Consider the following 54583-nt stretch of genomic DNA (forward strand, 5'->3'; position numbering starts at 1 on the left):
GGACGGCGCGAGGGGTGTCCGGCGCCGCCCGGCGGGTGCTCAGATCTGCCAGGAGCGCAGCCGGTCGGCCGCGCCGTAGACGTCGACCTCGCCGGCGATCAGATCACGGGCCAGGTCGACCAGGGCGCCGTAGGGCGGGTCGATCCCGACCCCGCTGACGAACATGTAGGCCACCGCGGTGGCACAGGCGAACCGGGCGTTGGCCGAGGGCAGGGGCCGCAGGACGGCCAGGGTGTGCAGCAGCGCGGCCGCCCGCCAGGCCGGATCGGAGTCGACCCCGAGCCGGGGCGGGTCGACCCGGTGGCGGGCGACGGCGGCGACCAGGGCGGAGAAGTCGTTGACGGTGGGCTGGTCCGGAAGGACCTCCTCGTGGCGCTGGAGCAGCCAGGGCACGTCGATGTGCAGCACGGGTGGCATCGGTCAGGCGGCCCGCCCCGCGCCCTTGGCGGAGGGTTCGTCGTCCGGGAAGGCGGCGGCGAACTCGTCGACGTGCGAGGCGAAGAACCGGCGGAAGGCTTCCGCGCCCTCCTGCAGGGCGCGGTGGCGGGCTATGTCCGCCGCGGCCGCCTCCCGCACGAGCGCCTTCATGGACGTACCGCGCTCCTTGGCGATCTGGCGCAGGTCCTCGAGCTCGCGGTCGCTGAACTCCACGTTGAGAGCTGGCATGACCTTACGATACCGCTGGGGTACTCACGCGTAAATACGCCCAGCTCAGTGGGCATACCGCGGGGTACCGGCGAAGATCTCGAAGCCGGGCCGACGCCAGGACGCAGCTCCCGTCCGCCTCTCGCCGCCGTCGTTCCCCGGTCCGCTCGTGAGCGGACCGGGGAACGCGTGGGGCACGGGCCGGCGGCCGTTCGGCCGCCGGTCCGGCGGGGCGGTCCCTCAGCCCTGGTCCGCCACGAAGGAGGCCATGCGGGTCAGGGCGGCGTTCCAGTTGATGGTGTGTTCGTTGGTGGACCAGGACTGGATGTCGTCGATGAAGCAGAACTGGCCGGTGCAGCCCTGGAGCTTCGACTGGGCGAAGGGGTCCTGGATGCTGGAGTTGGGCCCGCCGGAGAGCGTGCCGGCGGGCGGGTTCGGCAGGCTCGGGTCGAGCTGCCTGGCGTACCAACGGCTGTGCTGGTTGTGCGCGTTGACCTCGCCGTAGCCGGTGACGTACGAGATGTTCAGGGCGTTGCGGCCCAGCAGGTAGTCCATGCTCTGCAGCGCGCCGTCACGGTACTTGGCGGCGCCGGTGAGGTCGTAGGCGGCTGCGAGGACGACCGCGTTGTTGAGGACCTGGTGGCTGGAGCCCCAGTCGTAGACGTTGCCGGCCGGCGCGTACGGCATGCCGTACGGGTGGGCCTTCAGCGTGGCCAGATAGCCGTCGGCGCCCTGGACCACGGAACGGCGCACCCGGTCCCGGCCGGGCAGCCCGTTCGGCACCGTCGCGAGGTCGAGCCGGCCGGCCGCGGCGGTGCGCGACCAGTCGAAGCCGAGCGGGCCGAAGATGCCGGCGGTGTGCACCGGGGAGTCCAGGATGTGCTCCTGGAACTGCCGCTCCCCCGTGGTGATGTACAGCTCGGCCGCCGCCCAGTAGAACTCGTCGGTCACGGTGTCGTCCGGGTAGGCGCCGCCACCGATGCCGTCGTCCGGGTCGGCCAGCACGTCCGGGTGGGCGAGGGCCGCCGTCCAGGCCTTGCGGGCCGCCGCCAGGGTCCTGGCCGCGAACTCCTGGTCGTAGGGGCGGTACAGCCGTGCCGCCTGGGCGGCCGTGGCCGCGAGGTTCAGGGTGGCGGCGGTGGTCGGCGGGTGGAGTTCCCGCTTCTGCGGGTCGTCGCTCGGCAGCAGCGGCAGCCCGGTCCACTGCTCGTCGTGGATCTTGTGGTGGGCCATGCCGGCCAGCGGCTCGCCCTCGGGGACCTGCATCTTCAGCAGGAACTCCAGCTCCCAGCGGGCCTCGTCGAGGATGTCCGGGACCTTGTTGCCGCTCTCCGGGATGTTCAGCGTGCCGTCACCGAGCTTGTCCGCCTCGCCGGTGCGGGCGTGCCGGGCGCGTTCGTAGGTGCTGAGCACCTCCCAGGTGCTGATGCCCCCGTTGACGACGTACTTGCCGTGGTCGCCGGCGTCGTACCAGCCGCCGGTGACATCGAGGGTGTAGTCGCAGACGCCCGGCCGGCAGGGCACGTCGCCGTCGCCCCGGTTGGGCGCCACGTCCACGTGTCCGGCCGGGCGGCCGTAGCCGGGGCGCAGGTCCTCGCGGATGCCGATGCCGCTGCGCTGGGTGTAGTAGTACTTCGCCGAGTCCAGCCGCAGCCGCTCGTACGCGCTCGCGTCGATGTCGAAGGGCCGGCTGGTCTCCCCGTCCGCGACCAGGGTGTAGCCCGTCCCGCGGGTGCGGTGGGCACCGAAGTCGACGGAGTGGACGTTCTCCCCGGAGGAGCCGTCGACGCCGCGCGGCACGGTCCAGCCCTGCCGGACCACCCGGCCGTCGGCGTCCTTCAGCTGCCAGGGCAGCCGCTCGGTGGCGTCGGTGACCAGGGTGGCGTTCTTCGGCCCGGCGGGCAGGTAGCCGACCTGGTTGACGCGGACCCGGGGCCCGGTGTCGGGTTCGTACGGTTCGGGGGCGACGCCGCCCAGCAGGGACACGTCGTCCACGCAGAACCGCCAGGGGTCCGCGCTGCCGCCGAGCTGGAAGCCGACCTGGCCCTGTGCGGTGTCCACGGGTGAGGTGAAGGTGTAGGAGTAGGTGTCACCGGAGACGCCGAGCTGCGGGGACACTTCGTAGTAGGTGTCGTACGGCTCCGCCGACAGGCCGACGATCGCCCGCACGACATGTCCCGCGGGCGAGCCGGTGGCGCTGAAGGAGAAGCGGTACGACTCCCCCTTCACCAGGGTGATGTCGTTCTGGCCGACAGCCGCGTCCCAGCGGTTGGCGGTGCCGCCGGGGACGTCGGCGCACAGGCGGCCGTCGGAGGCGCCCGCGGTGACGCCGGGGGAGGCCCACCAGGGGTCGGTGCCGGTGTCGAAGGTCCCGTTGCGGACCTGCTCGACCTCGTCCGCCCCGGCCGGCGCGGCGGGCAGGGCGGTGAGCGCGGTCGCCAGGAGGCCGGTCAGGCACAGCAGAGCGGTTCTGCGTCTGTTCACGTCTGGGCTCCTCTTGGGGAGGTGCGGGGTGATGTGAGCGGATTTTGGGAGCGCTCCCATTTCCGTACGCAGAACATGGTTGTGGCAGCTGTGACAGTCCGTCAACGGTTGGGACAAGACTGGTGGGGCCGCCCGGCTCCGGTCGGCGCGCCCGCCCCGCGCGGCCTCGGCCGCCCGTGCCGGGCGCGGGGCGGAGCGGGTTCGCGGTCGCGCCGGGCCCCGACCCACTAGGCTGGAACCCAGGCGATACACCGGTTAACGGTGAGTGTGCGCGATGGAGTGGCGACGATGAGGCCGGACGACCCGTTCGACGATGCCGTGACGGCCCGGGCCGTCATCGCGCCCGACGGCACACTCGCGCGGTGGAGCGAGGGCGCGCGCCTGCTGCTGGGTCACCTGGCCGAGGAGGTCGTCGGCCACCCGGCCGCCGGCCTGCTGGCCGACGGTGCGGGACCCTCCCGGCTCCCGGCCGCCCGCTGGAGCGGCACCCTCGCGCTGCGGCACCGTGACGGCGGCACCGTCACGGCGTGGGTGCTCGCCCACCACAGACAGCCGGCGGACGGCGGCCCCGGTGACTGGCTCGCCGTCACCCCGCTGGAGGCCACGGACCACGAACTGCCCGACGACCCGCTGGTCCGGACGGCCGTGTTCCAGTCGCCGTGCGCCGCGATGGTCTTCGACGAGGGGTTGCGGCTGCGCGGGGTCAACGACGCCATGGCCCACCTCCTCGGGCTGCCGGCCGGCCACCTGCGGGGACTCAGGCCCACCGACATCGGCGGCCGGCCGCAGCACACCGAGCTCGAGCGACAGCTGCGCCAGGTGCTGCGCACCGGCCGGCCGGCCGAGATGCAGACGTACATGAAGGCGACCGGCGAGAGCCGCGCGCACGCCTGGCTGGCCCGGCTCGCGCCGCTCGCCGACCGGTCCGGCCGGGTGCGGGGCGTGTGCGCGACGGCGCACGACTTCACCGAGCAGTTCCGGGCGCGCGAGCGGCTGCAGCTGGTCAACGAGGCCAGCATGCGCATCGGCACCACCCTGGACGTCACCCGTACGGCGCAGGAGCTGGCGGAGGTGTGCGTGCCCGCGCTCGCCGACTTCGTCAGCGTGGACCTGCTGGAGCCGGAGGAGCCCGGGGGCGAGCCCACCGGGCCGCTGACCACGCCGGTCTCGCTGCGCCGGGTCGCCCACCAGTCCCTCACCCCCGGCAGCCCCGAGGCGGTCGCCGAGGTGGGCGAGGTGGTCGTCTACCCGACGGCCGCGCCGCAGGCCGACTCGCTGATGGCCGGCCACAGCGTCGTCGCCTCGGTGCCCTCCGGCGATCTCGATCCGTGGCTCGCGGTCGACGAGGCCCGGGCCCGGCAGGTGCGGGAGTACGGCGTGCACTCCATGCTGTCCGTCCCGCTCCAGGCGCGCGGCGTCACCCTCGGTGTCGCCGCCTTCACCCGCCACAGCCACCCCGAGTCGTTCACCCACGACGACGTGCTGCTGGCCGAGGACCTCACCGCGCGGGCCGCCGTCTGCATCGACAACGCCCGCCGGTACTCCCGCGAGCGCGAGACCACCCTGGCGCTCCAGCGGAGTCTGCTCCCCCGCGCACTGCCGCGCACGGCCGCCGTGGAGGCGGCCACCCGCTATCTGCCGGCCGCGCGCTCCGGAGTGGGCGGCGACTGGTTCGACGTGATCCCGCTGTCCGGCATGCGGGTGGCCATGGTGGTCGGGGACGTCGTCGGCCAGGGCATCCAGGCCTCCGCGACCATGGGCCGGCTGCGCACCGCGGTGCGCACCCTCGCCGACATCGACCTGGCCCCCGACGAACTGCTCACCCACCTCGACGACCTGGTCGTGCACCTGTCGCACGAATCGTCCGGCGACGCCGGTTCCGGCGAGGTCGGCGCGACCTGCCTGTACGCGGTCTACGACCCGGTGTCACGGCGCTGCACCCTGTCCCGGGCGGGGCATCCCGCACCGGTCCTGATTCCGCCCGGCGGCCCGGCCAGGTACCTCGACCTGCCCTCCGGGCCGCCGCTGGGCCTGGGCGGGCTGCCCTTCGAGTCGGCCGAGCTGGAGCTGCCCGAGGGCACGGTGCTGGCGTTCTACACCGACGGACTCGTCGAGTCCCGCGGGCGGGACACCGAGGCGGGTCGGGCCCTGCTCCGCGAGGCGCTGGCGGGTGCCGCCGGTCCGCTCGACGAGACCTGCGACCGCGTGCTGCACACCGTACTGGCACCGGGCGGCGCGACGGACGACGTGGCCCTGCTGCTGGCCCGCACCCACGGGCTGCCGTCCGCGCAGGTCGCCACCTGGGACATCCCCGCGGACCCGGCGCTGGTCGCCCCCGTCCGCAAGCAGGTCGTCGACCAGCTGGCCGCGTGGGCGCTGACCGAGGCGTCGTTCACCGCGGAACTGGTGGTGAGCGAGCTGGTCACCAACGCGATCCGGTACGGGACCCCGCCCATCCGGCTGCGGCTGATCCATGACGCCGCGACGCTGATCTGCGAGGTGTCCGACACCAGTCACACGGCCCCGCACCTGCGGCGGGTCAAGACCTGGGACGAGGGCGGCCGGGGTCTGCTGCTGGTCGCCCAGCTCACCCAGCGCTGGGGCAGCAGGCACACGGCCGACGGCAAGACCATCTGGTCGGAACTGACCCTGTCGGACGAGATGTGAGTGGGGTGAACCATGACGAGCAGGTCACGGCGGACAACGGCGTCGGTGGTGGCGGCGCTGGCCGTTCTGGGCGCGCTGACCTCCTGCGGTACGCGGGGCGGCACCGCGGACGCCTCTCCACGGCCCCCGGCGTCCGCCGGCCGGACGGCCGCGGACTCGCCGGGCGGCGCCGTGCGCAGCGGCACCGTCGCGGGTGACGTCACCGCTTCCCCGAGCGACCGGGCCCCGACGGCCACCGGGCGCACGGACCGCCCGGGGGCACGGTGCCGCACCCCCGAGCTGAGCGCCGCCGTCGGCCGTATGGATCCCGGGGCGGGGCAGCGCAACTTCCCCGTCGTGCTGACCAACGTCTCCTCCCGCGCCTGCACCCTGTACGGCTATCCGGGCGCCGCCTTCGTGGACGCGGCCGGCGAGCGGCTGGGACCGGACCCCCGGCGCGCCCCCGGCGACGCGGCGACCGTCACCCTGGCGCCCGGCGAGAGCGCCTGGGCGGGGCTGCGGTATGCGAGTCCCGGCGTCAGCGGCGCCCGAACCGCCGTCCCGGCGGCTCTCCTCGTCACCCCACCGGATGAGCGGGTCCCGCTGCGGGTGCCGTGGAAGGCCGGCGAGGTCCCGGTGTCCGGCAACGCCTCGTCGGTGTTCCTCGGCGTGCTGGAGCCGGGCAGCGGTCCCTGACCCCGCGGCCCTCCCCCAGCGGCCGGCGGCCGGGTGCGGGACCGTGTCCCGGTGGAGCGGCCGGGCGAGGGCCGTCCGGGGGCGCGGAACGCCTCACCCGCCTCGTCACCGGCCACGTCGGCCCGCCCCCGGCGCCCGCCGGTTCAGCGGGCGGGACGCGGACGGGTGGTCGACGGGGGAGCGTACGTGCCGGTGCGCACGCGAAGCCGGGTGCGCGTCACCGCCGCCCCAGGAGGTCCAGGGCACGCTCCCAGCCGAACTCCGGCCGTGAGCCGTCCGCGCCGGTCTCCCCCGCGTACGGATCGCCGAAGCGCACGCCCATCCCGCGCAGCCGGACGAGACTCTCCCGGTAGGCGGGGTGGGCGGCCAGCGCGTCGGCCACGCACGGCAGGACGGCGATCGGCACGCCGAGTCCGGCCGCCTCGCACAGGGTGCCCAGGGCGAGGGTGTCCGCGATGCCGGCCGCCCACTTGTTGACGGTGTTGAAGGTGGCGGGTGCGACCACCACGGCGTCCGGGGCGGGGAAGGGGCGCGGCTCCCCGGGGGTCCGCCAGGCGGACCGGATCGGGCGGCCGGTCCGCGCCTCGACGTCGGCGGTGTCGAGGAAACCGTTCACGGCGGCCGGTGTCGCGATGACTCCGGCCTCCCAGCCGCGTTCCCGTGCGCGGGTGATGAGTTCGCCGACGTCCACGGCGACACCGGCGGCGCAGACCACGACGTACAGAAAGGGCTTGGGGCGCTTGTCCTGCTTCTCCGCCTGTTCGGTCACCCGGAGAGCCTAGTCACTCCCGGGGAGCCGATGGACCGTCACGGCCGGCGGGCACCGGGATCCCGCCCTGCGCGACCACCGCACCCCGCTCCCGCTGTCCGCCGCCGCACCCGCCGCGGGGCCGGCAGCGGCAGCCCGGCCGGAGCGGAGGACGGGCCCGCCGAGCGGGACATGACGGTCCGTGGGGTCCCCGTCCTCCCGCCGGCGCCGGACCGGCACGAGGGCTGGATCCGGGGCACCTCGCGGTCCGGTGCGCGTGAGGCACCGGACCGCGCGCGCACGGGCGTCAGGCCTCGCCGCGTTCCCTCGTGGCGGCGGGGCTTTCCCACGCCTCCCGCGCCTCCGGGGAACCGCGTTCGGTGATGTCGAGGAAGACCTGTTCCGCCTCGGGAACGGTGCGGACGATGGACCGCTTGATGCGTACGGCGATCTCCTCCACCCGCTCGCTGTCCAGACCGGGCACCAGGTCGACGCGGGCGGCCACCAGCGTGCTGTCCAGGCCGGTCTTCATCGTGAGGAGCGCCTCCACACTGTCTATCTCGGGCTGGGCCCGGAGCAGCTCCCGGATCCGCCGGCTCGCCTCCGGGTCGGCGGCCTCGCCGATCAGCTGGTCCCGGGCGTCGCGCCCGAGGCGGAAGGCGACGTACACCAGCAGCGCGCCGATGGCGAGCGAGGCCCCGGCCTCCCACTCCACCCGCCCGGTGATCATGTGCAGCGCCATCCCCGCGATGGCCAGGGTGACGCCCACCACCGCGGTGCCGTCCTCGGCGATCACCGTGCGCAGCGCCGGATCGCGCAGCGCCTTGCCCGTGTCGCCCTGCGCGCGCACCTGGTGAAGGGCCCTCAACAGCGAGCCGCCCTCGGCGAGCAGGGCGACACCGAGCACGACCAGTCCGGCCACATATCCGCTTCTCCCGTGCTCCCCGCCGCCGTTCCGCAGGGCCTCGACACCCTGGTAGAAGGAGAAGCAGCCGCCCATCACGAAGATGCCGACGGCCGCGAGCAGTGCCCAGAAGAACCGCTCCTTGCCGTAGCCGAACGGGTGCCGCCGGTCCGCCGGCCGCCGGCTGCGCCGCAGGGCGGCCAGCAGGAACACCTCGTTGACGCTGTCGGCCACCGAGTGCGCCGCCTCCGACAGCAGCGCGGGTGAGGACGCGGCCAGACCGCCGACCGCCTTGGCGGCCGCGATCACCAGATTGGCTGCGAGCGCCACCAGCACGGTGACGCGGGTTCTGCGATCCGATCGTGTACTCACCACCGCCGATTGCCCCGGTCGGCCTAGGTCACACCGTGCCGCCGGCGGAAAACGGGGAACGCGGTCACAGGGACATCGAAACGGCGAGAAGGAGACCATCATGAGCGGCCGCGACGACGGGGGCGGCGGCAACAACTCGTACGGCAGGAAGACGTTCAAGAGGTCGAAGGCGCACTTCGCGGACCGGATCACGGCGGACGGCCGGGACGGGTGGCCGGTGGCGGCCGGGCGTTACCGGCTCGTGGTGAGCCGCGCCTGCCCGTGGGCGAGCCGGGCCCTGGTGTCCCGGCGGCTGCTCGGCCTCGAGGACGCGCTCTCCCTGGCCGTCACCGACCCGGTCCAGGACGACCGCAGCTGGCGCTTCACCCTGGATCCGGACGGCCGCGACCCGGTCCTCGGCATCCGGTACCTGAGCGAGGCCTACGACCGGCGGGAGAGGGACTACCCGGGCGGCGTGAGCGTGCCGGCGATCGTGGACGTGTCCAGCGGGCAGCTGGTGACCAACGACTACCAGCGCATCACCCTGGACCTCGCCACCGAGTGGACGGCCCTGCACCGCGAGGGGGCGCCCGACCTGTATCCGGCGTCACGGCGCGACGAGATCGACGCGGTGACGGAGGACGTCTTCCAGGACGTCAACAACGGCGTCTACCGGGCAGGTTTCGCCACCGGCCAGGAGGAGTACGAGGCCGCGTGCACGGGGCTGTTCCGGCGGCTGGAGAAGCTGGCGGAACGGCTGGAGAAGCAGCGGTACCTCGTCGGCGACACCATCACCGAGGCGGACATCCGGCTGTTCACCACACTGGTGCGGTTCGACGCGGTGTACCACGGCCACTTCAAGTGCAACCGGTGGAAACTGACGGAGAACCGGGTTCTGTGGGCCTACGCCCGCGACCTGTACCAGACGCCCGGCTTCGGCGACACCGTGGACTTCGACCACATCAAGCGGCACTACTACCAGGTGCACACCGGTATCAACCCGTCCGGCATCGTGCCCCTCGGTCCCGACCTGTCCGGCTGGACGACCCCCCATCACCGTGCGGAGCTGGGCGGCCGGCCGTTCGGCGACGGCACGCCACCGGGGCCGGTGCCGGCCGGCGAGGAGGTGGCGGCCCGAGGCCGCCCCTGAACGCCTCCCGCCCGCCCCGGCACGACCATCCATTCACCCACCGACGCAACGACGAAGCCCAACAAGGAGATTGACGTGGCGAAGATGAGCAAGAAGACCAAGAAGAAGCTGCCGATGGCGTACAAGCCCATCGGGTTCGCGCTGGGCTGGGCGAGCGGCACCGTGGCGGGGATGGCCTTCCAGAAGACGTGGAAGGTGATCCGGCACGAGGACAACGCGCCGGACGCGCTGGACCGCGACCGCCGCTGGGGCGAGATCCTGCTGGCCGCGGCGATCCAGGGCGCCATCTTCGCGGTGGTGCGCAGTGCCGTGGACCGTGCGGGTGCCCAGGCCATCGAACGCTCCACGGGTGTCTGGCCGGTCCCGGAGAAGGGCGGCCGCGACTGACCCGTCCGTACGGACACCGTTGACGTCAACGGTGTCCGTACGGCTCCCCGCCGTCGCCGCGGGCGGGCGTCACCCCTGCTTGGGCGCCGTGGGGGTGCCTCGGCGGAGGATGAAGGAGTGGCCCGCCGGGTCGGCGTAGCCGCGTTCCCCGGTGGGCCCCGACGCGTCGCCCGACTCCATCGGGCGGCCGCCGAGGCCGACGATCCGGCGCTCCACCGCGTCCAGGTCGTCCACCACGAACTCCAGATGCGCCTGGAGGGAGTTCTCCGGGCGCGGCCAGCTCGGCGTGGTCGCGTTGACGTCGCGGCGCAGCGCCAGGCGGAAGCCGTCGGCGGCCCGGATCTCCACCCGGTTGGCGTTGGCGTGAACCTGTTCCGCCTCCAGCAACTCCCTGTAGAACTCGGCGAGTTTTTCGGGTTCGGCGCAGTCGAGCACCACCACGCCCGCAGTCACCAGTGCCATGTCTCCTCCTCGCGGTCCGGCGCGCGGGGCGTTCCTGCCCCGCCCGGTAGGTGACACCTGTCCCCGCTCGGCGGATTCAGTCGGGTGCCGGGGCGGCCGGCTCGGGACGGGCCGGGGGACGTGATCCACATCGCCCCGGGCAGTCGCGGACACGGCGACGGAGCGCGGTGTAGATCATTTACGCTGAGGGCGTCCTCGTACCGCTTCTCGGTCCAACTTCCGTACCGAGCAGTCGAGTTCGAGTGCGCCGACGGCCGCAACGGCCGCTCGCCCGCAGGGCCGGGGGACTCTGCGCTCCGTCTCCCGAAAGGAAGCACATGCCTCAGGACGTCCGGTTCGATCTCCCCTTCGACACCCCCGTCAGCGACCATCTCGAGTACGCCCGGGCCCGCCACCTGCGCTGGGTGTGGGAGATGGGCCTGGTCCGCAGCCGGGCCGGATTCGAGGAGTACAAGACCTGGGACCTGCCCCAGGCCGCCGCCCGCACCTATCCGCACGCCTCGGCCGAGGACATGGTGGTGCTGATGAACTGGTTCTCCCTCGCCTTCCTGTTCGACGACCAGTTCGACGCCGGCCGGCCGGACCGCGCGGACCGCATAGCCGAGGTGGCCCGGGAACTCATCGTGATTCCGCTGCGTCCGGCGGGGAGCCCGCCCAGGGTCGCCTGCCCCGTCACCGTGGCCTGGGCCCAGGTCTGGGATCACCTTTCGCATGGCATGTCCCTGACGTGGAGGACCCGGTTCGCGGCCTCCTGGGGCCGTTTCCTGGTGGCGCACTGCGAGGAGGTCGATCTGGCGGCCCGGGGGCTGGCCGGGACCCTGGACCTGGAGGAGTACGCCGCCTTCCGGCGCCGTACCGTCGGCATCCACCACAGCATCGACGCGGGCGAACGCAGCCGCGGCTTCGAGGTTCCGGCGCAGGCGATGGCGCATCCGCTGATGGAGCGCCTGCGCGATCTGGCCGCCGACGCCATCGGGTTCATGAACGACATCCACTCCTTCGAGCGGGAGCGGCGCCGCGGGGACGGACACAACCTCATCGCCGTTCTGCACCGGGAGCGGGGCTGCTCCTGGGAGGAGGCCGCCGCCGAGGCGTACTCCATGACGACCGCGTGCCTGACGGAGTACGCGGAACTGGAGGCCCGGGTGCCCGCGATGTGCGACGAGCTCGGGCTCGACGCGGACGAACGCGACCGGGTGCGCAAAGGCGTGGAGGCCATCCAGCACTGGATCAACGGCAACTACGAGTGGGCGCTGACCACCGGCCGGTACGCGGCGTCCAAGGAGGGCCCGGTGGCCACCGCGGAGCAGGCCGGGCGGGGCTCGGTGGACGACCTGCTGACCGTGTGAGACGGCCGTGCTGCCCGGTCACCGGGACCGGGCAGCGACCTCACGCGCCGAACTCGACCGGCAGACAGTCCAGTCGGGACTCCCAGGTGGAGGCGGTGGACCTGAGTTCCTCCGGAGGCACCGCCAGCCGCAGTCCGGGCAGCCGGTGCAGCAGGACGTCGACGGCTATCTCGATCACGGCCTGGCCGATGCTCTGCCCGGGGCACTCGTGGGGGCCCGAACTGAAGGCGAGGTGGGCCTGGTTGCCCTGGACGGAGACCCCGGTGTCCGGACGGATCTCGGGGTCCTGGTTGCCGGCGGCGAGGCCCAGCACCAGCAGGTCGCCCTCCTGGATGCGGTGACCGCCGAGCTCCAGGTCGCTGGCGGCGAAGCGGCCCGGCAGGACGGCCAGCGGCGGGCTGTCCCACATGACCTCCTCCACGACCGCGGAGATGTTCAGCTGACCGCTGATCAGTCCGGAGAGCCGCGAGGTGTCGGTGAGGACCAGTTGCAGCACCCGGGCCAGCAGGTTGCTGGTGGTGGTGTGCGCGGCGATCAGCACCAGACGCAGATGGCTGACGACCTCCTCCTCGTCCAGCCCGGCGCGATGCTCCAGCAGGGCGGTGGCCAGGTCGCTGCCGGGCTCGGTGCGTTTGCGCACGACGAGTTCCCCGAGGATCCGCTGGATGCGCCCGTCGTGCGTGACGGCGTCCCCGCCGCCCTTGAGGACCTGGGCGCAGGACTCGACCAGATCGCGTCCCTCCGCCTCGGGCAGCCCCAGCAGGCGGCTGAGCACCAGCATCGGCAGGTACTCGGCGTAGTCGCCGACCAGATCGGCGCGTCCGGCGTCCGCGAAGGCGTCGATCTGTTTGTTGGCGTAGTGCGTGGCGTGCCGGCGGATGCCGCGGCCGGCCGCCGCCTGGAGGGCGTCGGTGACGGCCGCGCGGAGCCTGCGGTGCGGTTCGCCGTCCTGGGAGACGCAGTCGGGACGCCAGGCGACCATCGGGATCAGCGGTGAGCTCTCCTCGATGCGGCCGTCGAGCCAGTCCCGCCAGATCCGGGCGTCCCGGCTGAACTGGCGGGGGTTGTCCAGCACCCGCCGGGCGTCCCGGTAGCCGAGCACCAGCCAGGCCGGCACCTCGCCCTCCAGGAGCACCGGTGCCACCGAGCCGTGCTCCTCGCGCAGCCGCTCGTAGATGCCGACCGGGTCGGTGGCCGCCTCGGGGCCGTACAGCCGGGTGGGTTCCGCGCCGTGGTGGGCCACGGGGCAGCCGCGGGGGGCCTCGGGGGCGCTCATCGTGACTCCACGGCGACGGCCGAGCGTTCCTTCAGGTGCCGGATGAGGGCGAGGAGCACATCGCGGCTCGCGGCACGGTCGCGGGCGTCGAAGGACACGACCGGGATGTGCGCGGGGATGTCCAGGGCGTCCCGGATCTCCTCGACCGGGTAGTCCCTGGAGTCCGGGAAGACGTTGAGGGCGATGACGAACGGCACCTTCTGCCGCTCCATCTCCTCGATCGCCCGGAAGCTGGAGGCCAGCCGCCGGGTGTCCACCAGGACGACCGCGCCGAGCGCCCCCTTGAACAGCCCGTTCCACAGGAACCAGAACCGCTCCTGGCCGGGTGTGCCGAACAGGTACAGCATCAGGCTGTCGTTGAGGCCGATCTTGCCGAAGTCCAGGCTGACGGTGGTCTGCGACTTGTCGGCGACCCCGATGAGGTCGTCGACGCCGGCGCTGGCCTGGGTCAGGGTCTCCTCGGTGGTCAGCGGCCTGATGTCGCTGACCGAGCGGACCATGGTGGTCTTTCCGGTGCCGAAACCTCCGGCGATCATCACCTTCACCGAGCGGATGTCCCCGCCGGCGTGCAGACCGGGTCGGTCAAAGCCTTTCAAGTCCACTGAGTACCTCCTCGAGGAGCGCAAGGTCGGGCCCGCGGCCGGCCACGTGTGCCGGGATGGGGTCACGGGCTTCGACACGGCCTGCGTCCAGCAGGTCCGACAGCAGCACCGCGAGAATGTTGAACGGCAGTCCCAGGTGGGCGCCGAGTTCGGCGACCGAGAGCGGCTCCCGGCAGCGCCGGACGATCTCCTCGTGCTCGTGCTGCAGCCCCGGGACGGGCTGGGAGCGGGAGACGACGAGGGTCGCCACGTCGAGGCCGGCCGCCGAATCGCCCGGTCCGCTGCGCCCCCCGGTGAGGACGTAGTAGCGCTCGAGACCGGACGGGTCCGCCGGCCGGCGGGGAGCACTCATCCAGAGTGCTCCTCCAGGCGCGGAGTGGTGCCGAGGAGCTCACCCATCCTGCGGGCGAGGTCCCTCATCTGGTGTCCGAGCAGCCCCTGGTCGAGGCCCTCCCGCGCCAGGACGCCGAGATAGGTCTCCACTCCGGCCCGGACCACGAAGAGATGACCGCCGTCGACCTCGATCATCGCCAGCCGCAACTGTCCGGCGTACGCGGGGAACTGCTCGGCGACCGGCTGGGCCAGGGCCTGCAGGCCGGCCACCACGGCGGCGAAGCGGTCCACGTCGTCGGGGTCCTCGGCGCCGTAGGAGGTGATGGCCTTGCCGTCGCTGGAGGCCACGAGGGCGAAGCGGATCTCCTGGATGCTCTCGACGAGATCGCGGAGCGCCCAGCTCACGTCGGTTCCCTGGTGCGTCATGTGGTCTGGTCGCTCTCTTCGGTGCGGTGCTCGGTGGACTCACGTCCGGTGGGGATGTCGGGGCCGCCGGCCGGACGCGGCAGCCGGTCGGTGCCGCGTCCGGCGGTGGCGAAGGCGGCGAGGCCGGCGAAGGACGCCTCCGGCGGTACGACGGACACGGTGCCGTGCTGCCCGGGCCCGGTCCGCCCGGCGGGCTGCGGGGTGTCCGTTGCGGACCGCCTGCCGCTGCGGCGCCGGGGCAGCCCGCCGGGGGTGGTGCCGGCGGAGTCGTCCGCGGGCGCTCCGGCGGGGGGGACCGGCGCCCCGCCGGGCGCCGCGGTGAGGGCCTCGGCGGCGGTGGACGTGGCGGTGGTGGGCAGCGGACTGAAGTACTTGTGCGGTACGACGACCACCACGGAGGTGCCGAGCCACGGTGAGTCCGCGAAGGTGACGCTGATGCCGTAGCGGCGGGCGAGGATGCCGACGACCCGCAGGCCGATGTTCGCGTCCTCGGTGATGCCGCCGATGCCCGCACCGGGCGAGGTGCCCGCGAGGGCGTGTTCGGCCTCGCGCTTCTTCTCCTCGCTCAGACCCTTGCCGGAGTCCTGGATCTCGATGCCCACACCGTTGGGGACCTCGCGGCCGGAGACCACCACGGGTTCGGTGGGCGGCGAGTAGCGTGCCGCGTTGTCGAGGAGGTGGGCGAAGATCAACGTGAGGTGGTCCACCAGGCCGCCGTCCACGCCGAGTTCGGGCAGCCGGCTCAGCCGGACGCGGTGGAAGTCCTTGATCCGGCCGATGCCGCCGCGCACCACGCTCAGCAGCCGCTGCGGTTCCTGCCACTGCCTGCCGGGCCGGTCCGATCCGCCGAGGACGCCGATGCTCGCGGCCAGGCAGTCGGCAGGGCCGATCTCCTGGTCGAGTTCCATCAGCCCCCGGGCGACGGCCGGGAGCCGGCCGTGCTCGCCCTGCATCTCGTGCAGCCGGCCGCGGAGCTTGCTGGTCAGTACGTGGATGCGGTTGCCGATGCTGATGACGGCCTGCTCGGCGGAGGTGGAGCGGTCGAACTCCTCCTCCAGGCCGATGAGCGCGACGCGCAGGATCTTGCGGAGTTCGGCCCGGAGACCGGCGCCGGCCTCCGCGCACCCCTCGACGCTCGGCAGCAGGTCGTCGATGGCGTCACCGGCACGCAGCCGGCCGATCGCCTCGGGGAGCTGCTCGTCGGCAAGGCGGGTGATCGCGGCCAGCTGATGGGACAGCTGCTCCTGCCACGCCTCGGTCCGTTCGGCGAGCCGGGCCTCATGGGTCCTGGCCTGCTCGGCCAGCCGCTCCTCGAACGCCCGCGAGTGGTCCGCGAGCTGGGCCTCGTAGGCGGCGCCCTGCTCGGCGAACGCGTCCTCCCGAGCGGCGCGTTCGGCGGCGAGCTTGCGCTCCTGGCCCGCCATGTGCTGCTGCCACTGCTGGGTGTGCTCGGCCTGCGCGGTACGGAAGGCGGCCTCGGACCGCAGCAGCCGGGCCCGGCTGCGGAGCATCAACCGCACGCACACGGTGCAGGCCGCCGTCGCCGCGGTGCCGAGGACGGCCGTGGTGAGCCCGTCCGAACTCATCGACGCGGCGGCGATCGTTCCGCCGCCGAGGCCGAGCGGCATCAGCCACCAGCCGTACCGGGCGACAGGGGGCCGCGCCGCCGGTGGCGGAGTGGCGAGTTCCATCTGCATCCTTCGGAGCGACACGATCGAAACGGGGGGTGTGCAAGGGGGCCACACTCATGGGTGCGCACCGCGGAGCCACCTGTCGTGATGAGGGTCAACTCGCAGCGCTGGTAAGGAGCTTATCCGGTTCAAGGCCTTGCGGATCAAGTTCGCCGGCTGCCCGACGTGAGGATTCCGTCACGCTCCGAAGAGGGGCCGTGCGGCCGGCCGGGCGAGTTCGGAAGAACTCGGTCGCAATTCGAAGACATATGACAATCGAACATGCTGCAATGCACTCGACCGGGGGTAACTTGCAGGAGGGGAAGCGGTGTTGGAGCCGATCCCCTCCCCGTTGCACGGAGCAAGCTGGAGGCGATGGCGTCGTGCGGTACGAACCTGCACCGCTGACCCGGCACCTGCGCGTCCGCCAGGACCGGGGGCACACGGTGCTGGAGTTCCGCGGTGAGATCGACATCGCCGCGGCCGCGGAGATCGTCCCCCACCTGGACATGGCGACCGCCGAACCGGGCGTCCGGATCGTGATCGACCTGACCCACGTCGAGTTCTTCGACCTGTCCGGTCTGCGTCTGGTGTACCGGGCCCGGCGCCGCGTCACCGACGGGTCCGGCCGACTGCGCCTGGTCTGCGCCCACCCGCTGACCCTGCGCATGCTCCGGATCACCGGCGCGTCCCGCGTGCTGCCCCCGTGGCCGACGCTGGAGGCGGCCCTGGAGCAGCCCGGGTCCGCCTCCGGCCCGGCGTGACGGCGTCCCCGGTCGCCGCCGGGCCGGATGCCCGCCGCGCCCCTTCGTGCTTCCGGTGCGGTCCTCCGCTCCCCAACCGTTGTGTCTGGCAGCGGAACCAAGGGGCATGCGCAGGGGAGAAAGGAGGGCCGTTGCCATGACTGCTCCCGTGAAGGCGCCGCCGCGGCGCGTGCCGGGCTGGGTGAAGGTGCTCGGCGCCGTGGTGGTGCTGCTCGCCGTGCTGTTCGCCGGAATCCGGCTCAGCGTGCTGCCGGGACTGAAGGACCTGTTCGGCACGGAGACCCGGGACCGTTCCGGCCCCGCTCTCCTGGAATCCGTCCAGGACATCAGCCGCTACGAGGCCGCCACGGGCAACTTCCAGGTGGTGGTGGACCTGGAGAAGGACACGAGGTTCCTGCCCGACGCCGTCCGCGGCAGCCGCACGCTGTACGTGGGCGCCGGCACCGTCGACGCCTATGTCGACCTGGGCTCGCTGGACGAGGACGACGTACGGGTCGACGAGGACCGTACGTCCGCCACGCTGCGGCTGCCCCATGCCCGCCTGGGCACACCGGCCCTGGACCCCGAGCGCTCCTACGCCGTCTCCAAGCAGCGCGGCCTGCTCGACCGCCTCGGCGACCTCTTCTCGGACAACCCCAACGGCGAACAGGCCGTGCAGAAGCTCGCGGCGCGGCACATCGGCGACGCGGCGAAGGAGAGCGGACTCACCGCCCGGGCCGAGACCAACACCACGGACATGCTCGAAGGCCTGCTGCGTTCGCTGGGGTTCGAGAAGGTGCGGGTCACCTACGGCGACTGACCCGCGCCGGCCTCTGTATGACGGCCGCCGACGGGGGTAACCGGCTCAGCACACATCGAAGTTGACCACTGGAGGATCAGATGGCACGCGCCGCCCCACGTCCGCTCCCCCTGCCCCTGCGGCTGCTGGCGATGCTGTGCGCCTTTGTGTTCATGGTCGTCTTCGCGGTCGTGCTGGCCCGGCTCACCCTGCAGCCCTCCCCCGCCTCGGAGGCACTGACCCACACCAACCTGCACCCGGGCCGCTCCCTGCGGGCGTATCTGGACCAGCCCGGGCTGCGCGACGCCGTGCGCCAGATCGGCGGCAACATCCTGCTCGGCGTGCCCTTCGGCGTCCTCGCGCCGGTCGTCGCACCGCGCACGCGCGGGTTCCTGCGGGTGCTGGTGCTGACGGCCGTGGTGATGCTGCTGGTGGAGTGCGCGCAGGGCCTCCTGGTGACCGGACGCGCCTTCGACGTCGACGACGTCATCCTGAACAGCAGCGGGGCGCTGATCGGTTACCTGCTGGTGGGCCGGCGCCTCGGCCGGACCGTGCACGCGCGCGAACCCGAGGCCTGAGACCCGCCCGGGGCGCGTGGTCTCAGGGACGCTCGCTCTCGTGCCGCCGCCGCCGATGGGCCCCGCGTACCGTCCAGGTCAGCTTGTCCCCGCCCACCCAGCGGATCACGTCCGGGTCGTCCAGGTCGTGGATCGTGATCCCGAACGCGGCGGCGGCGTGCAGCACGTCGGTGACGGTCCTGGCCGCGCCGACCACCTGTCCGTCGATCTCCACGATGCGGAACGGCGGGGCCCCGGGCTGTACCCCGAGCACCATGATCCGCGGGTGCGACATGTACGGGCTCGCGCTTTCGGTCATGCCTTCGAGGGTAGAGCCCAAACAGGGCGAATGGGGCGTCCTGGACGCCCCCGGGCCGCTTCCGTTCAGGGCCGCCGCCAGTCGTCGCTCGCCAGGTGCGACCCCGCCTGGGGCCCCATCCGCAGCATTCCGCCGTCCACGCTCCAGGAGGCGCCGGTCACGTAGGAGGCGTCGGGTCCGGCCAGGAAGGCGATCACCGCGGCGACCTCACGGGCGTCGCCGGGCCGCCCGAGCGGAATGCCGGGACGGCTCTCGGTGTGCGGATCGGTGTCCTCCTGGCCGGTCATCGGTGTGGCGATCTCGCCCGGGGCGACCGCGTTGACGGTGATGCCGTGTTCGGCGAGCTCCAGCGCCATCACCTGGGTGAGCAGTCCCAGACCCCCCTTGGCGGCGCAGTACGGCGCGGCACCCACCCGCGGCTGGTGCTCGTGCACGGACGTCACGTTGACGATGCGGCCCCCGCCGCCCTGCCGGATCATGTGCCGCGCCGCCTTCTGCCCGCACAGGAACGGACCCAGGAGATCGACGTCGAGCACTTCGCGGACCTTCTCGGGCTCCAGGTCGAGGAAGGACGTCATGGTGCCCGTGCCCGCGTTGTTGACCAGGACGTCGATCCGGCCCAGACGGTCGCGCAGCTCGTCGACCGTGTCCGCGGCGCCGGGCAGCCGGGTGAGGTCCATCCGGGCCACCTCGGCCCGCCGCCCGTGCGCCCTGACCTCCTGTGCCGTCTCCTCGGCGCCCTCGCGGTCGCTGTGCCAGGTGATGCCGACGTCCATGCCCGCGGCGGCCAGGCGTACGGCGGTGGCCCGGCCGATGCCGGAGTCGGCGCCGGTGATCACGGCGGCCTTGCCGCCGGTGGTGGTGGGCTGGGACATGGGTGACCTCCTGTCGGAACGCCGGGCATCCGGCGTGCGGAACGCGATGACGCATCGCAGTACCCCGGTGCGCGCCCGGCCAACCCCGGCTTCCGCCGCGCGACGGATCCCGTGGAGGCGCTGGAACGGCGCTGGAGCGGTCCCCGGCGCCGGGCCGGGACCGGACCGGCGGGTCCCCGGGCGCGCCCGGGCACAGGAGGGCGGGGTGCCGCCCGAGCGGGTCGTCACCACCTGGCCCCGGGAGGCGCTGCCGGCGCGGGTCAGGGACCGGAAGGTGCCCGCCGGAGTGGCGGACGGCTGAGGTGGTACCCGGACCGCCCACGAGGAGACGGAGGGAACCGCGTATGGAACGGGCGGCCGTGTTCGACGTCGACGGCACTCTGGTCGACACCAACCACCTGCATGTGACGGCCTGGTGGGAGGCGTTGCGGCAAGCGGGCCACCGGGTGCCGATGCACGCCGTCCACCGGGCCGTGGGCCTGCCCTCCTCCGATCTGGTCGCCCATCTGCTGGGCGAGGACCGGGACACCGGACGCGACGCGGAACTGAGCGCCGCGCACAAGGCGCTGTACGGACAGTACTTCGACCGGCTGCCCGCGCTGCCGGACGCCGGCCGACTGCTGAAGCGGCTGCACCGGGACGGCTGGACGGTGGTGCTGGCCACCTCGGCCGGGGGCGCCGAGCTGGGCGCGCTGCGCCGCGCGATCGACGCGGACGAGGCGATCGCCGCGACGGCGAGCGCCGACGACGTCGAGGAGGGCAAGCCCTCCCCCGAACCGGTCGAGCACGCCCTGGAGCTGGCCGGGGTGCCCGCGGAGCGGGCCGTGTTCGTCGGTGACACGGTGTGGGACATGCAGGCGGGCAGCAGGGCCGGCGTGCGCTGCGTGGGCGTGCTGTGCGGCGGTATCCCGCGCGCCGATCTGGAGGGGGCAGGCGCGGACGTGGTCTACGACGACCCGGCCCGTCTCCTGGCGTCGCTGGCGGAGAGTCCCCTGGCATGAGCTCCCGGTGGCACCCGGCAGGGCACTACCGGGACATCCACGGCACATGGCACGGCACCAGGACATCCGCGTCACATGGCGCGTATGAGGGAAGAACCACGAGAGGGGCACACGGTGGGGCGGGCGGTCTCGGCGGCACGGGTACGGGATGCCGCACGGCGGGACGCGAGATCCTTCGGCCGGGCGGCGCGGGCCGTGTGGCGGGGGCCGGGGCGGGAGCGGGAGCTGCTGGTCCAGTCGTTGAAGGCGGCCGCGGCGGCGCTGCTGGCCTGGCTGGTGGCACAGGTCTGGCTCGGCGACCCGATGGCCCTGATGGCGCCCTGGGTGGCGCTCGTCCTGGTGCAGGCCACCGTCTACAGTTCGCTGGTCCAGGGGGCGCGGCAGTTCACCGCCATGTGCATCGGGGCCCTGGTGGCGTCGGGGGCGCAGGCGGTCACCGGCGACACGACGGGCGCCCTCGCCCTGTCGGTCCCGGTGCTGGTGCTGCTGTCGAACTGGCCGCGCTTCGGCGACCAGGGCATCTACGCCGCCACCACGGCGGTGTTCACCATCGCCACCGGTACGGTGAGCGCGGTCGCCGTCGGGCACCGGCTGGGGCAGGCGGCGCTCGGCGCGGTCATCGGTGTCGCCGTGAACGCGCTCGTCCTGCCTCCGGTCCATCTGCGGGACGTACGGAAGAACCTGGCGGCGCTCGCCCGGGAGACGGGCGAGGTGCTGCGCGCGGTCGCCGGGGATCTGCGCGAGGGCGAGTGGGACGCGCAGACCGCCGCCCGCCGGCTGGACGCGTCGGTACGCCTGGGGAGACGCGTGGAGGCCCTGCGCTCGGCCCGCGGCTGGAGCAAGGAGAGCCTGCGCCTGACCTCGGGCGTCCTGCGCGCCCTGCACCGGGTGCCGGCCGGGGCCGTTCCGCCGGAGGAGGAGGACGAGCGGTTCGCGCGCGTCACCGGGCATGTCACGGCGCTGACCCGCACGCTGGCGGTGGCCGCCGACGAGGACCGCACGCCCGCCGCGCCGGACGCGGAGGTGCTGCGCTGTTACGCGGAGCTGCTGGAGCTGATCGGCGACACCTGCCGCGCGGAGGCGGACCGGCTGCTGGACGCCGGTGCGCGCACGGACCCGCTGCTGGACGAGCGGACCGACCGGGTGATGCGGGACCTGCACACCAGGCTGCAGGACGGGCTGCGGGAGCACGCCGGACAGGGTGCCGCGCGGACGACCGTCCTGGGCACGCTGCTGCTCCAGGCCGAGAACCTCTGGGCCGACCTCGACCCCGGCGCACGGGACGATGACGACCACCGGGCACGTGACGCGTGCCGGTGACACACATCACGCCCACCACTCGCTGAAAACGGAACAGCCAGCGGTGGTTGTCCGTTGAACAGAGCGTGGGTGCGGATGGGACAGTGTCCCCGGGCCTCATCATCCGCCCACAGGGACGATCGTCCGGCTGAAGCCCTGTGGAGCCTTTCGCCGAGAGGTGACCGCCGTCCACGCCCACCACCGTGCCGCCCCGGCCGTGATTCCCCCGTCACGGCCGGGGCTTTCCGCTGTCACCGCCCCGGCGTGCTCCCGCCCGGGGGGCCGACCCGGAGCGGACGGCCCGGAGCGGACGTGAACGTCCTCGTCCGGGGGGTACTCGGCCCGCTCCGCGAAGGGTGTGGCCGAGAGGAGCGGAAGGTGAGCAGCGCAGCGGGCATGAGGGTCGTCGTCACGGGCGCCACCGGCAATGTCGGGACCAGTGTGGTGCGGGTGCTGTCGGAGGAACCGGAGGTCGGCTCCGTGCGGGGCCTGGCCCGGCGGCTCCCCGAGTGGTCGCCGCCGAAGACCGAGTGGTCGGCGGTGGATCTCGCCTCGGACCGGTCGGACCTCGCCGGGGAGTTCGCCGACGCGGACGCGGTCGTCCACCTGGCCTGGGCGTTCCAGCCGACGCACGACCCGGCGAGCACCTGGCGCACCAATGTGCTCGGCAGCATGCGGGTGTTCGACGCGGTAGCCGAGGCGGGGGTGCCGACGCTGGTGCACGCCTCGTCGGTCGGGGCGTACTCGCCGGGTCCGGGGAGCGGGGCGGTGACCGAGTCGTGGCCGACGCACGGCTGGCCGGACGCCGCGTACTGCCGGGAGAAGGCCTACCTCGAGCGGGCCCTGGACACCTTCGAGCGGGACCATCCGCAGACGCGGGTGGTGAGGATGCGCCCCGCGTTCCTGTTCAAGCGGACGTCGGCGAGCGAGCAGCGCCGCATCTTCGGGGGCCGTTTCCTTCCGGGACCGCTGGCGCGGCCCGATCTGCTGCCCTTCCTGCCCGACATCCCGGGACTGCGGGTGCAGGCGCTGCACACCGACGACGCCGCCCACGCCTACCGGCTGGCCGTGCTGTCCGCCGACGCCCGGGGTGCCTTCAACCTCGCGGCCGAGCCGCCCGTGGACGCGGAGCTGCTCGGGGAGATGCTGGGGACCCGCCGGGTGCGGCTGCCGCGTACGGCGGCCCGGTCGGCGGTCGCCGCCGCCTGGGGGCTGCGCCTGCTGCCCGCCTCCCCGCACCTGTTCGACGCCGTGCTGAGGCTGCCGCTGATGGACTGCACGCGTGCCCGCGTGGAGCTCGGCTGGCGTCCGGTGCGCACGGCGACGCAGGTGGTGGAGGAGTTCCTGCTGGGCATGCGGGAGGGCGCCGGGGAACCCACGGAGCCGATGCGGGGGCACAAGGTGGGCTGAGCTCCACGTTTCGCCGGCCCCCGGGGTGGTACTCGCGGGGGCCCGCGTACGAACGAAGGGAGAGCGACGTGACCGACCACCGCCTCGAAGGACCCGGTGAGAACGGCGCCGGCATTCCCCGGGACCTGCCCGACCAGCAGGCCGGCGCCGACGAGGACCCCTGGGAGGTCGCGCCCGCGGCCGCGGAGCGGGAGAGCAAGGACGGCAAGGACGGCGAGGACGGCGAGGACGGGGCCCGCGGGCCGGAGGAGCGGACCGTGCCGGCCGGGTCGGGCGAGCGCGCCGAGCCGGCCGGGCCGGACGACTCCGCCGAAGCCGGCGGGTCCGGGCCCGACGTCCCCGACACGGACGAGGCCGGCACCGGCCGGCAGGGCGCCCCGCACTCGGCGTCCGGCACCCCGGGACAGCCCGTGCCGGACGAGCCCTCCGGGTGACGCGGGCACCCCGTCTCAGCGCGGGACGCGGTCCTGGAGCGCCGTGTGCCAGGCCGGCGGCGGGGACTGCGGGTCCGGATCGGGGCGCCGCCCGCCGCGGGTGAAGAAGTCGGCGAGCGGCAGGATCGCGGCGCCGACGGTGACCGCGTCGGGACCGAGGCGGCCCAGTTCGATCGTCACGTTCTCGGCCGGGTGGCGCAGCGCGTACGACAGGGCGTGCTTGCGCACGGCGGGCAGGAAGCGGGAGCCGAGCTGGAGACCGGCCCAGCCGCCCATGAGGATGCGTTCCGGCTGGAAGAGGTTGATCAGATCGGACAGGCCGGCGCCGAGGTACTCGGCGGTCTCCTCCAGGACCGCGAGCGCGACCGGGTCGGCGGGGGTGTCGTCGGCCGGGTAGGCGGCGGCCAGCATCGTGGTCAGTGCCGTCTCCTCGTCGGTGCCCCCGGGCACCCGGCCGCCCTCCTCGCCCCACCGGGCGAGCAGCGACTCGGCGCCCGCGTACGCCTCCAGACAGCCGAGCGCGCCGCAGCGGCAGCGGCGTCCCCGGACCCGCACGGTCAGGTGTCCCCATTCGACCGCCCGGCCGTGTTCCGCCTCGGGCGTGACCAGACAGGCGCCGACGCCGGAGCCGAAGAGGACCACGAGGGCGTTGCGGGCGCCGCGTCCGGCGCCGAACCACATCTCGGCCTGCCCGAGGGTCTTGGCGCCGTTGTCGATGAAGTACGGCACCGTGGCGGGCAGCGGGGAGCCGGTGCGCAGCAGGGACTCCAGGGGGATCGCGTCCCAGCCGATGGTCTGACCGTGCACCACGGCGCCCCGGTCGGGGGTGCGCTCGACGATGCCGGGGACACCGATGCCGACGCCGAGGAGCCGTTGGGGGGCCAGGCCGGCGGTGGCGAGCACCTCGTCGATGCCGGAGCGGATGTGGTCGACGATGACGTCGACCTCGTAGCCCTGCTGCTCCAAGGGGAGCTCCGCGCGGGCGAGCTCGGTGAGGGTCAGGTCGAACAGTTCGACGCGCACCCGGGTCTCCCCCACGTCGACGCCGATCATGTGACCGCTGACCGGTGCCACCCGCAGCAGGGTGCGGGGGCGGCCGCCGTCGGAGTCGACGCTGCCGGCCTCCTCGACCAGGCCGTCGGCGATCAGGTCGGCGACGACATTGCTCACGGAGCCGGAGCTCAGCCCGGTGGCGGGGCCGAGTTCGAAGCGGCTGAGCGGGCCGTCGAAGTACAGCCGTTGCAGCACGGCCGTGCGGTTGGCCCGCCTGAGGTCGCGCACCGTGCGCCCGTTCCGCGCCGCCATGTGGCTCCTTCCGATACCCTGCCCGACCTGCAACATACCGCCGGGAACCGGCTCGGCGCGACTTTTCCCCACCCTTATTTCATGATGTGAACTAACAGAGGGCGTCGATCTCCTCGAGCGCGGCCCCCAGCTCCGGGACGACCGCGTCCCGGACCCAGCGCCCGTGCTCCTCCCCGACCGCCCGCGGAACCGTCTCGGTGACCATGATCAGGTAGAGGTGGGCGCGGTAGAGGGCGAGGCGGAGGCGGGCGCCCGTGCCGAACTCCGCGCGGCCCCCGGCCTCCCCGTATCCGGCGAGGAACGCCTCGTCCTGCCTGATGTCGCCGAGCAGCGCCAGGGAGACGAAGTCGGCGAGCGGGTCGCCCCAGACCATGCGCTCGCCGTCGACGAGCCCGCCGATCCGGGCCCGGCCCGCCGCCGGGCGGTCGACCAGGATGTTGCCCGGCCACAGATCGAAGTGGACCAGCGCCGGCTCGGTGACCTCCTCGAGCGCGGGGGCGGCGGTACGGATCGCGGCGGCCACCTCGCCGGCCGGGCGGGGCAGCCGGACGCCGTAGTGCCGGGCGTCGGCGAGCACGGCGTCGGTCATCGCGGTGAACGCCGTCCGCCAGTCGGGGGCGAGCGGGCCGAGGGCACCGGACGGGTGGCCGAACCCGGGCCCGGTCACCCGGTGCAGCCGGGCCACCTGACGGCCGAGCTCCGTGCGCAGTGCCGTCCGCTCCCCGTCGGAGGGCGCCGCCTCCGTCCAGGGCACGCCCGGACAGGCGGTCATCAGCAGATGCGGTGCGCCGGTGTCGCCGTCGACGGACACCACGCGCGGCGCCGGGACGCCCGCCGCGGCGGCACCCGCGCAGAACTCGGCCTCGGAGACGACGAGACGCCGCTCGTGGCGGAGGCCGGGGACGGCGGACGCGGGCGGGATCTTGAGCACGTAGCGGCTCCCGTCGTCCAGGACGAGTTCCTCCACGGTGTTGTAGGTGCCCCCGCCCAGCGGTCGCACCCGCGCGAGGGCGTCGGGCGGCAGCCCCGCCCGCGAGAGCACCCGCCGGGCCCGCTCCCAGGAGTCCCCCACCGTGTCCACCCCTCCCCCCGGCGACTGCGGTACAGGGTACGGAACCGGCTGGGGTACGGCGCCCGGGAAAAGAACTCGCCTCCTCGGCCGCCCGCTTCCTACCCTGAGCCGGAGACCCAGACCCCCCGGGTTTCGAAAGTCCGGGCCAGGAGAACACCTCATGAGAGCACTCACCGAGCGGGACATCCGCGACGCGTTCATCAACTGCTCGAAGGGTGAGGCCAAGCGGCTGGCCGTCCCCCGTGACCTGGAGGAACGCCCCTGGGACGACCTCGACTTCCTGGGCTGGCGGGATCCGGGCGCACCGGACCGCAGCTATCTCGTCGTCGAGCGCGCGGACCGCCTCGTCGGGGTGGCCATGCGCTTCCAGCCCGCCCGGCGCGGATTCCTGCACCGCAGCATGTGCTCCCTGTGCCTGACGACCCATCCGCGCGGCGGCGTCTCGCTGATGACCGCGCGCAGGGCGGGCACGGCCGGCCGGGAGGGCAACTCGGTGGGCGCCTACATGTGCACCGACCTCGCCTGTTCCCTCTACCTGCGGGGCAGGAAGGTCCCGGAGACCGGCACCCGCTTCGAGGAGAGCCTGACCCTGGAGGAGCAGATCGCCCGCACCCGGGGCAACCTGTTCGCCTTCCTCGGCAAGCTCTAGGCCGGTCCGCTCCCGGGCGCCGGACGTCCCGGTTCGTCCCTCGGCGGACTACCGTCGCTCCTGGACACGTTCGATGCGCCGGGTGAGGGGAAACCGTCCGAGGATGCGAGAGGTACGTGAGTGGACGGCCCCAGCCCTGCAGTTCGTCAAACGACACCGGGACCCGGTGGCCGTACAGACCGTGCGGTCGGCCGCCGCGGCGACGATCGCCTACGTCATCGCGCTGCGGCTGAGTCCGGAGAGCGCCCCGCTCACCGCGCCCCTGACCGCGCTGCTCGTCGTCCAGGTGACCCTGTACTCCACGCTCACCACCGGCGTGCGCCGGGTGAACTCCGTGGTGGCCGGGGTCGTCGTCGCCATCGCCTTCAGCCTCCTGGTGGGTCTGACCTGGTGGAGTCTGGGCCTGCTCATCCTGGCCTCCCTGGTCGTCGGGCACGTCGTCCGTGTGCACGAGTTCGTGCCCGAGGTGGCGATCAGCGCGATGCTGGTGCTCGGGGTGACCACCGTCGGGGACACGGCCTGGGCGCGGATCCTGGAGACGCTGATCGGCGCGATCGTCGGGCTCGGCTTCAATCTGCTGCTGGCGCCGCCGGTGTGGGTGGAGGAGGCCGGCGAGTCGATCGAGGGAATGGCGCGCCGGGTACGGCAGTTGATGCTGCGCATCGGTGAGCAGGCGGCGGTCCGCACTCCCGTGCACCACGCGGCGGCCCGGCTGCACGAGGCCCGCCGCCTCGACCACGAGATCGTGGAGGTGGACGCGGCCCTCAGGCAGGCGGAGGACAGCCTGCGGCTCAATCCGAGGGTGCGGGAGGGCCTGCTGCACCGGGTGGTGCTGCGCACGGGTCTGGACACCCTGGAGATCTGCACGGTCGTTCTGCGGGTGCTGGCGCGCACCCTGACCGACCTCGCCAAGGAACGCGAGTCGGAGCCGCTGTTCGAGCCGGAGACGGGCGCCGCTCTGGAGCAGCTGCTGTCCGAGATCGCCGACGCCGTGGTCAGTTTCTCGGTGCTGGTGACCACCAGTGCGAGCACGAGCGCCGAGTCGGCGGAGGAGCGGCTCGCCTCGGAACTGCGGCAGGCCGCCGCGACCCGCGACAAGCTGGCGCGACTGCTGCTGGAGGGGGTGCAGCGGGACGCCCGGCAGTGGCAGTTGCACGGCGCGGTGCTGACCGAGGTCAACCGCATCCTGGACGAGATGGACACCGAGCACCGTTCGCGCCGGCTGCTGGAGGAGCTGGACCTGCACACCCGCGAGCAGCGCGAACGGATGCCGCGGATCGGCAGGCTCCGGGAGCGGGCGCGCCGCGTCCGTCGCGCCGTGCCCCGTCGTCCCGGGTGACCCGGCCGGACGAGGGCGCGCACGCCCCGGCCGGTGACGTGACGGGGCCGCGGCCGGCCGCCGACGGACCGGTCGCGGCGGCCCGCGGGGCGCGGTCCCGTCCACGACGGCGACCGGTGGCCGCCGCGGCGCTTGCGCGCTCCGGGTGACCGGCGCCATGGTGGCTGTGGCCGCGGTGACGAGCGACGACCTCGAGGGGCGTGGATGAGCAGGGTTGACTGGGGCAGGCGCCGTTTCGTCGGCGCCCTCACGGGGGCGGCCGCCGCGGTGGCGCTCCCGGCGTGCGAGGACACTCCGCCACGGGGGGACGCGTCGTCCCCGCGGGCCCCCGGGACGAGCACCGAAGCGGCGCGCGGGAGCAGTGGTCCGTCCGGGCCGCGCCCCCTCTACCTGGGCACCTACACCTCGGCCGACGGCGGCGGCAAGGGCATCGGACTGGCCGGGTACGACCCCGTGACGGGACGGATCACCGGCACGGGCACGCTCACCGGCGTCGGCGATCCGTCGTATCTGGCGGTGCATCCGGACGGCCGGACGCTGTACGCGGTGAACGAGCGCGAGGAGGGCGCGGTGACCGCCGTCCGCCTGTCCGACCGCACGGTCCTGGGCAGCCGGGACACCGGCGGCGCGGGTCCGTGTCATCTGTCGGTGCACCCGGACGGACGCCACCTGCTGAGCGCGAACTACGGCTCCGGCAGCGTCGCGGTGCACCCCATCGACGCCTCGGGGGCGCTCGGGGCGCGCACCGAGCTGGTCACGCACTCCGATCCGCCACCGGGCCCCGGGCAACAGGGCCCCCACGCCCACCAGTTCATCACCAGTCCGGACGGGGGCCATGTCCTCGCCGTCGATCTGGGCACGGACACGGTCTACAGCTACCGTCTCGACGCCGGGGCCGGCACGCTCACCGAGACGTCGCGGGCGAGCACCCGTCCCGGTGCCGGACCGCGTCATCTCACCTTCCATCCCGGGGGGCGGTACGCCTATCTCGCCAACGAGCTCGACAACACCGTGGCGGTGTGCGCGTACGATCCCGCCTCGGGGCGTCTGAGCATCGGCGCGGCGCAGTCCACGGGCACGGGCGCGGGCACCAGTTACCCGGCGCAGATCCTCGTCACCGGGAACGGCCGGTACGCCTACCTCGCCAACCGCGGTCACAACAGCCTCACCCGTTATGCCGTCGAAGCGGACGGCGCGCGGCTGAGGCTGCTGGACACCGTGCCGGTCGGCGGTGACTTCCCGCGCCAGATCGCCTTCTCCCCCGACGGGGCGCTGCTGTTCGCGGCGAACCAGCGGTCCGGCACCGTCAGCGTGTTCGAGGTGGACCGGGACAGCGGTGAACTGCGGTCGGCGGGCGAGCCGTTCGCCTCACCCGTCGCCGTCTGCGCGCTGCCGCTGTAGCGCCCGGGGGCAGGAGGCGGCGCTCGCCCGGGAGAGCAGCACATGCATGCGTTCGGTGAGTGTGGCCACGTCGTCGGCGGGCGCGTGGAACGGCAGGCGCACGTCGCCGCCGGTGCGGACGCGTTCGACGCGCAGGGTCAGCCCGTGCCGGTCGACGGCGAGCGGCTGGACGCGGACCGCGCCGTGCAGGCTGCCGGCGTCGACCAGCCGGGTCAGCCGTTCGACCGCGTCGGCGTGGCGGTCGGCGAGGTGGGTCAGCAGCCGGGCCTCGGCGGTGGCGAGCGGGTCGGGCGCGGCGGCGGCGAAGTCCTCGACGTCGACGACCACGGCGCCGGACGGCTGCCGGAGCACCACGCGCGTGGGCCGGAGGACGAGGTGGCCGTCCCGGACGGAGAACCAGCCGGCGAGCCACAGCCGGGCCCGGATCCGGCTGCGCACGGGAACGGGCGCGACGTCGGCGAACTCCAGCACGGCGGACGGCTCTCCGCGGGGCGCGCAGATCGCGGCGGCGAGCAGGGCGCTGTCCTCGGGCACGTCCAGCAGTACCCGTCCGTCGTCGGTCACGCGGTGGGCGCCGACGAACTCCTCCCGGGTACCCTCCGCGGTCACCGCGCAGGACCATGCCGCGGCGAGCACCGAGCGGGCCCGCTCCGCCGCGCCGGGCGCGGCCGTCCAGCCGTGCGTGTCGTCACCCATCCCGAACCTCCTCTTAGGTAAGCCTTGCCTAACTTACCGAAGATCGGGGCGCGCGCCAACCGGGTGACGTGGTCTCTGCGAGGTCTTCCAGGCGCGGGCACGCCCAGCAGGACGTGCGCGCACAGGTCGCGCACCCGCTCACGCCCCGGCTCCGGGCCGCGGTGGAGGACGCCGGCCGCGCACGGCGAGACGGGTGCCCACGCCCCGGGGGCCGCACTCGGGATCCTCGGCGGGCGCGGCCGGGATCCGCCCGCTCCCCCGCCGCCGCGCACTGCCCGCCCCGCGGACCCGCGGGTGACCCGGGCCGGCCCGGGTCTCCGGCCGGCCCCCGTGGTTCCGCTCACCCCTCCTCGGCCGGCACCTCCAGACGTCCGAGCCGGTCGGGGTCGGCCAGGATGTAGAGGCCGGTGATGCGGCCGTCGGTGACGGTGACGGACATGACCGATCGGATGTGGCCGTCCACCACACTGAGCAGGCCCGGCGCGTCGTTGACCAGGACCATGCGGGCCGCCGCGGTGTACCGGGCGAACATGAGCGCGGACTCGGCCACCGTCTTCGCGCCCCGCAGCGTCCTGGACCCCGCCACGCCGCGGACCAGCGCCCCCGCGTCGGCCCGCAGCACCACGTCGGGATGGAGGACGGCGACCAGCGCCTCGAAGTCGCCGCCGCGCGCGGCGGCCATGAAGGCGTCGAGTGCCTGCTTCTGCCGGCGGGGGTCGGGATCGGACGAGGGGGTCGCGTCCCGCACCCGGCGGCGGGCCCGGCCGGCGAGCTGGCGGGTCGCGGCCGTGCCGCGCCCCACGACCGGGGCGATGTCGTCGAAGGGCACGGCGAACATGTCGTGCAGCACGAACGCGAGCCGCTCGTCCGGCTCCAGCCGCTCCAGCACCACCAGCAGGGCCACGCCCACCGAGTCGGCGTGCAGCGCATGCTGTTCCGGGTCCGCCCGGGAGAGGGGCCGGATCACCGGGTCCGGGACGAAGGTCTCGTCCAACGGCTGCTCGCGGCGCGCGGTGCGGGAGCGCAGCAGGTCCAGACAGATCCGGCCGGTCACGGTGGTCAGCCAGCCGCCGAGGTTGCCGATCCCGCCGGCGCCGGTGCGGCCCAGCCTCAGCCAGGCCTCCTGGACGGCGTCCTCCGCCTCGGACAGCGAGCCGAGCATGCGGTAGGCGACCGCCTGAAGATGTCCGCGGTGCTCCTCGAAGCGCCGCGCCAGCAGTTCCCCGTCGTCGTCCACGGGGCTCACCGGGGGAACAGCTCGAAGGCGACCGCGGGCCGGCCCCCGAACCGCCGTCCCGCCTCCTGCGCGGTCCGCGTGAGGAAGCCGCGGGCGTAGGCCTCCGGGTCCTCGTCCGTCAACGCCTCGATGTAGGAACGGTGTTCGAGCAGGGAGCGCACCGCCCGCTCCAGCCCGTCCGTCGCGTCCACGGCGTGCGTCGGGGTGCTGGAGCCGGCGACCGCCACCCAGCGGACTCCGTCCCAGGGCTCGAGGCCGCGCCCGGCCGGTTCGGGGAAGATCCACCGGTTGCCGGCGTCACCCGCCGCGTCGAGCGTGGCCCGGCCGACGGCCACGTGGTCCGGGGTGTTCCAGGAGGTGCCGCCCCAGGTGTCCCGGTGGTTCAGGGTGATCACCAGTTCGGGCCGGTACCGGCGGACGGCGGCGGCGATGTCCCGGCGCAGCGCGGGGCCGTACTCGACGACCCCGTCCCGGTGGTCGAGGAAGTCGACCTGCGACACGCCGACCACGGCCGCACTCGCCCGCTGCTCCCGCTCCCGGAGCGGGCCGCACCGCGCCGGCTCCAGTGAGTCGATGCCCGCCTCGCCGCGGGTGGCCAGGACGTAGACGACCTCGCGTCCGGCGTCGGTCCAGGACGCGATGGCCGCGGAGCAGCCGTACTCGAGGTCGTCCGGGTGGGCGACCACGGCCAGGGCGCGCTGCCAGTCGTCGGGCATGGGCTCGAGTTGACTGATCGTCGGCTCGGTCATGCCCGCAGACTAACCCCCCGCGCCGGCCTCGCACCGGGACCGCCGCACCGGCCTCGCACCGGGACGAGCCCCGGCGCGAGGCCGGTGCGGCTCACACCTCGTCCCGGGCCAGGGAGAGCAGCCGGTCCAGGACGCGGGGGCCGCCGGCCCGGACGCCGTCGTGCTCGAACTCGTCGGTGACCCAGGTGCGCAGGCCGCGGATCGCCCGCGCCGTCTCCAGGGAGTGGGCCGTGTCGACGTACATGTCGTCGTGGTAGACGGCCGCCGCGACCGGGACCTCGTTGGCGGCCAGGCGCGCCGGGTCGTACAGGGGCGTCCAGTCGGTGCGGGCGGCGAGCAGTTCGGCGGTCTCGCGCAGCGGGCGCAGGGCGGGATCGCAGTCGAACGCCCACGGGTGGACGGTCTCGCCGGTGAACAGCAGCGGTTCGTCGCCGGCGAGCGCCTTGGCCGCGTCGAACCGGGGGAACTCGGCCCGCACGCGTTCGGCCGACCAGGCGGTGGGCCGGGCGTCCTGGGCGTAGCTCGCCTCGTGGACGAGCGCGTACAGCGGGTGGCCGGCGTAGGACAGCAGGCCCTGTGCCTGCTCCTGGAAGGCGTCGGAGAGCGCGGGGCCGCCCGGGGTGGGGACGAAGGCGTCCTCCAGGAGGTGGTGCAGCCGGTGACTGCCGTCGCCGCGGCCGAGCATGATGCCGAAGGACTGGAACGCCTCGACGGTGAAGCGGTAGCCGTTGGGGAGGACGACCTCGTGGGTGAGGAGGTGGTCGGCGATGCGGCGGGCGCGTTCGACGTCCTGCGGGTAGCGGGCGTAGTGCGCGGCGACCTTGCGCTCGACGCGCGGGTAGGCCGCCCGGTAGACGTCGTCGGCGTGCGCGTCCAGGGCGGGCAGCCCGCCGGTGACGAGAGCGGTGTCCAGTCCCTCGGGGGCGGTGGACAGATAGGACACCGTGCAGAAGCCGCCGAAGCTCTGGCCGAGCACGGTCCAGGGGGCGCCGCCGGTGACCTCGGGGCGGATGGCCTCGCAGTCCCGCACGATCGAGTCCGCGCGGAAGCGGGTGAGGTAGTCGGCCTGTTCGGCGGGGCCGCCGCGCAGCGGGAGGGTCTGCCGGTTCGCCGGGGTGGAGCTGCCGGTGCCGCGCTGGTCCAGGAGGAGCACCCGGTACTCCTGCACCGCCCGCCCGAGCCAGGCCTCCCTTCCGACGAAACGGTTCGCCCCGAAGCCGGGGCCGCCCTGGAGATAGAGCAGCCAGGGCAGTTCCCGGTCGGCCCGGTCGCCGGCGACGACCTCGCGCGCGTACAGCTCGATCGTCTCCCCCGAGGGACGGTCGTGATCGAGGGGCACGGTGAACCGGCGGTCGGTGAGAACCACTCCGGGCTGGCGGTAGCTGACGGTCAACGGGGCTCCTGGGACGAACGGATTGTCGGACCGTGACCCAGTTCAGCACATGTTCCTCCGGCCAACGAGGCCGGGATCATGAAATTCTCGCGGAACACCGGTCAGCGGGCGGAGAGGCTGGAGCGCCGGACCACCAGTTCCGGGCGCAGGACGACCCGGCGGTGCTCGTGCGGCCGGGCCGTGCTCTGGCTCTCGGTCTCCTCCAGCAGCAGCTCCGCCGCCAGGGCTCCCATGGTGACGGCGGGCTGCCGCACCGAGGTGAGCGGAACCGCCGCGGCGGCGGCGAACTCGATGTCGTCGTAACCGACGATGGCCAGGTCGTCGGGGACCCCGACGCCGGCCGCGTACATCGCCTGCAGCACACCGAGGGCGAGCAGGTCGTTGGCGCAGAACACGGCGGTGGGGCGGTCGGAGAGTCCGAGCAGCCGGGCGCCGGCGTCGCGTCCGGCGGCCACGTCGAGCCGCTCGGTGGGCAGCTCGTGCAGGCAGTCGGGGCCCAGCCCGGCCTCGGCGAGGGCGTTCAGCGCGCCGGTGCGGCGGTCCCGGACCTGGTTGAGTCCGGGCGGACCGCTGACGTACGCGAGGGAACGGTGCCCGGCGTCGACGAGGTGGCGCACGGCCAGCGCGCCGCCCGCCACGTCGTCCACGGAGACCGAGCACTCGGTGGTGCCCTCGGCGACCCGGTCGACCAGGACGAAGGGGATGCCGTGCCGGCGGAACGCCTCGATGTTGCGGCCGGTGGCGTCCGCCGGGGTGAGCAGCACGCCCCGCACCCGCTGTTCGGCGAAGAGGGACAGGTACTCGGCCTCCTCGCCCGGGTTCTGGGCGCTGTTGCAGACCATCACGCCGAGCCCGGCCTCACGCGCGGCGCGCTCGGCACCGCGCGCGACGTCCACGAAGAACGGGTTGCCCATGTCGAGCACCAGCAGCCCCATGATGCGGCTGCGGCCCGCGCGCAGCTGACGCGCCGACTCGCTGCGGACGTAGCCGAGCCGGGCTATGGCGGACAGCACCCGGGCCCGGGTCTCGGCGGCGACCGTGTCCGGGCGGTTGATCACGTTGGAGACCGTGCCGACGGAGACTCCGGCGGCGCGGGCGACGTCCTTGATACCCACCGACTGGGCCATCGGGCAGGGACCTCCAGGGAGACGGGGGGTGGCCGGGGGGCCATCACACTACCGGCACGGCCACCCCGGAACGGTCTTGGTCAGGCGGGCAGCCGGAAGCCGACGGCGCGCGGGGGCGGGGCCGTCGTACCGCTGGACTTCTCCTGGTGCGTCACCGGCGGCACCCCGTCCCGGGCGACGCGTGTCCCCCGACGACGGCGCCCCGGCCGGCGGTGGACCAGGCGGTGCACCAGGCGGCGTGCTGGTGGCCCCGGTGGGTCAGCGGGCCGTTCCTCCGGAAGGAGTCGTTGCCGGCCGGGCCGTCGTGGGACAGGAAGAGGACGGTCCGGCCGTCGGGGGTGGTGCGGCCGGTGCGGGTGACCGACGGGCCGGGGGCGGCCCGCGCCGTGCCGGAGGCGAGGGCGGGGGCCGCCGTGGTGCCGGGGAGCGCTCCGGTCGGCGGAGTGCCTCGTCCCATCTCGGGCTCCTTCGTCAGGCGAGGTGGAAGACCTCGGTCAGCGGTGTCATCGCCGCGTCGGGCCGGGAGCCGTCGAGGGACTCGAAGAAGGGGGCCATCTCGGCCTGCCAGCGGGCGTTGACCTCGGTGGCCTCCATGCCGGCCCTGGCGGCCTCGAAGTCCTCGGTCTCCAGGTAGCCGACGAGCAGGCCGTCGTCGCGCAGGAAGAGGGAGTAGTTGTGCCAGCCGGTGGCCGAGAGCGCCTCGCGCATCCCGGGCCACACGGCGGCATGGCGTTCGCGGTACTCGGCGATCCTGTCCTGGCGGACCTTGAGCAGGAAACAGACGCGTTGCATGGAGTACCGCTCCTCGACTGCCGGGTGGGGTCAGAAGTTGAACTGGTCGATGTTGCCGGCGTTGAACACGGTGGGCTTGCCGAGGCTGATCACGCCGTCCTTGCCGATGGTGTACTCGCCCATCGCGCCGGCGGTGAACGTCTCGCCCTCCTTGCCGGAGATCTGGCCGGAGGACAGGGCGATCGCGGTGCGGGCGGCCAGCTCGCCGAGCTTGGCCGGGTCCCAGAGCTCGAACGCCTCGACGGTGCCGTTCTTGACGTACTTGCGCATGTCGTTGGGGGTGCCGAGGCCGGTCAGCTTGACCTTGCCCTTGTACTTGGAGCCGGACAGGTACTGGGCGGCGGCCTTGATGCCGACGGTGGTCGGGGAGATGATCCCCTTCAGGTTCGGGTGCTCCTGGAGCAGGCCCTGGGTCTGCTGGAAGGACTGCTGGGCGTCGTCGTTGCCGTAGGCGACCTTGACCAGCTTCATGTCCTTGTACTTGGGATCCTCGAGCTCGTCCTTCATGAACTCGATCCAGGTGTTCTGGTTGGTCGCGGTCTGCGCGGCGGACAGGATCGCGAACTCGCCCTTGTAGTCGAGCTGTTCGGCGAGCAGCTGCACCTCGGTGCGGCCCAGGTCCTCGGCGGACGCCTGCGAGACGAAGGCGTTGCGGCAGTCGGCGGTGGTGTCGGAGTCGTAGGTGACGACCTTGATGCCGTTCTTCATCGCCTGCTTCAGCGCGGTGCACAGGGCGCCGGGGTCCTGCGCGGAGACGGCCATGGCGTCGACCTGCTGCTGGGTGAGCGTGTTGACGTAGGACACCTGGCCGGCGGTGTCGGTGGCGCTGGACGGGCCGACCTCCTTGTAGGTGGAGCCCAGTTCCTTCACGGCCTTCTCGCCGCCCTTGTCGGCGGTGGTGAAGTAGGGGTTGTTGACCTGCTTCGGCAGGAAGCCGACGGTCAGGCCCTTCTTGGTCGCCGCGTTCGGGTCGGCCTTGCCGGCCGAGGCCGCCGCGCCGCCGCCCTCGCTCTTCACGTCCTCCTTGGTGGTGCCGCCGCAGGCGGTGGCGGCCAGGGCGAGCGAGGTGACGGCGGCGAGGGCCGCGCAGGTACGGCGGATGGATGCCTTGCGCATGGTGGGTTCCTTTGGAGGGCGAGAAGGGGTCAGGGGGTGGGGGCGGGGGTCTTGGTGACCGGTGGTGGCGCGGCCGCCCGGCGACCGGCCCGCGCGACGGCGATCTGCCGGGCGACGCGCGGTCCGAGCACGGACAGCACCAGGAGCACACCGGTGACGACGATCTGCGACTGCGCGGAGACGTCCTGCAGGCTCATCACGTTCTGCAGGGCGCCGAGCAGGAAGACGCCCGCGATCGCGCCGCCCAGGGTGCCCTTGCCGCCGTCGAAGTCGATGCCGCCGAGCAGTACGGCCGCCACGACGGACAGTTCGAGGCCGGTGGCGTTGTCGTAGCGGGCGCTGGCGTAGTGCAGGGCCCAGAAGACGCCGGTGAGGGAGGCCATCAGGCCGGTCAGGGTGAACAGGATCAGCTTCTGCCGCCTGACGCGGATGCCCGCGAACCGGGCGGCCTCCTCGCTGGCGCCGATCGCGAACAGCGACCGCCCGAACGGGGTGGCGTGCAGGGCGACCACGGCGATCGCGAGCAGCACCAGGAAGGGCAGGAGCGCGTACGGGACGAAGGTGTCGCCGATGCGTCCGGCGGCGAAGTCCAGGTACTGGACGGGGAAGTCGGTCACCGCGTCGGAGCCGAGCACGATCTGCGCGATGCCCCGGTAGGCGGCGAGGGTGCCGATGGTGACGGCGAGGGACGGCAGTCCGAGCCGGGTCACGAGCAGACCGTTGACCAGGCCGCAGACCACCCCCAGCAGCAGGCAGATCGGGATGATCGCCTCGATGGTCATGCCCTGGTTCCACAGGGCGCCCATCACCGCGCCGGACAGGCCGGCCGTGGAGGCCACGGACAGGTCGATCTCGCCGGAGACCACGAGCAGTGTCATGGGCAGCGCGATCAGGGCGATCGGCAGGGTGTTGCCGATGAGGAACGACAGGTTGAGCGCGTTGCCGAAGCCGTCGACCGTGGTGAACGACAGCAGCAGGACCACGACGAGCAGGGCGCCGACGGCCGTGTCCCACCTCGACGAGGCGGACCAGCGGCTCGCACGCGTGGGGGACTCAGGCATGGCGGGCGTTCCTCTTCTTCAGGGCGGAGGCCACGCGCAGCGCGACGATCCGGTCGACCGCGATGGCGAGGATGAGCAGGATGCCGTTGATGGCGAGCACCCAGACGGAGCTGACGCCGAGGGCGGGCAGCACGCTGTTGACGGAGGTCAGCAGCAACGCGCCGAGGGCCGCGCCGTAGACGCTGCCGGAGCCTCCGGTGAAGACCACGCCGCCGACCACGACCGCGCTGACGACGGTGAGTTCGTAGCCGTTGCCGGTGCCGGAGTCGACGTTGCCGAACCGGGCCAGGTACAGCGCGCCGGCGAGGCCCGCGAGGGCGCCGCAGAAGGTGTACGCGGCGAGGATCCGCTTGCGCACGGGGATGCCGGCGAGCCGGGCGGCCTCCGGGTTGGAGCCGAGCGCGTACAGCTCGCGCCCGCTGCCGAAGTGCTTCAGGTAGTACGCCGTGGCCACGAGCACCGCGAGCGCGATGAGGGCCAGGTAGGGCACGGCCGAGATGCCGCCGGAGCCGAAGTCGACGAATCCGCCGGGGAGGTCGGCCGCGGTGATCTGGCGGGAGCCGACCCAGATGGAGTCGATGCCGCGGATGATGTAGAGCGTGCCGAGGGTGACGACGAGCGCGGGCACCTGGCCGAGGCTGACGAGCAGTCCGTTGAGCAGGCCGAATCCGATGCCGAGCAGGACGGCCAGGGCGATGGCGACGACCGGGTTCCCGCCGCCCTGGAGGTAGGTGCCGGCGGCGAAGGCGCTGATGCCGAGGGTGGAACCGACCGACAGGTCGACGTTGCGGGTGATGACGACCAGGGACTGGCCGGTGGCGACCAGGACCAGGATGGTCGCGTTCAGCAGCAGGTCCTTGATGCCCTGTTCGGACAGGAACTCGCTGTTGCCGGCCTGGGTGACGGCGATCATCACCAGGAAGACGGCCAGGATGGCGAGTTCGCGCATCTTGAAGACGCGGTCCACCAGCCGGGTGGCGCCGGCCTTCGGCGCCCGGGCGACGGGGGCTTCTTCGGGAGCGGCGACCGTCATGCGGCGGCCCTCCCCGTGGCTGCGGCCATCACGGTTTCCTCGGTGGCGTCGGTACGGGAGATCTCGGCGGTGAGCCGGCCCTCGTGCATCACCAGCACGCGGTCGGCCATGCCGAGGATCTCGGGTAGGTCGGAGGAGATCATCAGGATGGCGACGCCGTCGGCGGCCAGCTGGGACAGCAGCCGGTGCACCTCGGCCTTGGTGCCGACGTCGATACCGCGCGTGGGTTCGTCCACGATCAGCACCTTCGGCCCGGTGGCGAGCCACTTGGCGAGGACGACCTTCTGCTGGTTGCCGCCCGACAGGGTGTTCACCGTGTCGGCGATGCGGGCGTACTTGACCTGGAGCTTGACCGCCCAGTCCAGGGAGCGGTCGCGCTCGGCGCCGCGGTCCATCAGGCCGGCCCTCACGGTGCTGCGGAGTCCGGTGAGCCCGATGTTGCGCTCGATGGACATGTCCATCACCAGGCCCTGGGCGCGCCGGTCCTCGGGGACCAGGGCGAGGCCCGCGGCCATGGCGGTGGACGGGGCGCCGTTGGTGAGGACGCGCCCGTCGACCTCGACCTCGCCGGCGTCCCAGCGGTCGATGCCGAACACGGCGCGGGCCACCTCGGTGCGCCCGGCGCCGACGAGCCCGGCCAGGCCGACGATCTCGCCGCGCCGCACCTCGAAGGAGACGTCGGTGAAGACGCCCTCCCGGGTGAGCCGGCGCACGCTCAGGGCCACCTCGCCCGGGCTCACGTCCTGCTTGGGGTAGAGCTCCTCCAGGTCGCGTCCGACCATGCGGCGCACCAGGTCGTCCTCGGTCATCCCGGCGAGCGGTTCGCCGGCGATCCAGGCGCCGTCGCGCAGGGTGGTGACCCGCTCGCAGATCTCGAAGATCTCCTCCAGCCGGTGGGAGATGAACAGCACCGCGGCGCCCTGTTCGCGCAGGGTGCGCACGACGCCGAAGAGGCGGGCGACCTCGCTGCCGGTGAGGGCGGCGGTCGGCTCGTCCATGATCAGGACGCGGGCGTCGAAGGAGAGCGCCTTGGCGATCTCGACGATCTGCTGGTCGGCGATGGACAGACCGCGGGCCGGGCGGTCGGGGTCGAGTTCCACGCCGAGCCGCCGCATCAGGGCGGCGGTGGCCCCGTGCGTGGCCTTGTGGTCGATCCGGCCGAGGGCGCGCCGGGGCTGCCGGCCCATGAAGATGTTCTCGGCGATCGACAGGTCGGGGAAGAGCGTGGGCTCCTGGTAGATCACGGCGATGCCGGCGTCGCGGGCGTCGCCGGGGCCGTGGAAGACCACGGGCGCGCCGTCGAGCAGCACCTGGCCGGCGTCCGGCCGGTGCACTCCGGCGAGCGTCTTGATGAGGGTCGATTTGCCGGCTCCGTTCTCGCCGGCGAGGGCGTGCACCTCCCCGGGGAACAGCTCCAGGGAGACGTCCCGCAGGGCGCGGACCGCGCCGAAGGACTTGGAGATGTCCCTGAGCGCGAGGACCGGGGCCGGACCCGTGTCGGACGGGTGGGTCATGAGGGCTCCTCGACGACGCCGTCGGGTATGCCTCGCGACGTCGTGAAAGGTTTCAACTGGATTGCCGGGACGTTAGGCGCGCGACACATGTCACGTCAATGGGTCCTGGTCGAAAATATTTCGACAGCTTCAGGTCACGCCCTGATCACAGAGGGCGGACCTGACCGAAGGGGTTGACACCCCTTCGGGAGGCCCATACCTTCCCGTTCTGAATCGTTTCACTCTGTGGTCGTTACGACCCGATGTCACAGGAGTCCGACGTGACCGAGCTCGCCGCGGCGAAGGCCGCCCTCAAGACACAGGCCGTCGAGACGCCGTCGTGGGCGTACGGGAATTCCGGGACCCGGTTCAAGGTGTTCGCGCAGGAGGGTGTCCCGCGCACCCCGCAGGAGAAGCTGGACGACGCCGCCAAGGTGCACGAGTTCACGGGGGTCGCGCCCACCGTGGCGCTGCACATCCCGTGGGACAGGGTCGACGACTACGCGGCGCTGGCCGAGCACGCGGAGGACCGCGGCGTGAAGCTCGGCGCGATCAACTCCAACACCTTCCAGGACGACGACTACCGGCTCGGCAGCATCTGCCACCCGGACGCCGCCGTGCGCAGGAAGGCCGTCGACCACCTGCTGGAGTGCGTCGACATCATGGACGCGACCGGCTCCAAGGACCTGAAGCTGTGGTTCGCCGACGGCACGAACTATCCCGGGCAGGACGACATCCGGGAGCGGCAGGACCGGCTCTCCGAAGGGCTCGCGGAGGTCTACGGACGGCTCGGCGAGGGACAGCGGATGCTGCTGGAGTACAAGCTCTTCGAGCCGGCGTTCTACACGACGGACGTGCCGGACTGGGGCACGGCGTACGCGCACTGCCTGAAGCTGGGCCCGCAGGCGCAGGTGGTGGTCGACACCGGCCACCACGCCCCGGGCACCAACATCGAGTTCATCGTGGCGACCCTGCTGCGGGAGGGCAGGCTCGGCGGGTTCGACTTCAACTCGCGGTTCTACGCGGACGACGACCTGATGGTGGGCTCCGCCGACCCCTTCCAGCTGTTCCGGATCATGTACGAGGTGGTGCGCGGGGGCGGGCTGACGCCCGGGGTCGCGTTCATGCTCGACCAGTGCCACAACATCGAGGCGAAGATCCCGGCGATCATCCGTTCGGTGATGAACGTCCAGGAGGCCACGGCGAAGGCGCTGCTGGTCGACCGGCCGGCGCTGGCCGGGGCACAGGCCCGCGGCGACGTGCTCGAGGCCAACGCCGTGCTGATGGACGCGTACAACACGGACGTGCGCCCGCTGCTTCGTGAGGTGCGGGAGGAGATGGGGCTCGACCCCGACCCCCTCTGCGCCTACCGGCGGTCCGGGTGGGCCGAGAAGATCGTGGCGGAGCGGGTCGGCGGGGAGCAGGCCGGCTGGGGGGCGTGAGCGCCCGCCGGGTCCCGTCCGTCGCGGACCGCGGGTCGTTCGTGGCCGATCGCGCAGTTGTCCACGCCCTCGAAGGGGCGCTCCACTTCCCCTCTTCCGACAAGGACTGATCACTTATGTCATCCCACCCCGAAGCCGCCGCCCTCCTCGCCCGTTCCCACCGGCTCGGTGCCGATCCGCGGAACACCAACTACGCCGGGGGCAACACCTCCGCCAAGGGCACCGGGACCGATCCCGTCACCGGTGGTGACGTCGGACTGATGTGGGTCAAGGGGTCCGGCGGGGATCTCGGGACGCTGACCGAGGCGGGGCTGGCCGCGCTGCGGCTGGACCGGCTGCGGGCGCTCACCGACGTCTACCCGGGGGTCGAGCGCGAGGACGAGATGGTCGCCGCGTTCGACTACTGCCTGCACGGCAGGCCGGGCGCCGCGCCCTCGATCGACACCGCGATGCACGGGCTCGTCGACGCCGCGCACGTGGACCACCTGCACCCGGACTCGGGGATCGCCCTCGCCTGCGCCGCCGACGGGGAGAAGCTGACCGCGGAGTGCTTCGGCGACACCGTGGTGTGGGTGCCGTGGCGGCGGCCGGGCTTCCAGCTGGGGCTGGACATCGCGGCCGTGAAGGAGGCCAACCCGCAGGCCATCGGGTGCGTGCTCGGCGGACACGGGATCACCGCGTGGGGGGACAGCTCCGAGGAGTGCGAGCGCAACTCGCTGCACATCATCCGCACCGCCGAGGCGTTCCTCGCCGAGCGCGGCCGGCCGGAGCCCTTCGGGCCGGTGCTCGAGGGCTACGAGGCGCTGCCCGAGGACGAGCGGCGCAAGCGGGCGGCCGCCCTGGCACCGTACGTCCGCGCCGTCGCCTCGCAGGACCGGCCGCAGGTCGGGCACTTCGACGCGTCCGACGCCGTGCTGGACTTCCTGGCCCGGGCCGAGCACCCGCGGCTGGCCGCGCTGGGCACCTCCTGTCCCGACCACTTCCTGCGCACCAAGGTCCGTCCGCTCGTCCTCGACCTGCCGCCCACCGCCCCGCTCGACGAGGCGGTCGCCCGGCTCGGGGAACTGCACGCCGCCTACCGCGAGGAGTACGCCGCCTACTACGCGCGGCACGCGGAGGAGGACTCCCCCGCGATGCGCGGCGCCGACCCGGCGATCGTGCTGGTGCCGGGCGTGGGCATGTTCAGCTTCGGCAAGGACAAGCAGACCGCGCGGGTGGCCGGCGAGTTCTACCTCAACGCGATCAACGTGATGCGCGGCGCCGAGGCGGTCTCGACGTACGCGCCGATCGAGGAGTCGGAGAAGTTCCGCATCGAGTACTGGGCGCTGGAGGAGGCCAAGCTGCAGCGGATGCCGAAGCCGAAGCCGCTCGCCACCCGGGTGGCGCTGGTCACCGGTGCGGGCAGCGGGATCGGCAGGGCGATCGCCCAGCGGCTGGTGGCCGAGGGCGCGTGTGTCGTCGTGGCGGACCTGAACGGGGAGAACGCCGCGCAGGTCGCCGAGGAGCTGGGCGGCCCCGACAAGGCCGTCGCGGTGACCGTCGACGTCACCTCCGAGGAGCAGATCGCCGGTGCCTTCGAGGCGGCCGTCCTCGCCTTCGGCGGCGTGGACCTGGTGGTGAACAACGCCGGCATCTCGATCTCCAAGCCGCTCCTTGAGACGTCCGCGAAGGACTGGGACCTCCAGCACGACATCATGGCCCGCGGTTCCTTCCTCGTCTCGCGCGAGGCGGCCCGGGTGATGATCGCGCAGGAACTGGGCGGCGACATCGTCTACATCGCGTCGAAGAACGCCGTCTTCGCCGGTCCCAACAACATCGCGTACTCGGCGACCAAGGCCGACCAGGCCCATCAGGTGCGGCTGCTCGCGGCCGAACTGGGCGAGCACGGGATCCGGGTCAACGGCGTCAACCCGGACGGTGTGGTGCGCGGCTCGGGGATCTTCGCGGGCGGCTGGGGCGCGAAGCGCGCGGCCGTGTACGGAGTACCGGAGGAGAAGCTGGGCGAGTTCTACGCGCAGCGCACGCTGCTGAAGCGCGAGGTGCTGCCCGAGCACGTGGCGAACGCCGTGTTCGCGCTGACCGGCGGCGACCTCACGCACACCACCGGGCTGCACGTCCCGGTCGACGCCGGCGTCGCCGCCGCGTTCCTGCGATGAGCGGCTCCGTGCGGTCGTACGCCGCGGTCGACCTCGGCGCGTCCAGCGGGCGCGTCATGGTCGGCCGCGTCGGCCCCGGCAGCCTCGAGCTGTCCGAGGCGCACCGCTTCCCCAACCGGCCGGTGCGCGTGCCGGAGGGGCTGCGGTGGGACATTCTCGGGCTGTACGCGGGTGTCCTGGAGGGGCTGAGGGCGGCCGGGCCGGTGGACTCCGTCGGCATCGACAGCTGGGCCGTGGACTACGGGCTGCTGGACGCGGACGGAGCGCTGCTCGGCAACCCCGTGCACTACCGCGACAGCCGTACCGAGGGGGTCGCGGAGAAGGTGTGGGCGACCGTGCCCGCCGGGGAGCTGTACGCGGCCACGGGCCTGCAGTACGCCCCCTTCAACACCCTGTACCAGCTGGCGGCGGCCCGCGGCACGGCCCAACTGGCGCAGGCGAAGCGGCTGTTGCTCATCCCCGACCTGCTGACGTACTGGCTCACCGGTGAGCAGGGAACGGAGCTGACCAACGCCTCGACCACCCAGCTGGTCGACCCGCGCACCCGGGACTGGGCGCACGGCGTCGCCGAGCGGCTGGACATCGACCTCGCTCTGTTCGCGCCGCTGCGCCGGCCCGGGGACCCGGCCGGGGCGCTGCGGCCCGAGGTGCTGGCGGAGACCGGGCTGACCGGTCCGGTTGCGGTGACGGCGGTCGGGTCGCACGACACCGCGTCCGCGGTGGCCGCGGTGCCCGCCGGCGATGAGCGGTTCGCCTACATCTGCACCGGCACCTGGTCGCTGGCCGGACTGGAGCTGGACGCCCCGGTGCTGACCGAGGAGAGCCGGGCCGCCAACTTCACCAACGAGCTGGGGCTGGACGGCACGGTCCGCTATCTGCGCAACATCATGGGCCTGTGGCTGCTCCAGGAGTGCCTGCGGGCCTGGGGCGGGCCGGACCTGGACGAGCTGCTGACGGAGGCCGCCGGGGTGCCCGCGCTGCGGTCGGTGGTGGACGCCGGGGACGCGGCGTTCCTCGCGCCGGGGCGGATGCCGGAGCGGATCGCCGAGGCCTGCCGGGCCTCGGGGCAGCCGGTACCGGTCTCCCGCGCCGAGGTCACCCGGTGCATCCTCGACTCGCTCGCGCTGGCCCACCGCAAGGCGGTCGAGGACGCGCAGCGGCTCGCCGGACGGCCGGCCGACGTCGTGCACGTGGTGGGCGGCGGCACCCGCAACGCCCTGCTGTGCCAGCTCACCGCGGACGCCTGCGGGCTGCCCGTGGTCGCCGGGCCGACGGAGGCGGCGGCGCTGGGCAATGTGCTGGTGCAGGCCCGCGCGCACGGGCTGGTCGGCGATCTCGCCGGGATGCGACGGCTGCTCGTCGGCACCCAGCCGCTGACGCGGTACGAACCGCGCGGCGGGACACAGCGGTGGCGAGCGGCGCAGGACCGGCTCGCCAGGACCTGACGAAGGGCCCGGCGGGCCCCTCACGAAGGAGCCGGCGGGCACCGGTCCCGGGGGTCCCCGGACGTCCGCTCCCGCATTACCCTGCATTCACCCGATGAACGATTCTCTAGGAGCCGCGATGCGTGTCGCACTGTTCCTGACCTGTGTCAACGACACGCTCTATCCGGACACCGGGCGCGCCGTGGTGAAACTGCTGACCAGGCTGGGCGTCGAGGTCGACTTCCCGATGGCGCAGACCTGTTGCGGACAGGCGCACTACAACACCGGCTACCGGCATGAGGCGGAGCCGCTGGCCCGGCACTTCTCCGATGTCTTCCGGGACTACGAGGCGATCGTCACGCCGTCGGGGTCCTGCGGGGCGATGGTGCGGGAGCTGTATCCCCGGATGGGCGAGCGGGCCCGGGCGGAGGGGCGCGGGGACACCCTCGCGGCGACCCTGGCGCCCGTGGTACCGAAGACGTACGAACTCACGGAGTTCCTGGTGGACGTGCTCGGGGTGACGGACGTCGGCGCGTACTACCCGCACAAGGTGACCTACCACCCGACCTGTCACGGGCTGCGCGGGCTGGGCCTGGGCGAGCGGCCCCTGCGGCTGCTGCGGGCGGTGAAGGGCCTGGAGCTGGCCGAACTGCCGGGCGCGGAGGAGTGCTGCGGCTTCGGCGGCACGTTCGCCCTGAAGAACTCCGACGTCTCCGCGGCGATGGGCACCGACAAGGTGCGCAACGCCGAGGCGACGGGCGCCGAGGTCCTGTGCGCGGCGGACAACTCCTGTCTGATGCACATCGGCGGAACGATGACCAGGCTGCGGACCGGCATGCGGCCGGTGCACATCGCGGAGATCCTGGCGAGCACACAGGAGGAGCCGACCGTATGAGCGGAACGTTCGTCGGGATGCCAGCGTTTCCCCCGCCCTCCCACCCGGCGTCTCCCCCGCCCTCCCACCCGGCGTTTCCCGAGGCCGCGCGGGACGCCGTGCACGACAGCACCCTGCGCGGCAACCTGCGGCACGCGACCCGCACCATCCGGGCCAAGCGTGCCGGCGCCGTCGCCGAGCTGTCCGACTGGGCCGAGCTGCGGGAGGCCGGCAAGCGCATCAAGGACCACACGCTGCGTCACCTCGACCGCTATCTGGTGCAGTTGGAGGAGTCGGTCACGGCGGCGGGCGGCACCGTGCACTGGGCCGCCGACGCCGACGAGGCCAACCGGATCGTGGCCGAACTCGTCAGGGCGACCGGCGAGTCGGAGGTCGTCAAGGTCAAGTCGATGGCCACGCAGGAGATCGCTCTGAACGAGGCGCTCGAGGCGGAGGGCATCCGCGCCTACGAGACCGACCTCGCCGAGCTGATCGTGCAGTTGGGCAGGGACCGGCCCTCGCACATCCTGGTCCCGGCGATCCACCGCAACCGCGGGGAGATCCGGGACATCTTCGAGCGGGAGATGGGCGAGTGGGGCCGCCCCGCCCCCGAAGGGCTGACGGACACGCCCGGTGAACTGGCCGAGGCGGCGCGGCTGCACCTGCGGGAGAAGTTCCTGCGCGCCAGGGTCGGCGTCTCCGGCGCCAACTTCATGGTCGCCGAGACCGGAACGCTGGTGGTGGTGGAGTCCGAGGGCAACGGGCGGATGTGCCTGACCCTCCCCGAGACACTGATCTCGGTCGTCGGCATCGAGAAGATCGTGCCGACCTGGCAGGACCTGGAGGTGTTCCTGCAGACCCTCCCCCGCTCCTCGACCGCCGAGCGCATGAACCCGTACACGAGCACCTGGACCGGCACCACCGACGAGGACGGCCCGCGCGACTTCCACCTGGTGCTGCTGGACAACGGCCGCACCGACACCCTCGCCGACGAGGTGGGCCGGCAGGCGCTGCGCTGCATCCGCTGCTCGGCCTGCCTGAACGTGTGCCCGGTGTACGAGCGGGCCGGCGGGCACGCCTACGGCTCGGTCTACCCGGGCCCGATCGGCGCCATCCTCAGCCCCCAGCTCCGGGGCACGGGAAGCGAGATCGACGCCTCCCTGCCGTACGCCTCGTCACTGTGCGGGGCCTGCTACGAGGTGTGCCCGGTCGCCATCGACATCCCCGAGGTGCTGGTGCACCTGCGGGAACGGGTGGTGGAGGGCGGCCGGGTGGTCCGCGGGGGCAACAAGGTGGTGCTGCAGCCCGCCAGGGGACACGCCGCCGAGCGGGCCGCGATGCGCGCCGCCCGCTGGGCGTTCACCCGGCCGGGCGTACTGCGCACCGGGCAGCGCCTCGCCTCGCGCACCCGGCGCCTCCATCCGCGCACCCTGCCGGGCCCCGGCCGGGCGTGGAGCGGCACCCGGGACCTGCCCACGGTGCCGGCGGAGCCGTTCCGGGACTGGTGGCGGCGTACACACGACGGAAAGGGCGGTGCCGAGTGAGCAGCAGGGAACGGATCCTGGGCCGGGTGCGGCGCGCCCTCGCCGACGTCCCCGCGGACGACACTCCGTACGAGCGGGCGGTCGTCCGTGACTATCTGCGCGAGCACGGTGAGCGCACCGTCGAGCAGACGGTGGACCTCCTCGCGGAGAACCTCGCCGACTACCGGGCGGTCGTGCACCGTACCGGCGCCGACGGACTGGCCGGGGTCGTCGCCGGGCTGCTCGCGGCGCGCGGCGCGGCGACGGTACTGGTGCCGCCGGGACTGGACGAGGCCTGGCTGGCCTCGGCCGAGGTGACCCGGGTGGCGGACCGGGCGGAGAGCACCGCCGACGAACTGGACCGGGTCGACAGCGTGGTGACCGCCTGCGCGCTGGCCGTCGCCGAGACGGGCACGATCGTGCTGGACGGCTCCCCCGACCAGGGCCGGCGCCGCATCACCCTCGTCCCCGACCACCACATCTGTGTGGTGCGCGTCCCCGGCCAGGTCGTCTCCTCGGTGCCGCAGGCCCTGCGGCGCCTCGACCCGGCCCGCCCGCTGACCTGGATCTCCGGTCCCTCGGCGACCAGCGACATCGAACTGGACCGGGTGGAGGGCGTGCACGGACCGCGCACGCTGGAGGTCGTGCTGGTCGGCTGAGGGCCGTCCGGGCTCCCGGGGGTGCCGTACGGGGGACGGCGGGCCACGACACGACCGGGAACGGTCCTGCACCCCGCAAGGTGCCCGGACCTCGTCGTGCCCGCGCCCTGCCGAGCGGTCAGCCGGCCTTCGCGTACTCCTGCGCCATGCCGCCCGCGAAGTCGTACACCACGACCTGCTCGTCGCCGGCGACCCACGCGTCGTGTCCCGGTGAGCACACGAAGACGTCGCCGGGGCCGACCTCGCTCTCCCCGCCGTCGTCCATGCGGATGTGCAGGCGGCCCTGCACCACGTAGGCGTTGTGGTGGATCCGGCAGCTCTCGGTCCCGGCGATGGGACCGACGGACTCCGACCAGCGCCACCCGGGTTCGAAGGTGGCCACGGCGAAGTCCAGCCCGCTCAGGTGGACGGCTTCCAGGTGTCCCCTGGGGAAGTCGCGCCTCTCGTCCGGCTTGTCCAGCGTCTTGATCTCGAGCATGACCCCGTCCCTTCCGGCCATCGTCGCGCACGGCCGGGTCCGGTCCGCGTCCGCCGCGATCGGCGCCGACGGGACCGGGCCCCACCACTCCATCGTCCGCCCGTCCACTCGGGTGTGCCATTCGGGTGAAGGTCCCCCGGCGGGCCCCCGGAGACGGTGGAATATTCAACCACTTGCTCCGGTTGTCGGCCTCGAAGGAGGCCACGAGTGGACATCACGTACTACGACCACGGAACGCCGGCCGAGCGCTGGGAGCGCGCCGGGATGTTCTTCGACGCCAGGGACTACGCCGCCGCCGCGCGCGTCCTGGGCCCGCTGGTCGAGGAGGCGCCGGAGCAGACCGGACCGCGGCTGCTGCTGGCGCGCGCCTACTACCACTCGGCCCAGCTGCGCCGTGCGGAGGCCGAGTTGCGGATCGTCGTGGAGCGCGACCCGGTGGAGCACTACGCCCGGCTGATGCTCGGGCGCACCCTGCAGCGGCAGGGGCGGGACGGCGAGGCCCGGCCGCACCTGCGCCTCGCCGCCGCGCTGGGTGGCGAGTTCGAGCAGGAGTAGGTCCGCGGCCCCGGCCGGTGCCCGGTTCCCCGTCGGGGGGCCGGGCACCGGCGCGAGCGGGGCTCGCGTCACCGCACCGTCGTGCCGCTCGCGTACGTCCGCCGTCCGCGGCGGTGGGCGATCTCCCCGAGCACGACGTCGACGGCGAGGAACACCGCCAGGGGGATGCCGAGCAGCGGTACGAAGTAGCCCAGTACGGCGATCAGGGCGAGCAGCGGGACCAGCACGTACGGCGGCACCTGCTGCCAGGCCCCCCGCGGGACCGGCCGGCCGAAGGCGGAGCCGCGGCCCCGCTGCCACCACATGCGGTAGCCCCACAGGATCAGCAGGATCAGGGAGAGGGCGAGGGCCATCAGCACGATCTGGTTCACCGGGCCGAACAGGCTCCCGGTGTGCAGATCGATGCCCCAGCGGGTGAGTTTGGCGAGGACCGGGTAGTCGGCGAACCGCAGGACGTCGGTGACCTCGCCGGTCGCGGGGTCCACGGCGGCCGAGTCCTGCTTCTCGGGCCAGCTGCGCTGTATCTGCCGGACGACGTACGCGGACTGCGCGTCGGCGGGCGGCACGATCTCCACCGGGTCGCCCAGCCCCTCGGCCCGTGCGGCCGCGAGGACCTTGTCCAGGCCGGCCCCGTGCGCCGCGTCGCCCCCCGCGGCGCCGGCCGCGTCGTGGCCCGCGTGTTCACCGGCCGCGGCCGACACCGAAGGCGTCTCCTGACCGAGGGCGGTGCGCAGTTCGCCGATGTTCGCGCCGGCATGGGCGGACCAGGTCAGGCCGGTCGCCGAGAGGAGGACGAAGCCGGCCGCGGCCCAGGCGCCCACGCCGCCGTGCAGGCCCAGGGTGCGGCGCCGTCCGCCGGTGCCGCGCACCGTGCGCAGGGCGCGGCGCCGGGAGAACCACAGCACCAGGCCGCCGCCCGCGATCACCCACAGCCAGCTGGCCGCGAACTCGCTGTAGAGGCGGCCCGGTTCGCCGAGGTGCAGATCGCGGTGGAACTCGTCGATCCAGGTGCGCAGGGGCAGCGCGCCCGAGGAGCCGTACTGCTCCAGCGCGCCGCGCACCTTCCCGGTGTAGGGGTCGACGAACACGGCCAGGGTGTGGTCCGGGTCCACCCCCGGTATGCCGGACAGCATCACCCTGGTGGTGGCGTCCGCCTCGGGTGAGGGGCGTACTGCGGCGACCGTGCCCTCGGGGTGGGCCGCGCGGGCGGCGGCCACCTGCTCGGAGACGGGCAGTTCGCGTTCGCCGACGGGGACGGTCAGCTCATGGTCGTAGACGATCTTCTCGGCCTGGAAGGAGGCGGCGTACAGCAGGCCGGTGAGGGCGGCGACGAGGAGGAACGGCGCCACCAGCACTCCGGCGTAGAAGTGCAGGCGCAGCACGAGGGGGCGCAGGGTGCCCCATGCGCTCTTCGCGGCGGCGGGTGGTCCGGGGGCCTCGTCCGTCGTGGTCGGGGGAGCGGTGGTCATGGGTGGGGTTCTCCGGGGACGTCGTGGCGGTGGTGGTGTGTTGGTCGGGGTGGCGGAGTGCCGAGTTCCCGGAATGTGTGTGTGACCTGTGACACACGTGAAGGGCGTGCGATGCTGGCGGGATGGAAACTCCGGACCGTCGAGCGCCCTTGGCCGAGCGGGTCGAGCAACTGCTGTCCCTGGAGGGGCCGTTGCCCATCGTCACGGCCGGTGATCCGGTACTGCGGCGCGGCACCGATCCGTACGAGGGGCAGTTGGGCTCCGTGCTGCTGGCCCGGTTCGTCGAGGCGCTGCGGGTCACCATGCGCGCGGCGCCGGGTGTCGGGCTGGCGGCGCCGCAGGTCGGGGTGGAGCTGCGGATCGCGGTGATCGAGGATCCCGCGCCCGTCCCGGAGGAGGTGCGCCGGGCGCGCGGGCGGGTGCCGCAGCCGTTCCGGGTACTGGTCGATCCGGTGTACGAGCCGGTCGGCACCGGGCGGGCCGCGTTCTTCGAGGGGTGCCTGAGCGTGCCGGGTTACCAGGCGGTGGTGGCCCGGGCCGCCGAGGTGCGGCTGACCGGGCGGGACGAGCACGGGCGGGCGCTGGACGAGGTGTTCACCGGCTGGCCCGCGCGGATCGTGCAGCACGAGACGGACCATCTCGACGGCACGCTCTACCTCGACCGTGCCGAGCCGCGCTCGCTCGCCTCCCATCAGGCCGTGGCGGAGTACTGGTCGCAGCCGACGCCGCGGCGGGCGGCACGGGAGCTCGGCTTCGGCCTGCCGTAGCCGGCCGCCCCGTCGCGCCGCCGCCCCGGCGCGGTCGCCGGCGGACCGAGCCGGTCAGGCGTCCCGGTACGCCTCCAGCAGACGCAGCCACACCTCGCTGATCGTCGGGTACGACGGGACCGCGTGCCACAGGCGTCCGACGGGGACCTGGGCGGCCACCGCGATGGTCGCCGAGTGGATGAGCTCGCCGACGCCGGGACCCACCAGGGTGAGGCCGCGCAGGATCTCGTCCTCGAGGTCGACGACCATGCGGGCGCGGCCCTTGTAGCCGTCGGCGTACAGACCGGCGCCGGCGACGGAGGACAGGTCGACGTCCACGGCGCGGACACGGTGGCCCGCTCGTTCCGCCTCGGCCAGGGAGAGGCCGACGGAGGCCGCCTCCGGGTCGGTGAAGACGACCTGCGGGACGGCGGCGTGGTCGGCGGTGGCCGTGTGGGCGCCCCAGGCCTGCGCGCGCAGCGGCTCGCCGGCGGCCCGGGCGGCGATGGCGGCGCCCGCGATCCGTGCCTGGTACTTGCCCTGATGGGTGAGCAGGGCGCGGTGGTTGACGTCGCCGACGGCGTACAGCCACTCGTGACCGGTGACCCGGAGGCTGTCGTCCACGGTGAGCCACGACCCGGGCTCCAGGCCGATCGTCTCCAGCCCGATGTCGTCGGTGCGCGGGGCGCGGCCGGTGGCGAAGAGGATCTCGTCGGCCTCGATCCGCTCACCGCTGTCGGTCACGACCAGGACGGTGCCGTCCTCCCGGGTCACCGACTTCACGGAGGTGCCGGTGCGCAGGTCCGCGCCGGCCTCGGTGAGGGCCTCGGCGACCAGGTCGCCGACGAACGGCTCCATGCGGTTCAGCAGGTTCCCGCCGCGTACGAGGACGGTGACCCGGGAGCCGAGCGCCTGCCAGGCGCAGGCCATCTCGGTGGCGACGACACCGCCGCCGACCACGACGAGCCGGCCGGGCACCGACCGGGCGCCGGTGGCCTCCCGGCTGGTCCAGGGCCTGACCTCGGCGAGTCCCGGCAGGTCGGGCAGCTGGGCACGGCTGCCGGTGCAGACGGCGACGGCGTGCCGGGCGGTGAGGACGCGCCGGCCGCCGTCGGAGCCGGTGACGGTGACGGTGCGCGGGCCGGTGAGCCGCCCGTGCCCGCGGTACAGGTCGGCCTCGATCCCCTCCAGCCACCGGACCTGGCCGTCGTCGTTCCAGTGGGAGGTGTACTCGTCGCGGTGGGCGAGCACCGCGGCCGCGTCCAGGGGCCCCTGGACGGACTGGCGCAGGCCGGGGACGCGGCGGGCGTCGGCCCGGGCGATGACCGGGCGCAGCAGGGCCTTGCTGGGCATGCACGCCCAGTACGAGCACTCGCCGCCCACCAGTTCGCTCTCCACGACCGCGGTGGTCAGCCCGGCGGCGCGGGTGCGGTCGGCGACGTTCTCGCCCACGGGCCCGGCTCCGAGCACCACGACGTCGTAGGTGGTGGGTTCCGTGTGCGTCGGTTGTGTTTCCGTCATGGCGTCAGTCTGGTGGGTGGCGTGCCCCCGGGCCACATGGGCAGGGGCGCGGAATACGTGACCGGCCGGCCGTGTTGTGCCGAGTCTCGCCCCCGCACCAGGAAGAGGACACACGCCATGAGCAGCACCGTGGAGCTCACCAAGGAGAACTTCGACCAGACGGTCACGGACAACGAGTTCGTGCTGATCGACTTCTGGGCGGCCTGGTGCGGTCCGTGCCGGCAGTTCGCGCCGGTGTACGAGAAGGCGGCGGAGGAGAACCCGGACCTGGTGTTCGGCAAGGTGGACACCGAGGCGCAGCCGGAGCTGGCCTCGGCCTTCGGCATCCAGTCGATCCCGACGCTGATGATCGTGCGCGACCAGGTCGCCGTGTTCGCCCAGCCCGGTGCGCTGCCCGAGGCCGCGCTGACGGACGTCATCGGGCAGGCCCGCGAGCTGGACATGGACGAGGTCCGCAAGCAGATCGCCGAGCAGCAGGCGCAGCGGAACGAGACGCGGCACTAGAACGGGTACCGCGCCACGTCCTTGCGCACGGTGGTCCACCGCAGGTCGGTGAAGGCCTCCACGTTGGCGTCGCCGCCGACGCGGGAACCGGTGCCGGAGGCGGCGACGCCGCCGAAGGGAGCGACGGCCTCGTCGTTCACGGTCTGGTCGTTGATGTGCACGGTCCCCGTCGGGATGCGCTCGGCGATGTCCAGGCCGTGGGCGGGGTCCCCGGTGACGATGCCCAGGGAGAGTCCGTAGGGGCTGGCGGTGGCGAGGGAGACTGCCTCGTCGACGGTGGCGAAGGACCGTACGGGGGCCACCGGGCCGAAGACCTCCTCGCTGTAGGCGGGGGTGCGGTCGTCCGCGTCGGCGAGGACCGTGGGCCGGTAGAAGAGCCGGTCGTGGGTGCCGCCCGCGGCGAGTCTGGCCCCGTGCGTGATGCTGGCCTCGACCAGGCCGTGCACCCTGGCGAGCTGGGTACGGTCGATGAGCGGCCCCAGCTGGACCTGCTCGCGGTGCGGGTCGCCGACGGCGAGCGATTCCGCCTTGGCGGCCAGCCGGTCGACGTACTCGTCGTACAGCGAGGCGTGGACCAGGTGCCGTCCCGCCGTCATGCAGACCTGCCCCTGGTGGAAGAACGAGCCCCAGGCGGCCGTGGAGATCACCGCGTCGAGGTCGGCGTCCTCCAGCACGATCAGGGCGGAGTTGCCGCCCAGTTCCAGGTGCGCCCGCTTCAGATGGCGGCCCGCGGCCTCACCGACGGCGCGGCCGGCGGCGGTGGAGCCGGTGAAGGAGACGACCGGCACGCGCGGGTCCGCGACCAGCGCCTGACCGACCTCCGCGCCGCCCGGCAGCACGTGCAGCAGTCCTTCGGGCAGTCCCGCCCCGGCGAAGACGGCGGCGAGGGCCTGTCCGCCGCAGACCGCGGTGCGCGGGTCGGGTTTGAGCACGACGGCGTTGCCGAGCGCCAGTGCCGGGGCGACGGAGCGGACGGACAGGATCAGCGGGGCGTTAAACGGTGCGATCACGCCCACCACGCCGACCGGCACGCGCCGGGTGTACGACAGCCGGGGTTCCTCGGTGGGCAGCACCTGCCCGGTCGGGCGGGAGGCGAGGGCGGCGGCCTCGTAGCACTCCTGGGCGGCGACGTGGAGTTCGAAGTCCGCCTTGTCGGGGATGCTGCCGGCCTCGCGGATCAGCCAGGCGCGCAGTCCGGCGTGG

The 54583-nt window shown here is 73.3% G+C and carries 54 protein-coding genes (1 of these 54 cut by a window edge); 24 read left to right on the forward strand and 30 right to left on the reverse strand.

Features of this window, described 5'->3' with window-relative positions; genetic code table 11:
* Window positions 1–39: 39 nt before the first annotated feature.
* From ACF07S_RS25295 to ACF07S_RS25305, 3 genes are all read right to left on the reverse strand, one after another.
* Window positions 40–417, reverse strand: coding sequence for a toxin Doc (locus ACF07S_RS25295; protein WP_391963191.1), 378 nt, complete (start codon window positions 415–417; stop codon window positions 40–42).
* A gap of 3 nt (window positions 418–420) precedes the next feature.
* Window positions 421–666: a hypothetical protein gene (locus ACF07S_RS25300; protein WP_391963192.1), complete on the reverse strand. Its 246-nt coding sequence runs from the start codon at window positions 664–666 to the stop codon at window positions 421–423.
* 219 nt (window positions 667–885) lie between these two features.
* Entirely contained in the window at window positions 886–3129 is a 2244-nt protein-coding gene (locus ACF07S_RS25305; protein ID WP_391975185.1) for a glycoside hydrolase family 9 protein, read from the reverse strand.
* 288 nt (window positions 3130–3417) lie between these two features.
* Between ACF07S_RS25305 and ACF07S_RS25310 the strand changes: the two genes are divergently transcribed.
* Both ACF07S_RS25310 and ACF07S_RS25315 read left to right on the forward strand, forming a co-directional pair.
* Complete coding sequence (locus tag ACF07S_RS25310; RefSeq protein WP_391975186.1) at window positions 3418–5796, forward strand: SpoIIE family protein phosphatase; 2379 nt, start codon at window positions 3418–3420, stop codon at window positions 5794–5796.
* Between the two features lie 12 nt (window positions 5797–5808).
* On the forward strand, window positions 5809–6471 hold the full coding sequence (locus ACF07S_RS25315) for a DUF4232 domain-containing protein (protein ID WP_391963195.1): 663 nt from the start codon (window positions 5809–5811) through the stop codon (window positions 6469–6471).
* 217 nt (window positions 6472–6688) lie between these two features.
* On the opposite strand, the gene ACF07S_RS25320 is transcribed toward ACF07S_RS25315, so the two are convergent.
* Window positions 6689–7240, reverse strand: a complete 552-nt coding sequence (locus ACF07S_RS25320; protein ID WP_391975187.1) for a flavoprotein — start codon at window positions 7238–7240, stop codon at window positions 6689–6691.
* A 286-nt stretch (window positions 7241–7526) separates the two neighbouring features.
* Window positions 7527–8459, reverse strand: a complete 933-nt coding sequence (locus ACF07S_RS25325; protein ID WP_391975208.1) for a cation diffusion facilitator family transporter — start codon at window positions 8457–8459, stop codon at window positions 7527–7529.
* Between the two features lie 136 nt (window positions 8460–8595).
* Here ACF07S_RS25325 and ACF07S_RS25330 point away from each other — a divergent pair, with 136 nt between their 5' ends.
* Together ACF07S_RS25330 and ACF07S_RS25335 are read left to right on the forward strand one after the other, a co-directional pair.
* Complete coding sequence (locus tag ACF07S_RS25330; protein ID WP_391963197.1) at window positions 8596–9624, forward strand: glutathione S-transferase family protein; 1029 nt, start codon at window positions 8596–8598, stop codon at window positions 9622–9624.
* Between the two features lie 84 nt (window positions 9625–9708).
* Complete coding sequence (locus ACF07S_RS25335) at window positions 9709–10011, forward strand: DUF4235 domain-containing protein (RefSeq protein ID WP_391963486.1); 303 nt, start codon at window positions 9709–9711, stop codon at window positions 10009–10011.
* Window positions 10012–10080: 69 nt separating this feature from the next.
* Here ACF07S_RS25335 and ACF07S_RS25340 read toward each other — a convergent pair whose 3' ends face one another.
* Entirely contained in the window at window positions 10081–10473 is a 393-nt protein-coding gene (locus ACF07S_RS25340) for a VOC family protein (RefSeq protein ID WP_391963198.1), read from the reverse strand.
* Between the two features lie 317 nt (window positions 10474–10790).
* Between ACF07S_RS25340 and ACF07S_RS25345 the strand changes: the two genes are divergently transcribed.
* Window positions 10791–11822 (forward strand): 7-epi-alpha-eudesmol synthase, encoded by a 1032-nt coding sequence (locus tag ACF07S_RS25345; protein ID WP_391963199.1) that lies wholly within the window; start codon window positions 10791–10793, stop codon window positions 11820–11822.
* Between the two features lie 40 nt (window positions 11823–11862).
* On the opposite strand, the gene ACF07S_RS25350 is transcribed toward ACF07S_RS25345, so the two are convergent.
* Genes ACF07S_RS25350 through ACF07S_RS25370 form a run of 5 tightly spaced genes read right to left on the reverse strand, consistent with a single transcriptional unit; the run spans window position 11863 to window position 16150 of the window.
* Window positions 11863–13098: a cytochrome P450 gene (locus ACF07S_RS25350; RefSeq protein WP_391963200.1), complete on the reverse strand. Its 1236-nt coding sequence runs from the start codon at window positions 13096–13098 to the stop codon at window positions 11863–11865.
* The gene (locus ACF07S_RS25355) at window positions 13095–13700 is read right to left on the reverse strand and encodes an ATP/GTP-binding protein (RefSeq protein ID WP_391963201.1); all 606 of its coding nucleotides are present in this window, start codon (window positions 13698–13700) and stop codon (window positions 13095–13097) included. The genes ACF07S_RS25350 and ACF07S_RS25355 overlap by 4 nt, the downstream gene beginning before the upstream one ends.
* Complete coding sequence (locus tag ACF07S_RS25360) at window positions 13681–14052, reverse strand: DUF742 domain-containing protein (protein ID WP_391963202.1); 372 nt, start codon at window positions 14050–14052, stop codon at window positions 13681–13683. Before ACF07S_RS25360 ends, ACF07S_RS25355 begins: the two co-directional genes overlap by 20 nt.
* Window positions 14049–14459, reverse strand: coding sequence for a roadblock/LC7 domain-containing protein (locus ACF07S_RS25365; protein ID WP_391963203.1), 411 nt, complete (start codon window positions 14457–14459; stop codon window positions 14049–14051). The genes ACF07S_RS25360 and ACF07S_RS25365 overlap by 4 nt, the downstream gene beginning before the upstream one ends.
* A complete protein-coding gene (locus tag ACF07S_RS25370) occupies window positions 14456–16150 on the reverse strand; it encodes an ATP-binding protein (RefSeq protein ID WP_391975188.1) in 1695 nt (564 codons plus the stop codon). Before ACF07S_RS25370 ends, ACF07S_RS25365 begins: the two co-directional genes overlap by 4 nt.
* A gap of 362 nt (window positions 16151–16512) precedes the next feature.
* Between ACF07S_RS25370 and ACF07S_RS25375 the strand changes: the two genes are divergently transcribed.
* The 3 genes from ACF07S_RS25375 (at window position 16513) to ACF07S_RS25385 (ending at window position 18249) form a co-directional block, all read left to right on the forward strand.
* The gene (locus ACF07S_RS25375; protein WP_391963205.1) at window positions 16513–16893 is read left to right on the forward strand and encodes an anti-sigma factor antagonist; all 381 of its coding nucleotides are present in this window, start codon (window positions 16513–16515) and stop codon (window positions 16891–16893) included.
* A 136-nt stretch (window positions 16894–17029) separates the two neighbouring features.
* Window positions 17030–17692 (forward strand): DUF4230 domain-containing protein, encoded by a 663-nt coding sequence (locus ACF07S_RS25380; RefSeq protein ID WP_391963206.1) that lies wholly within the window; start codon window positions 17030–17032, stop codon window positions 17690–17692.
* An 80-nt stretch (window positions 17693–17772) separates the two neighbouring features.
* Window positions 17773–18249, forward strand: coding sequence for a VanZ family protein (locus ACF07S_RS25385; protein WP_391963207.1), 477 nt, complete (start codon window positions 17773–17775; stop codon window positions 18247–18249).
* Window positions 18250–18271: 22 nt separating this feature from the next.
* Here ACF07S_RS25385 and ACF07S_RS25390 read toward each other — a convergent pair whose 3' ends face one another.
* Together ACF07S_RS25390 and ACF07S_RS25395 are read right to left on the reverse strand one after the other, a co-directional pair.
* Window positions 18272–18547 carry a hypothetical protein gene (locus tag ACF07S_RS25390; protein ID WP_391963208.1) on the reverse strand — a complete coding sequence of 92 codons (276 nt, stop codon included), beginning with the start codon at window positions 18545–18547 and terminating at the stop codon, window positions 18272–18274.
* Between the two features lie 65 nt (window positions 18548–18612).
* On the reverse strand, window positions 18613–19422 hold the full coding sequence (locus ACF07S_RS25395) for an SDR family oxidoreductase (RefSeq protein WP_391963209.1): 810 nt from the start codon (window positions 19420–19422) through the stop codon (window positions 18613–18615).
* Between the two features lie 344 nt (window positions 19423–19766).
* On the opposite strand from ACF07S_RS25395, the gene ACF07S_RS25400 reads away from it, so the two are divergent.
* The 4 genes from ACF07S_RS25400 to ACF07S_RS25415 all read left to right on the forward strand — a co-directional run bounded on the left by ACF07S_RS25400 (window position 19767) and on the right by ACF07S_RS25415 (window position 23566).
* Window positions 19767–20423 carry an HAD family hydrolase gene (locus tag ACF07S_RS25400; RefSeq protein ID WP_391963210.1) on the forward strand — a complete coding sequence of 219 codons (657 nt, stop codon included), beginning with the start codon at window positions 19767–19769 and terminating at the stop codon, window positions 20421–20423.
* Window positions 20424–20507: 84 nt separating this feature from the next.
* Window positions 20508–21743: an aromatic acid exporter family protein gene (locus ACF07S_RS25405; RefSeq protein WP_391975189.1), complete on the forward strand. Its 1236-nt coding sequence runs from the start codon at window positions 20508–20510 to the stop codon at window positions 21741–21743.
* A 357-nt stretch (window positions 21744–22100) separates the two neighbouring features.
* Entirely contained in the window at window positions 22101–23132 is a 1032-nt protein-coding gene (locus ACF07S_RS25410) for an SDR family oxidoreductase (protein ID WP_391963212.1), read from the forward strand.
* Between the two features lie 68 nt (window positions 23133–23200).
* Window positions 23201–23566, forward strand: coding sequence for a hypothetical protein (locus tag ACF07S_RS25415; RefSeq protein ID WP_391975190.1), 366 nt, complete (start codon window positions 23201–23203; stop codon window positions 23564–23566).
* A gap of 15 nt (window positions 23567–23581) precedes the next feature.
* On the opposite strand, the gene ACF07S_RS25420 is transcribed toward ACF07S_RS25415, so the two are convergent.
* Window positions 23582–24871: an ROK family protein gene (locus ACF07S_RS25420; protein ID WP_391975191.1), complete on the reverse strand. Its 1290-nt coding sequence runs from the start codon at window positions 24869–24871 to the stop codon at window positions 23582–23584.
* A gap of 91 nt (window positions 24872–24962) precedes the next feature.
* A complete protein-coding gene (locus tag ACF07S_RS25425) occupies window positions 24963–25943 on the reverse strand; it encodes a phosphotransferase family protein (RefSeq protein WP_391963487.1) in 981 nt (326 codons plus the stop codon).
* Between the two features lie 160 nt (window positions 25944–26103).
* On the opposite strand from ACF07S_RS25425, the gene ACF07S_RS25430 reads away from it, so the two are divergent.
* From ACF07S_RS25430 to ACF07S_RS25440, 3 genes are all read left to right on the forward strand, one after another.
* Window positions 26104–26592, forward strand: coding sequence for an FBP domain-containing protein (locus ACF07S_RS25430; RefSeq protein ID WP_391963215.1), 489 nt, complete (start codon window positions 26104–26106; stop codon window positions 26590–26592).
* 103 nt (window positions 26593–26695) lie between these two features.
* Entirely contained in the window at window positions 26696–27931 is a 1236-nt protein-coding gene (locus ACF07S_RS25435) for an aromatic acid exporter family protein (protein ID WP_391963216.1), read from the forward strand.
* Between the two features lie 204 nt (window positions 27932–28135).
* Window positions 28136–29332 (forward strand): lactonase family protein, encoded by a 1197-nt coding sequence (locus ACF07S_RS25440; RefSeq protein WP_391963217.1) that lies wholly within the window; start codon window positions 28136–28138, stop codon window positions 29330–29332.
* On the opposite strand, the gene ACF07S_RS25445 is transcribed toward ACF07S_RS25440, so the two are convergent.
* The 11 genes from ACF07S_RS25445 to ACF07S_RS25495 form a co-directional block, all read right to left on the reverse strand.
* A complete protein-coding gene (locus ACF07S_RS25445; protein ID WP_391975192.1) occupies window positions 29300–30028 on the reverse strand; it encodes a DUF2470 domain-containing protein in 729 nt (242 codons plus the stop codon). The genes ACF07S_RS25440 and ACF07S_RS25445 overlap by 33 nt on opposite strands.
* A 340-nt stretch (window positions 30029–30368) precedes the next feature.
* Window positions 30369–31274 (reverse strand): sigma factor, encoded by a 906-nt coding sequence (locus ACF07S_RS25450; protein ID WP_391963219.1) that lies wholly within the window; start codon window positions 31272–31274, stop codon window positions 30369–30371.
* Window positions 31271–32014 carry a PIG-L deacetylase family protein gene (locus ACF07S_RS25455; protein ID WP_391963220.1) on the reverse strand — a complete coding sequence of 248 codons (744 nt, stop codon included), beginning with the start codon at window positions 32012–32014 and terminating at the stop codon, window positions 31271–31273. The genes ACF07S_RS25450 and ACF07S_RS25455 overlap by 4 nt, the downstream gene beginning before the upstream one ends.
* A gap of 91 nt (window positions 32015–32105) precedes the next feature.
* Window positions 32106–33407, reverse strand: a complete 1302-nt coding sequence (locus ACF07S_RS25460; RefSeq protein WP_391963221.1) for an alpha/beta fold hydrolase — start codon at window positions 33405–33407, stop codon at window positions 32106–32108.
* 101 nt (window positions 33408–33508) lie between these two features.
* Window positions 33509–34534 (reverse strand): LacI family DNA-binding transcriptional regulator, encoded by a 1026-nt coding sequence (locus tag ACF07S_RS25465; protein ID WP_391963222.1) that lies wholly within the window; start codon window positions 34532–34534, stop codon window positions 33509–33511.
* A gap of 151 nt (window positions 34535–34685) precedes the next feature.
* Window positions 34686–34991, reverse strand: a complete 306-nt coding sequence (locus ACF07S_RS25470; protein ID WP_391963223.1) for a hypothetical protein — start codon at window positions 34989–34991, stop codon at window positions 34686–34688.
* Window positions 34992–35005: 14 nt separating this feature from the next.
* Window positions 35006–35326, reverse strand: a complete 321-nt coding sequence (locus ACF07S_RS25475; protein ID WP_391963224.1) for an L-rhamnose mutarotase — start codon at window positions 35324–35326, stop codon at window positions 35006–35008.
* Window positions 35327–35356: 30 nt separating this feature from the next.
* Entirely contained in the window at window positions 35357–36442 is a 1086-nt protein-coding gene (rhaS, locus tag ACF07S_RS25480; RefSeq protein ID WP_391963225.1) for a rhamnose ABC transporter substrate-binding protein, read from the reverse strand.
* A 29-nt stretch (window positions 36443–36471) separates the two neighbouring features.
* Window positions 36472–37503 carry an ABC transporter permease gene (locus ACF07S_RS25485; protein ID WP_391963226.1) on the reverse strand — a complete coding sequence of 344 codons (1032 nt, stop codon included), beginning with the start codon at window positions 37501–37503 and terminating at the stop codon, window positions 36472–36474.
* Entirely contained in the window at window positions 37496–38536 is a 1041-nt protein-coding gene (locus ACF07S_RS25490) for an ABC transporter permease (RefSeq protein WP_391963227.1), read from the reverse strand. The genes ACF07S_RS25485 and ACF07S_RS25490 overlap by 8 nt, the downstream gene beginning before the upstream one ends.
* Window positions 38533–40050 (reverse strand): sugar ABC transporter ATP-binding protein, encoded by a 1518-nt coding sequence (locus ACF07S_RS25495; RefSeq protein WP_391963228.1) that lies wholly within the window; start codon window positions 40048–40050, stop codon window positions 38533–38535. Before ACF07S_RS25495 ends, ACF07S_RS25490 begins: the two co-directional genes overlap by 4 nt.
* 260 nt (window positions 40051–40310) lie before the next feature.
* Between ACF07S_RS25495 and rhaI the strand changes: the two genes are divergently transcribed.
* The 6 genes from rhaI (at window position 40311) to ACF07S_RS25525 (ending at window position 48107) form a co-directional block, all read left to right on the forward strand.
* Window positions 40311–41471, forward strand: coding sequence for an L-rhamnose isomerase (gene rhaI / locus ACF07S_RS25500; RefSeq protein ID WP_391963229.1), 1161 nt, complete (start codon window positions 40311–40313; stop codon window positions 41469–41471).
* A 116-nt stretch (window positions 41472–41587) separates the two neighbouring features.
* The gene (locus tag ACF07S_RS25505; protein ID WP_391963230.1) at window positions 41588–43627 is read left to right on the forward strand and encodes a bifunctional aldolase/short-chain dehydrogenase; all 2040 of its coding nucleotides are present in this window, start codon (window positions 41588–41590) and stop codon (window positions 43625–43627) included.
* The gene (locus ACF07S_RS25510) at window positions 43624–45072 is read left to right on the forward strand and encodes a rhamnulokinase family protein (RefSeq protein ID WP_391963231.1); all 1449 of its coding nucleotides are present in this window, start codon (window positions 43624–43626) and stop codon (window positions 45070–45072) included. Before ACF07S_RS25505 ends, ACF07S_RS25510 begins: the two co-directional genes overlap by 4 nt.
* Before the next feature lie 118 nt (window positions 45073–45190).
* Window positions 45191–45946: a (Fe-S)-binding protein gene (locus ACF07S_RS25515; RefSeq protein ID WP_391963232.1), complete on the forward strand. Its 756-nt coding sequence runs from the start codon at window positions 45191–45193 to the stop codon at window positions 45944–45946.
* The gene (locus ACF07S_RS25520) at window positions 45943–47469 is read left to right on the forward strand and encodes a LutB/LldF family L-lactate oxidation iron-sulfur protein (protein WP_391975193.1); all 1527 of its coding nucleotides are present in this window, start codon (window positions 45943–45945) and stop codon (window positions 47467–47469) included. The genes ACF07S_RS25515 and ACF07S_RS25520 overlap by 4 nt, the downstream gene beginning before the upstream one ends.
* A complete protein-coding gene (locus ACF07S_RS25525; protein WP_391963234.1) occupies window positions 47466–48107 on the forward strand; it encodes a lactate utilization protein C in 642 nt (213 codons plus the stop codon). Before ACF07S_RS25520 ends, ACF07S_RS25525 begins: the two co-directional genes overlap by 4 nt.
* 118 nt (window positions 48108–48225) lie before the next feature.
* Here ACF07S_RS25525 and ACF07S_RS25530 read toward each other — a convergent pair whose 3' ends face one another.
* Window positions 48226–48585, reverse strand: coding sequence for a cupin domain-containing protein (locus ACF07S_RS25530; RefSeq protein WP_391963235.1), 360 nt, complete (start codon window positions 48583–48585; stop codon window positions 48226–48228).
* Window positions 48586–48792: 207 nt separating this feature from the next.
* Between ACF07S_RS25530 and ACF07S_RS25535 the strand changes: the two genes are divergently transcribed.
* Window positions 48793–49140, forward strand: coding sequence for a tetratricopeptide repeat protein (locus ACF07S_RS25535; protein ID WP_391963236.1), 348 nt, complete (start codon window positions 48793–48795; stop codon window positions 49138–49140).
* A 68-nt stretch (window positions 49141–49208) separates the two neighbouring features.
* Here ACF07S_RS25535 and ACF07S_RS25540 read toward each other — a convergent pair whose 3' ends face one another.
* Window positions 49209–50609, reverse strand: coding sequence for a PepSY-associated TM helix domain-containing protein (locus tag ACF07S_RS25540; RefSeq protein ID WP_391975194.1), 1401 nt, complete (start codon window positions 50607–50609; stop codon window positions 49209–49211).
* A gap of 122 nt (window positions 50610–50731) precedes the next feature.
* Between ACF07S_RS25540 and ACF07S_RS25545 the strand changes: the two genes are divergently transcribed.
* On the forward strand, window positions 50732–51376 hold the full coding sequence (locus ACF07S_RS25545) for a peptide deformylase (RefSeq protein ID WP_391975195.1): 645 nt from the start codon (window positions 50732–50734) through the stop codon (window positions 51374–51376).
* Window positions 51377–51430: 54 nt separating this feature from the next.
* Here the strand turns inward: ACF07S_RS25545 and ACF07S_RS25550 are convergent, their stop codons facing one another.
* Window positions 51431–52876, reverse strand: a complete 1446-nt coding sequence (locus ACF07S_RS25550) for a dihydrolipoyl dehydrogenase family protein (protein WP_391975196.1) — start codon at window positions 52874–52876, stop codon at window positions 51431–51433.
* A gap of 57 nt (window positions 52877–52933) precedes the next feature.
* Between ACF07S_RS25550 and trxA the strand changes: the two genes are divergently transcribed.
* Window positions 52934–53380, forward strand: a complete 447-nt coding sequence (trxA, locus tag ACF07S_RS25555) for a thioredoxin (RefSeq protein WP_391963240.1) — start codon at window positions 52934–52936, stop codon at window positions 53378–53380.
* Here trxA and ACF07S_RS25560 read toward each other — a convergent pair.
* Window positions 53377–54583, reverse strand: the 3' portion of a protein-coding gene (locus ACF07S_RS25560; protein WP_391963241.1) for an aldehyde dehydrogenase family protein. The gene runs 227 nt beyond the window's last position; the window shows 1207 of its 1434 coding nt (coding positions 228–1434); its start codon lies off the right edge, out of view; it ends in the stop codon at window positions 53377–53379. The two genes, trxA and ACF07S_RS25560, sit on opposite strands and share 4 nt — an antisense overlap.

Origin of the sequence: Streptomyces sp. NPDC016640, from assembly GCF_043076215.1 — a bacterium.
In the GTDB taxonomy this organism is placed as follows: domain Bacteria; phylum Actinomycetota; class Actinomycetes; order Streptomycetales; family Streptomycetaceae; genus Streptomyces.

Excerpts from the sequence above, each read along its gene's own strand:
- ACF07S_RS25295 (WP_391963191.1), bottom strand. The coding sequence starts at position 417 with ATGCCACCCGTGCTGCACATCGACGTGCCCTGGCTGCTCCAGCGCCAC.
- ACF07S_RS25300 (WP_391963192.1), bottom strand. The coding sequence starts at position 666 with ATGCCAGCTCTCAACGTGGAGTTCAGCGACCGCGAGCTCGAGGACCTG.
- ACF07S_RS25310 (WP_391975186.1), top strand. The coding sequence starts at position 3,418 with ATGAGGCCGGACGACCCGTTCGACGATGCCGTGACGGCCCGGGCCGTC.
- ACF07S_RS25315 (WP_391963195.1), top strand. The coding sequence starts at position 5,809 with ATGACGAGCAGGTCACGGCGGACAACGGCGTCGGTGGTGGCGGCGCTG.
- ACF07S_RS25330 (WP_391963197.1), top strand. The coding sequence starts at position 8,596 with ATGAGCGGCCGCGACGACGGGGGCGGCGGCAACAACTCGTACGGCAGG.
- ACF07S_RS25335 (WP_391963486.1), top strand. The coding sequence starts at position 9,709 with ATGAGCAAGAAGACCAAGAAGAAGCTGCCGATGGCGTACAAGCCCATC.
- ACF07S_RS25340 (WP_391963198.1), bottom strand. The coding sequence starts at position 10,473 with ATGGCACTGGTGACTGCGGGCGTGGTGGTGCTCGACTGCGCCGAACCC.
- ACF07S_RS25345 (WP_391963199.1), top strand. The coding sequence starts at position 10,791 with ATGCCTCAGGACGTCCGGTTCGATCTCCCCTTCGACACCCCCGTCAGC.
- ACF07S_RS25350 (WP_391963200.1), bottom strand. The coding sequence starts at position 13,098 with ATGAGCGCCCCCGAGGCCCCCCGCGGCTGCCCCGTGGCCCACCACGGC.
- ACF07S_RS25360 (WP_391963202.1), bottom strand. The coding sequence starts at position 14,052 with ATGAGTGCTCCCCGCCGGCCGGCGGACCCGTCCGGTCTCGAGCGCTAC.
- ACF07S_RS25365 (WP_391963203.1), bottom strand. The coding sequence starts at position 14,459 with ATGACGCACCAGGGAACCGACGTGAGCTGGGCGCTCCGCGATCTCGTC.
- ACF07S_RS25370 (WP_391975188.1), bottom strand. The coding sequence starts at position 16,150 with ATGGAACTCGCCACTCCGCCACCGGCGGCGCGGCCCCCTGTCGCCCGG.
- ACF07S_RS25380 (WP_391963206.1), top strand. The coding sequence starts at position 17,030 with ATGACTGCTCCCGTGAAGGCGCCGCCGCGGCGCGTGCCGGGCTGGGTG.
- ACF07S_RS25385 (WP_391963207.1), top strand. The coding sequence starts at position 17,773 with ATGGCACGCGCCGCCCCACGTCCGCTCCCCCTGCCCCTGCGGCTGCTG.
- ACF07S_RS25390 (WP_391963208.1), bottom strand. The coding sequence starts at position 18,547 with ATGACCGAAAGCGCGAGCCCGTACATGTCGCACCCGCGGATCATGGTG.
- ACF07S_RS25395 (WP_391963209.1), bottom strand. The coding sequence starts at position 19,422 with ATGTCCCAGCCCACCACCACCGGCGGCAAGGCCGCCGTGATCACCGGC.
- ACF07S_RS25400 (WP_391963210.1), top strand. The coding sequence starts at position 19,767 with ATGGAACGGGCGGCCGTGTTCGACGTCGACGGCACTCTGGTCGACACC.
- ACF07S_RS25405 (WP_391975189.1), top strand. The coding sequence starts at position 20,508 with ATGAGGGAAGAACCACGAGAGGGGCACACGGTGGGGCGGGCGGTCTCG.
- ACF07S_RS25420 (WP_391975191.1), bottom strand. The coding sequence starts at position 24,871 with ATGGCGGCGCGGAACGGGCGCACGGTGCGCGACCTCAGGCGGGCCAAC.
- ACF07S_RS25430 (WP_391963215.1), top strand. The coding sequence starts at position 26,104 with ATGAGAGCACTCACCGAGCGGGACATCCGCGACGCGTTCATCAACTGC.
- ACF07S_RS25435 (WP_391963216.1), top strand. The coding sequence starts at position 26,696 with ATGCGAGAGGTACGTGAGTGGACGGCCCCAGCCCTGCAGTTCGTCAAA.
- ACF07S_RS25440 (WP_391963217.1), top strand. The coding sequence starts at position 28,136 with ATGAGCAGGGTTGACTGGGGCAGGCGCCGTTTCGTCGGCGCCCTCACG.
- ACF07S_RS25445 (WP_391975192.1), bottom strand. The coding sequence starts at position 30,028 with ATGGGTGACGACACGCACGGCTGGACGGCCGCGCCCGGCGCGGCGGAG.
- ACF07S_RS25455 (WP_391963220.1), bottom strand. The coding sequence starts at position 32,014 with ATGACCGAGCCGACGATCAGTCAACTCGAGCCCATGCCCGACGACTGG.
- ACF07S_RS25465 (WP_391963222.1), bottom strand. The coding sequence starts at position 34,534 with ATGGCCCAGTCGGTGGGTATCAAGGACGTCGCCCGCGCCGCCGGAGTC.
- ACF07S_RS25470 (WP_391963223.1), bottom strand. The coding sequence starts at position 34,991 with ATGGGACGAGGCACTCCGCCGACCGGAGCGCTCCCCGGCACCACGGCG.
- ACF07S_RS25475 (WP_391963224.1), bottom strand. The coding sequence starts at position 35,326 with ATGCAACGCGTCTGTTTCCTGCTCAAGGTCCGCCAGGACAGGATCGCC.
- rhaS (WP_391963225.1), bottom strand. The coding sequence starts at position 36,442 with ATGCGCAAGGCATCCATCCGCCGTACCTGCGCGGCCCTCGCCGCCGTC.
- ACF07S_RS25485 (WP_391963226.1), bottom strand. The coding sequence starts at position 37,503 with ATGCCTGAGTCCCCCACGCGTGCGAGCCGCTGGTCCGCCTCGTCGAGG.
- ACF07S_RS25490 (WP_391963227.1), bottom strand. The coding sequence starts at position 38,536 with ATGACGGTCGCCGCTCCCGAAGAAGCCCCCGTCGCCCGGGCGCCGAAG.
- ACF07S_RS25495 (WP_391963228.1), bottom strand. The coding sequence starts at position 40,050 with ATGACCCACCCGTCCGACACGGGTCCGGCCCCGGTCCTCGCGCTCAGG.
- ACF07S_RS25505 (WP_391963230.1), top strand. The coding sequence starts at position 41,588 with ATGTCATCCCACCCCGAAGCCGCCGCCCTCCTCGCCCGTTCCCACCGG.
- ACF07S_RS25510 (WP_391963231.1), top strand. The coding sequence starts at position 43,624 with ATGAGCGGCTCCGTGCGGTCGTACGCCGCGGTCGACCTCGGCGCGTCC.
- ACF07S_RS25515 (WP_391963232.1), top strand. The coding sequence starts at position 45,191 with ATGCGTGTCGCACTGTTCCTGACCTGTGTCAACGACACGCTCTATCCG.
- ACF07S_RS25520 (WP_391975193.1), top strand. The coding sequence starts at position 45,943 with ATGAGCGGAACGTTCGTCGGGATGCCAGCGTTTCCCCCGCCCTCCCAC.
- ACF07S_RS25530 (WP_391963235.1), bottom strand. The coding sequence starts at position 48,585 with ATGCTCGAGATCAAGACGCTGGACAAGCCGGACGAGAGGCGCGACTTC.
- ACF07S_RS25540 (WP_391975194.1), bottom strand. The coding sequence starts at position 50,609 with ATGACCACCGCTCCCCCGACCACGACGGACGAGGCCCCCGGACCACCC.
- ACF07S_RS25545 (WP_391975195.1), top strand. The coding sequence starts at position 50,732 with ATGGAAACTCCGGACCGTCGAGCGCCCTTGGCCGAGCGGGTCGAGCAA.
- ACF07S_RS25550 (WP_391975196.1), bottom strand. The coding sequence starts at position 52,876 with ATGACGGAAACACAACCGACGCACACGGAACCCACCACCTACGACGTC.